General features: G+C 39.9%; 53 protein-coding genes, 7 tRNA genes and 1 pseudogene. 19 read left to right on the top strand and 42 right to left on the bottom strand.

From position 1 onward, the window contains the following. Positions 1-31 precede the first annotated feature (31 nt). Entirely contained in the window at positions 32-1081 is a 1050-nt protein-coding gene (gene waaF / locus EAL49_RS06815; protein WP_120829579.1) for a lipopolysaccharide heptosyltransferase II, read from the top strand. A 152-nt stretch (positions 1082-1233) separates the two neighbouring features. On the opposite strand, the gene EAL49_RS06810 is transcribed toward waaF, so the two are convergent. Beyond that, positions 1234-1452 (bottom strand): hypothetical protein, encoded by a 219-nt coding sequence (locus tag EAL49_RS06810; RefSeq protein ID WP_000744170.1) that lies wholly within the window; start codon positions 1450-1452, stop codon positions 1234-1236. Positions 1453-1650: 198 nt separating this feature from the next. On the opposite strand from EAL49_RS06810, the gene EAL49_RS06800 reads away from it, so the two are divergent. Next, entirely contained in the window at positions 1651-2640 is a 990-nt protein-coding gene (locus EAL49_RS06800) for an aldo/keto reductase (RefSeq protein WP_120829578.1), read from the top strand. Positions 2641-3149: 509 nt separating this feature from the next. On the opposite strand, the gene fusA is transcribed toward EAL49_RS06800, so the two are convergent. From fusA to EAL49_RS06710, 17 genes are all read right to left on the bottom strand, one after another. Beyond that, the gene (gene fusA, locus EAL49_RS06795) at positions 3150-5228 is read right to left on the bottom strand and encodes an elongation factor G (protein ID WP_120829577.1); all 2079 of its coding nucleotides are present in this window, start codon (positions 5226-5228) and stop codon (positions 3150-3152) included. 11 nt (positions 5229-5239) lie between these two features. Further along, positions 5240-5707 (bottom strand): 30S ribosomal protein S7, encoded by a 468-nt coding sequence (rpsG, locus tag EAL49_RS06790; protein ID WP_001254357.1) that lies wholly within the window; start codon positions 5705-5707, stop codon positions 5240-5242. Positions 5708-5722: 15 nt separating this feature from the next. Then, positions 5723-6130, bottom strand: a complete 408-nt coding sequence (gene rpsL / locus EAL49_RS06785) for a 30S ribosomal protein S12 (RefSeq protein WP_001142322.1) — start codon at positions 6128-6130, stop codon at positions 5723-5725. 87 nt (positions 6131-6217) lie between these two features. Continuing rightward, complete coding sequence (locus EAL49_RS06780) at positions 6218-14890, bottom strand: DNA-directed RNA polymerase subunit beta/beta' (RefSeq protein WP_120829576.1); 8673 nt, start codon at positions 14888-14890, stop codon at positions 6218-6220. Between the two features lie 221 nt (positions 14891-15111). Then, positions 15112-15489, bottom strand: a complete 378-nt coding sequence (gene rplL / locus EAL49_RS06770; RefSeq protein WP_120829575.1) for a 50S ribosomal protein L7/L12 — start codon at positions 15487-15489, stop codon at positions 15112-15114. A 44-nt stretch (positions 15490-15533) separates the two neighbouring features. Next, a complete protein-coding gene (gene rplJ, locus EAL49_RS06765) occupies positions 15534-16028 on the bottom strand; it encodes a 50S ribosomal protein L10 (protein WP_120829574.1) in 495 nt (164 codons plus the stop codon). Positions 16029-16136: 108 nt separating this feature from the next. After that, positions 16137-16841 carry a 50S ribosomal protein L1 gene (gene rplA / locus EAL49_RS06760; protein ID WP_001085837.1) on the bottom strand — a complete coding sequence of 235 codons (705 nt, stop codon included), beginning with the start codon at positions 16839-16841 and terminating at the stop codon, positions 16137-16139. A gap of 44 nt (positions 16842-16885) precedes the next feature. Further along, positions 16886-17311: a 50S ribosomal protein L11 gene (rplK, locus tag EAL49_RS06755; RefSeq protein ID WP_001085997.1), complete on the bottom strand. Its 426-nt coding sequence runs from the start codon at positions 17309-17311 to the stop codon at positions 16886-16888. A 17-nt stretch (positions 17312-17328) separates the two neighbouring features. Beyond that, a complete protein-coding gene (nusG, locus tag EAL49_RS06750) occupies positions 17329-17856 on the bottom strand; it encodes a transcription termination/antitermination protein NusG (protein WP_001846772.1) in 528 nt (175 codons plus the stop codon). Positions 17857-17885: 29 nt separating this feature from the next. Next, entirely contained in the window at positions 17886-18065 is a 180-nt protein-coding gene (gene secE / locus EAL49_RS06745) for a preprotein translocase subunit SecE (protein ID WP_000362123.1), read from the bottom strand. A gap of 142 nt (positions 18066-18207) precedes the next feature. After that, a tRNA-Trp gene (locus EAL49_RS06740) sits at positions 18208-18283 on the bottom strand. A gap of 39 nt (positions 18284-18322) precedes the next feature. Continuing rightward, positions 18323-18481: a 50S ribosomal protein L33 gene (rpmG, locus tag EAL49_RS06735; RefSeq protein ID WP_000865159.1), complete on the bottom strand. Its 159-nt coding sequence runs from the start codon at positions 18479-18481 to the stop codon at positions 18323-18325. Positions 18482-18514: 33 nt separating this feature from the next. After that, positions 18515-19714, bottom strand: a complete 1200-nt coding sequence (tuf, locus tag EAL49_RS06730) for an elongation factor Tu (protein WP_115806868.1) — start codon at positions 19712-19714, stop codon at positions 18515-18517. A gap of 126 nt (positions 19715-19840) precedes the next feature. Then, positions 19841-19915: transfer RNA gene (locus tag EAL49_RS06725), tRNA-Thr, on the bottom strand. 30 nt (positions 19916-19945) lie between these two features. After that, positions 19946-20022: transfer RNA gene (locus tag EAL49_RS06720), tRNA-Gly, on the bottom strand. 16 nt (positions 20023-20038) lie between these two features. Then, a tRNA-Tyr gene (locus EAL49_RS06715) sits at positions 20039-20123 on the bottom strand. A 27-nt stretch (positions 20124-20150) separates the two neighbouring features. Further along, positions 20151-20226 (bottom strand) — tRNA-Thr (locus EAL49_RS06710). A 186-nt stretch (positions 20227-20412) separates the two neighbouring features. Here EAL49_RS06710 and EAL49_RS06705 point away from each other — a divergent pair. Then, complete coding sequence (locus EAL49_RS06705; protein WP_097701403.1) at positions 20413-22149, top strand: ABC transporter ATP-binding protein/permease; 1737 nt, start codon at positions 20413-20415, stop codon at positions 22147-22149. Between the two features lie 8 nt (positions 22150-22157). Here EAL49_RS06705 and EAL49_RS06700 read toward each other — a convergent pair whose 3' ends face one another. From EAL49_RS06700 to purD, 12 genes are all read right to left on the bottom strand, one after another. Continuing rightward, positions 22158-22826, bottom strand: a complete 669-nt coding sequence (locus EAL49_RS06700; RefSeq protein ID WP_120829573.1) for an HAD family hydrolase — start codon at positions 22824-22826, stop codon at positions 22158-22160. Between the two features lie 101 nt (positions 22827-22927). Then, positions 22928-23917 (bottom strand): DNA adenine methylase, encoded by a 990-nt coding sequence (locus EAL49_RS06695; RefSeq protein WP_120829572.1) that lies wholly within the window; start codon positions 23915-23917, stop codon positions 22928-22930. Between the two features lie 8 nt (positions 23918-23925). After that, the gene (locus EAL49_RS06690; RefSeq protein ID WP_120829571.1) at positions 23926-24612 is read right to left on the bottom strand and encodes an HNH endonuclease; all 687 of its coding nucleotides are present in this window, start codon (positions 24610-24612) and stop codon (positions 23926-23928) included. Positions 24613-24696: 84 nt separating this feature from the next. Next, positions 24697-25212: a serine O-acetyltransferase gene (cysE, locus tag EAL49_RS06685; protein WP_000886353.1), complete on the bottom strand. Its 516-nt coding sequence runs from the start codon at positions 25210-25212 to the stop codon at positions 24697-24699. 299 nt (positions 25213-25511) lie between these two features. Continuing rightward, positions 25512-25598, bottom strand: a tRNA-Leu gene (locus EAL49_RS06680). 52 nt (positions 25599-25650) lie between these two features. Next, a tRNA-Leu gene (locus tag EAL49_RS06675) sits at positions 25651-25737 on the bottom strand. 68 nt (positions 25738-25805) lie between these two features. Further along, positions 25806-26123: a F0F1 ATP synthase subunit C gene (locus EAL49_RS06670; RefSeq protein ID WP_000669961.1), complete on the bottom strand. Its 318-nt coding sequence runs from the start codon at positions 26121-26123 to the stop codon at positions 25806-25808. Positions 26124-26255: 132 nt separating this feature from the next. Then, entirely contained in the window at positions 26256-28322 is a 2067-nt protein-coding gene (locus EAL49_RS06665; RefSeq protein ID WP_120829570.1) for a polyribonucleotide nucleotidyltransferase, read from the bottom strand. Positions 28323-28324: 2 nt separating this feature from the next. Then, complete coding sequence (locus EAL49_RS06660; RefSeq protein ID WP_050841785.1) at positions 28325-29029, bottom strand: phosphoribosyltransferase; 705 nt, start codon at positions 29027-29029, stop codon at positions 28325-28327. Positions 29030-29042: 13 nt separating this feature from the next. Continuing rightward, the gene (locus tag EAL49_RS06655; RefSeq protein WP_120829569.1) at positions 29043-31304 is read right to left on the bottom strand and encodes an LPS-assembly protein LptD; all 2262 of its coding nucleotides are present in this window, start codon (positions 31302-31304) and stop codon (positions 29043-29045) included. 2 nt (positions 31305-31306) lie between these two features. Beyond that, positions 31307-31786: an RDD family protein gene (locus EAL49_RS06650; RefSeq protein ID WP_120829568.1), complete on the bottom strand. Its 480-nt coding sequence runs from the start codon at positions 31784-31786 to the stop codon at positions 31307-31309. 48 nt (positions 31787-31834) lie between these two features. Then, on the bottom strand, positions 31835-33109 hold the full coding sequence (gene purD, locus EAL49_RS06645; protein WP_000654407.1) for a phosphoribosylamine--glycine ligase: 1275 nt from the start codon (positions 33107-33109) through the stop codon (positions 31835-31837). Positions 33110-33410: 301 nt separating this feature from the next. On the opposite strand from purD, the pseudogene EAL49_RS08485 reads away from it, so the two are divergent. After that, positions 33411-33515 (top strand): annotated as a pseudogene (locus tag EAL49_RS08485) (prohead core protein); the annotation flags it as partial. On the opposite strand, the gene EAL49_RS08325 reads toward EAL49_RS08485, so the two are convergent. The 5 genes from EAL49_RS08325 to EAL49_RS06610 all read right to left on the bottom strand — a co-directional run bounded on the left by EAL49_RS08325 (position 33512) and on the right by EAL49_RS06610 (position 39023). Continuing rightward, positions 33512-33847 carry a hypothetical protein gene (locus EAL49_RS08325; RefSeq protein ID WP_162973130.1) on the bottom strand — a complete coding sequence of 112 codons (336 nt, stop codon included), beginning with the start codon at positions 33845-33847 and terminating at the stop codon, positions 33512-33514. The pseudogene EAL49_RS08485 and the gene EAL49_RS08325 sit on opposite strands and share 4 nt — an antisense overlap. A 1-nt stretch (position 33848) precedes the next feature. Next, a complete protein-coding gene (locus EAL49_RS06625) occupies positions 33849-34313 on the bottom strand; it encodes a hypothetical protein (protein ID WP_120829567.1) in 465 nt (154 codons plus the stop codon). 444 nt (positions 34314-34757) lie between these two features. Continuing rightward, complete coding sequence (locus EAL49_RS06620; protein WP_120829566.1) at positions 34758-35444, bottom strand: ABC transporter ATP-binding protein; 687 nt, start codon at positions 35442-35444, stop codon at positions 34758-34760. Continuing rightward, on the bottom strand, positions 35438-36142 hold the full coding sequence (locus EAL49_RS06615) for a di-trans,poly-cis-decaprenylcistransferase (protein WP_000370652.1): 705 nt from the start codon (positions 36140-36142) through the stop codon (positions 35438-35440). The genes EAL49_RS06620 and EAL49_RS06615 overlap by 7 nt, the downstream gene beginning before the upstream one ends. Before the next feature lie 40 nt (positions 36143-36182). After that, complete coding sequence (locus EAL49_RS06610; protein ID WP_162973129.1) at positions 36183-39023, bottom strand: FAD-binding and (Fe-S)-binding domain-containing protein; 2841 nt, start codon at positions 39021-39023, stop codon at positions 36183-36185. A gap of 71 nt (positions 39024-39094) precedes the next feature. On the opposite strand from EAL49_RS06610, the gene EAL49_RS06605 reads away from it, so the two are divergent. The 3 genes from EAL49_RS06605 to crcB are packed head-to-tail and all read left to right on the top strand — an operon-like array spanning position 39095 to position 40549. After that, the gene (locus EAL49_RS06605; protein ID WP_000888797.1) at positions 39095-39427 is read left to right on the top strand and encodes a rhodanese-like domain-containing protein; all 333 of its coding nucleotides are present in this window, start codon (positions 39095-39097) and stop codon (positions 39425-39427) included. Between the two features lie 2 nt (positions 39428-39429). Next, positions 39430-40110 (top strand): uroporphyrinogen-III synthase, encoded by a 681-nt coding sequence (locus EAL49_RS06600; protein WP_120829564.1) that lies wholly within the window; start codon positions 39430-39432, stop codon positions 40108-40110. A 46-nt stretch (positions 40111-40156) separates the two neighbouring features. Next, on the top strand, positions 40157-40549 hold the full coding sequence (gene crcB / locus EAL49_RS06595) for a fluoride efflux transporter CrcB (protein WP_120829563.1): 393 nt from the start codon (positions 40157-40159) through the stop codon (positions 40547-40549). 58 nt (positions 40550-40607) lie between these two features. Here crcB and hemW read toward each other — a convergent pair whose 3' ends face one another. After that, positions 40608-41645, bottom strand: coding sequence for a radical SAM family heme chaperone HemW (gene hemW, locus EAL49_RS06590; RefSeq protein ID WP_162973128.1), 1038 nt, complete (start codon positions 41643-41645; stop codon positions 40608-40610). Between the two features lie 94 nt (positions 41646-41739). On the opposite strand from hemW, the gene EAL49_RS06585 reads away from it, so the two are divergent. The 6 genes from EAL49_RS06585 (at position 41740) to folP (ending at position 46203) form a co-directional block, all read left to right on the top strand. Then, entirely contained in the window at positions 41740-42030 is a 291-nt protein-coding gene (locus tag EAL49_RS06585; RefSeq protein ID WP_033755013.1) for a c-type cytochrome, read from the top strand. Between the two features lie 157 nt (positions 42031-42187). After that, on the top strand, positions 42188-42661 hold the full coding sequence (locus tag EAL49_RS06580; RefSeq protein WP_120829562.1) for an RNA pyrophosphohydrolase: 474 nt from the start codon (positions 42188-42190) through the stop codon (positions 42659-42661). Further along, positions 42655-43872: an aspartate kinase gene (locus tag EAL49_RS06575; protein WP_120829561.1), complete on the top strand. Its 1218-nt coding sequence runs from the start codon at positions 42655-42657 to the stop codon at positions 43870-43872. The genes EAL49_RS06580 and EAL49_RS06575 overlap by 7 nt, the downstream gene beginning before the upstream one ends. Then, positions 43869-44411: a DNA replication regulator HobA gene (hobA, locus tag EAL49_RS06570; protein ID WP_000788261.1), complete on the top strand. Its 543-nt coding sequence runs from the start codon at positions 43869-43871 to the stop codon at positions 44409-44411. The genes EAL49_RS06575 and hobA overlap by 4 nt, the downstream gene beginning before the upstream one ends. After that, a complete protein-coding gene (locus EAL49_RS06565) occupies positions 44408-45064 on the top strand; it encodes a DNA polymerase III subunit delta' (protein ID WP_120829560.1) in 657 nt (218 codons plus the stop codon). The genes hobA and EAL49_RS06565 overlap by 4 nt, the downstream gene beginning before the upstream one ends. Beyond that, complete coding sequence (gene folP / locus EAL49_RS06560; RefSeq protein WP_120829559.1) at positions 45061-46203, top strand: dihydropteroate synthase; 1143 nt, start codon at positions 45061-45063, stop codon at positions 46201-46203. The genes EAL49_RS06565 and folP overlap by 4 nt, the downstream gene beginning before the upstream one ends. Before the next feature lie 81 nt (positions 46204-46284). On the opposite strand, the gene EAL49_RS06555 is transcribed toward folP, so the two are convergent. Further along, positions 46285-46746, bottom strand: coding sequence for an HP1233 family protein (locus tag EAL49_RS06555; protein WP_000301322.1), 462 nt, complete (start codon positions 46744-46746; stop codon positions 46285-46287). Between the two features lie 366 nt (positions 46747-47112). On the opposite strand from EAL49_RS06555, the gene EAL49_RS06550 reads away from it, so the two are divergent. From EAL49_RS06550 to EAL49_RS06530, 5 genes are all read left to right on the top strand, one after another. Then, entirely contained in the window at positions 47113-48009 is an 897-nt protein-coding gene (locus EAL49_RS06550) for a DMT family transporter (protein ID WP_120829558.1), read from the top strand. A 3-nt stretch (positions 48010-48012) separates the two neighbouring features. Next, a complete protein-coding gene (locus tag EAL49_RS06545) occupies positions 48013-49260 on the top strand; it encodes a glycosyltransferase family 39 protein (protein WP_120829557.1) in 1248 nt (415 codons plus the stop codon). Positions 49261-49338: 78 nt separating this feature from the next. Further along, the gene (locus EAL49_RS06540) at positions 49339-49890 is read left to right on the top strand and encodes a DUF507 family protein (protein ID WP_001237418.1); all 552 of its coding nucleotides are present in this window, start codon (positions 49339-49341) and stop codon (positions 49888-49890) included. Next, positions 49890-51017, top strand: coding sequence for a glutamine-hydrolyzing carbamoyl-phosphate synthase small subunit (gene carA, locus EAL49_RS06535; RefSeq protein WP_120829556.1), 1128 nt, complete (start codon positions 49890-49892; stop codon positions 51015-51017). The genes EAL49_RS06540 and carA overlap by 1 nt, the downstream gene beginning before the upstream one ends. Before the next feature lie 165 nt (positions 51018-51182). Continuing rightward, a complete protein-coding gene (locus tag EAL49_RS06530; RefSeq protein ID WP_000534776.1) occupies positions 51183-52187 on the top strand; it encodes a formamidase in 1005 nt (334 codons plus the stop codon). Positions 52188-52266: 79 nt separating this feature from the next. On the opposite strand, the gene EAL49_RS06525 is transcribed toward EAL49_RS06530, so the two are convergent. The 4 genes from EAL49_RS06525 to alaS all read right to left on the bottom strand — a co-directional run bounded on the left by EAL49_RS06525 (position 52267) and on the right by alaS (position 56386). Continuing rightward, on the bottom strand, positions 52267-52524 hold the full coding sequence (locus EAL49_RS06525) for a hypothetical protein (protein ID WP_120829555.1): 258 nt from the start codon (positions 52522-52524) through the stop codon (positions 52267-52269). Between the two features lie 331 nt (positions 52525-52855). Then, positions 52856-53155, bottom strand: a complete 300-nt coding sequence (locus EAL49_RS08480; protein WP_033752355.1) for a hypothetical protein — start codon at positions 53153-53155, stop codon at positions 52856-52858. A gap of 113 nt (positions 53156-53268) precedes the next feature. Further along, on the bottom strand, positions 53269-53841 hold the full coding sequence (gene maf, locus EAL49_RS06515) for a septum formation inhibitor Maf (protein WP_120829554.1): 573 nt from the start codon (positions 53839-53841) through the stop codon (positions 53269-53271). 1 nt (position 53842) lies between these two features. Continuing rightward, positions 53843-56386 carry an alanine--tRNA ligase gene (gene alaS / locus EAL49_RS06510; RefSeq protein WP_120829553.1) on the bottom strand — a complete coding sequence of 848 codons (2544 nt, stop codon included), beginning with the start codon at positions 56384-56386 and terminating at the stop codon, positions 53843-53845. Positions 56387-56504: 118 nt separating this feature from the next. Between alaS and EAL49_RS06505 the strand changes: the two genes are divergently transcribed. After that, the gene (locus EAL49_RS06505; protein ID WP_000468322.1) at positions 56505-56735 is read left to right on the top strand and encodes an HP1242/YdcH family protein; all 231 of its coding nucleotides are present in this window, start codon (positions 56505-56507) and stop codon (positions 56733-56735) included. 631 nt (positions 56736-57366) lie between these two features. Here the strand turns inward: EAL49_RS06505 and EAL49_RS06500 are convergent. Further along, positions 57367-57671 (bottom strand): outer membrane protein (locus EAL49_RS06500; protein WP_162973085.1); only part of this gene is annotated, 305 nt, incomplete at its 5' end.

Raw genomic sequence — 57671 nt, 5'->3', positions numbered from 1 at the left:
TTAGCTTAAAATCTTTAAAAAAGGGCTATTGATGAGCGTAAATGCGCCCAAACGCATGCGTATTTTATTGCGTTTACCTAATTGGTTAGGCGATGGGGTGATGGCAAGTTCGCTTTTTTACACCCTTAAACACCACTACCCTAACGCGCATTTTATCTTAGTGGGCCCACAAATCACTTGCGAACTTTTCAAAAAAGATGAAAAAATAGAAGCCGTTTTTACAGACAACACCAAAAAATCCTTTTTCAGGCTACTAGCCACTTACAAACTCGCTCAAAAAATAGGGCGTTGCGACATAGCGATCACCTTAAACAACCATTTTTATTCCGCTTTTTTGCTCTATGTGACAAAAACGCCCGTTCGCATCGGTTTTGCTCAATTTTTTCGTTCTTTTTTCCTTAGCCACGCAATAACTGCTGCCCCCAAAGAGTATCATCAAGTGGAAAAATATTGCTTTTTGTTTTCGCAATTTTTAAAAAAAGAATTGGATCAAAAAAGCGTTTTACCCTTAAAACTAGCCTTTAATCTCCCCGCTCACACCCCAAACACCCCTAAAAAAATCGGCTTTAACCCTAGCGCAAGCTATGGGAGTGCTAAAAGGTGGTTGGCTTCTTATTACGCTGAAGTCGCCGCTACTTTGTTAGAAAAAGGGCATGAAATTTATTTTTTTGGGGCTAAAGAAGACGCTATCGTTTCTGAAGAAATTTTAAAATCCGTTAAAGGCTTGTTGAAAAACCCCTTATCATTCCATAACGCTTATAATCTGTGCGGGAAAACCAGCATTGAAGAATTGATAGAGCGCATCGCTACTTTAGATTTATTCATCACTAACGATAGTGGCCCTATGCATGTGGCTGCTGGCACACAAACCCCCTTAATCGCTCTTTTTGGCCCCACTGATGAAAAAGAAACTAGCCCCTATAAAGCCCAAAAAGCCATTGTATTAAACCATCATTTAAGCTGTTCGCCTTGCAAAAAACGAGTCTGCCCCTTAAAGAATGAAAGAAACCATTTGTGCATGAAATCCATCACGCCCCTTGAAGTTATTCAAACCGCTTCTACGCTTTTAGAAGAAGGTTAAACGCCCTTTATCTATTTTTTAATGTTTTTAAAAACACGGCTCTATTGACAAAAATTGAAAAATCTATATACAGAAATTTAAAAAGTGGTAGAAATGGATAGAATAGTATTCAAAAAAGCGTTTTTAAAAACGCTTTTTTGAGTCAAAAGCCCTTAAGCCACTGAGTTTTTAGGTTTTTTAGCGTCTTTTTTGTCTTTGTGAGCCACTAATTGAGAGCTTAACTCAGGTTTTTTAGCGTCTTTTTTGTCTTTGTGAGCCACTAATTGAGAGCTTAACTCAGGTTTTTTAGCGTCTTTTTTGTCTTTGTGAGCGTATGCAGAACTCACCGCTAAAACTGATAACAAAACGCCTGTCAAGATTTGCTTTTTCATACGAAAACTCCTTGTGATGGTTTTAAAAGCGAGAGAATTATATTTTTCAAAAGTAAATGAATAGAAACCAATCAAATTTTTGATGATTTTGGTGGTTTTTCTGTCTTAAAAAACTAAATTATCTCTGGTTTTAGAAAATTTGACAAAAATTAAGATTGTGGTTATACTGAAAACCCAACATAAAATCAAGGAGTTTGTATGCAACAGCGTCATTTAGGCCCTTTAAAAGTGAGCGCTCTAGCCTTAGGGTGCATGGGCATGACTTATGGGTATGGGGAAGTCCATGATAAAAAGCAGATGGTTAAACTTATCCATAAGGCTTTGGAATTGGGTATTAACTTTTTTGACACTGCAGAGGCTTATGGGGAAGATAATGAAGAGCTTTTAGGCGAAGCGATCAAGCCTTTTAGGGACAAGGTTGTGGTAGCGAGCAAGTTTGGGATTTACTACGCAAATCCTAATGACAAATACGCAACTATGTTTTTAGACTCCAGTCCTAACCGCATTAAGAGCGCTGTTGAGGGGAGTTTGAAACGCTTAAAAGTAGAATGCATTGATTTATACTACCAGCACCGTGTGGATACTAACACGCCTATAGAAGAAGTGGCAGAAGTTATGCAAACTCTTATTAAAGAGGGAAAAATTAAAGCTTGGGGGATGAGTGAAGCAGGGTTATCTAGCATCCAAAAAGCCCATCAAATTTGCCCTTTAAGCGCGTTGCAGAGCGAATATTCCTTGTGGTGGCGCGAACCTGAAAAAGAGATCTTAGGATTTTTAGAAAAAGAAAAAATTGGCTTTGTCGCCTTTTCGCCTTTGGGTAAAGGGTTTTTAGGTGCGAAATTTGAAAAAAATGCCACCTTTGCTAGTGAAGATTTTAGAAGCGTTTCTCCCAGATTCAATCAAGAAAATCTAGCCAAAAATTACGCTTTAGTGGAATTGATCCAAGATCATGCACACGCTAAAGGCGTTACACCAGCCCAACTGGCTCTCTCATGGATTTTGCACACCCAAAAAATCATTGTCCCTCTCTTTGGCACCACCAAAGAATCCAGGCTCATAGAAAATATAGGGGCTTTGCAAGTTTCTTGGAGTCAAAAAGAATTGGAGGTTTTCCAAAAAGAATTGGCTGCAATCAAAATAGAAGGGGCTCGCTACCCTGAAAGAATCAATAAAATGGTGGATAAATAAAATTATTGGGTATTTATATTGCGTTGGCTTTTTAAAAAAGATTGAAGCGTTCTTTTTATTTGTTAGTGTGTTTTCTCCCTAACAAATTTTTTAAGGCATTTTAACAAGGCTTTGTTTTAATAAAAAATTGATTATAAGAATTTGAAAAATGCCAAAAAGCGTTTTTTGAACACAAAAGACTTTGTCGCTCATCAAATGAAATTTCTTGCAGGCAGTCTATGAGCTAGGGGGATTTTTAAAGGGCATTGCCGCAAAAATACCCCCCCTACCCTTTAAGAAAACGAATTGCAGCATGAAATAAAATCTAAACGATTAAGCCAAAAACCCCATTTTTAAAAATCAAAAAGTTTTAGTTACCTCTATTTGATGAGAATAAAGCCAAAAAGCAATTTTATAGCGAATTAAAAGAAAGGCTCATTAAGAGAATAAACCTACCTAAAAAGTCTTTTTATAAAAAAGAGAAAGTTTAAATCGTGCAACACCCTTTTTAAAAGAGTGTTATGATAAAATCAGCCTTTGCGTTTTTCTACAATTTCCTTGGCGATATTGCTAGGCACTTCGCCATAATGGTCAAACTCCATAGAGTAAGTCCCACGCCCTTGAGTCGCTGATCGTAAATCCGTAGAATAACCAAACATTTCCACCAACGGCACAAAGGCATTCACGATTTTCAAGCCTAATCGGTCGTCCATAGAATTGATTTGCCCTCTTCTTCTATTGAGATCGCCAATCACATCGCCCATGTATTCTTCAGGGACTTCCACTTCCACTTTCATCATAGGCTCTAATAAAACCGGGTTAGCCGTGCGACTCGCTTCTTTAAACGCCATAGATCCAGCGATTTTAAACGCCATTTCTGAAGAATCCACATCATGGTAGCTCCCATCATAAAGGGTAACTTTAAAATCCACCACCGGATAGCCTGCCAAAACGCCATTTTGCATCGCTTCTTGGATACCCTTATCCACCGCAGGGATATATTCTTTAGGGATCACGCCCCCAGAAATTTCATTCACAAATTCATACCCACTGCCAGGCTCTTTAGGCTCAAGCTTGATAAATACATGCCCGTATTGCCCACGACCACCGCTTTGCTTAGCGTATTTATGCTCTTTGCTCACGCTTGAGCGGATAGTCTCTCTAAAGGCGACTTGCGGCTGACCGATTTCAGCTTCCACCTTAAATTCTCTCTTCAACCTATCCACAATGATTTCTAGGTGCAATTCACCCATACCGCCAATGAGAGTTTGCCCGGTTTCTTCTTGAGTCATCACCCTAAAGCTTGGATCTTCTTCAGCAAGCTTGCCTAACGCTACGCCCATTTTTTCCTGGTCTGCTTTCGTTTTAGGCTCCACAGCGATGTGAATGACTGGCTCAGGAAATTCCATCCTCTCTAAAACGACGGCGTTCTTTTCATCGCAAAGCGTGTCCCCAGTCAGCGTGTCTTTCAAGCCCACGAACGCGCAAATCTCACCCGCATAAACTTCTTTAATGTCTTCTCTCTTATTAGAGTGCATTTTAAGGAGTCTTCCCACGCGCTCTTTTTTGTCTTTGGTGGAGTTATACACATAGCTACCGGACTCTAGCTTGCCGCGATACACGCGCACAAAAGTGAGTTGGCCCACAAAAGGATCCGTCATGATTTTAAACGCCAAGCCGGCAAACTCGCCATCATCGCTGGACTTCACAAAAACTTCTTCTTCGCTCTTTGGATCAATCCCCCTAATATCCACAACCTCTGTGGGCGCTGGCAAGTAGTCAATCACTGCATCTAATAAAGTCTGCACGCCCTTATTTTTAAAAGAAGAACCACAAAGCATGGGGACAAGGCTCATGTTCAAACAACCTGTTTTAATGCCTTTTTTGATCTCTTCAACGCTTAATTCCTCACCGCCCAAATACTTTTCCATTAAGGCTTCATCTTGCTCGGCTACGGCTTCCACAAGCTTTTCTCGGTATTCTTTAGCCTTTTCTAACAAATCGCTAGGGATTTCTTCCACATCGTATTTGGCTCCCATGGTTTCATTATTCCAAACAATCGCTTTCATTTGGACTAAATCAATCACGCCAATGAAAGTGTCTTCAGCCCCAATAGGGATATTAATAGGCACAGGATTAGCTTTCAAGCGTTGCTTGATCTGGTTTTCCACATTATAGAAATTCGCCCCAATCCTATCCATTTTATTGACAAAAACAATCCTAGGCACGCCGTATTTATTCGCTTGACGCCACACGGTCTCGCTTTGAGGCTGCACGCCACCCACCGAGCAAAACACCGAAACCGCGCCATCTAGCACGCGCATGGATCGCTCCACTTCAATAGTGAAATCCACATGCCCTGGAGTGTCAATCAAATTGATTTGGTGATCCTTCCAAAAGCAAGTCGTTGCCGCAGAAGTGATAGTGATCCCTCTTTCTTTTTCTTGCTCCATCCAATCCATTGTCGCCGCACCGTCATGCACTTCGCCAATCTTATGGCTCACGCCTGTATAGAATAAAATCCTTTCAGAAGTGGTGGTTTTCCCAGCATCAATGTGAGCGGCGATACCGATATTCCTAATCCTATTTAATGGGGTTTTTCTAGCCATTCTAACTCCAATTACCAGCGGTAGTGCGCGAACGCTTTATTCGCTTCTGCCATTTTATGCACATCTTCTTTTTTCTTAAAAGCCGCACCCTTATCGCTAGCCGCATCCATAAGTTCGTTAGCCAATCTATCCACCATCATTCTTTCATTGCGTTTTCTGGTCGCTTCTAAAATCCAACGAATAGATAGCGACTGCTGGCGGCTCGCCCTCACTTCTACCGGCACTTGATAGGTAGCCCCACCCACTCTTCTGCTGCGTACTTCCACTAAAGGACGCACTCTTTCTAGGGCTTTTTCAAACACTTCAATCCCTTTTTCACCGCTTTTTTCTTCAATCTTATTAAAAGCTTTGTAGATGATTTTTTCCGCCACGCTTTTCTTGCCGTCGAACATCATCTTGTTGATAAACTTGGTAACCACTTTGTTCCCATAAACAGGATCGCCCAAAACCTCCCTAACGGGTGCTTTTCTTCTTCTCATGTTTTTGTTTTCCTCTTATTTTTTCTTGCTGTCTGTTGCTTTCTTGTCGGTTGCTTTAGCTTTTTTAGTCCCGTATTTAGAGCGTGAAACCGTTCTTTTATTGACCCCTGCAGTGTCTAAAGCACCACGAACGATGTGGTATTTCACACCGGGTAAATCCTTAACCCTACCCCCACGCACTAACACAATGGAGTGTTCTTGCAAGTTATGCCCTTCACCAGGGATGTAACTGATCACTTCAAATTTACTGGTCAAACGGACCTTAGCGACCTTTCTTAAAGCCGAGTTAGGCTTTTTAGGGGTAGTCGTATAAACCCTAGTACAAACCCCTCTTCTTTGAGGGCATTCCACTAATGCAGGTGATTTCGTTTTTTTAACCACCTTTTTCCTTTCTTTTCTAATCAACTGGTTGATAGTAGGCACTATTTTTCCTTATTCTAAAAATTTAAAACTAAAAGTTCCCCCATTTTACCCTAATTTTTCTTTTAAAAATCTTAACCGATTTTTTTGTCAAAATTTAGGGCCATCTTCAAGCGTTCTCAGCACGATTTTTTTATTTTTATACATGCCCGTTCCCACAGGGATCATCCTCCCCAACACCACATTCTCTTTCAAATCCTCTAAAAAGTCTTTTTTCATAGCGATACTGGCTTCTGTTAAAACTTTAGTCGTTTCTTGAAAAGAGGCCGCTGAAATGATGCTATCGCTCCCAATAGCCGCTCTGGTGATCCCTAAAAGCACCGGTTCAGCAATCGCTGGCTCGCCTTTTAAAGCGATCACACGAGCGTTTTCTTCTTTGAAGAGTTTTTTACTGACTAAATCCCCTTCAATAAACTTGCTATCCCCGCTGTCTAAAATGCGCACTTGCCTTAGCATTTGAGAGACAATGATTTCAATGTGCTTGTCGGCAATGCTTACCCCCTGCCTGCGATACACTTGCTGGACTTCGCTCACAATGTATTTATAAAGCTCTTTTTCGCCACTGATCCTTAAAATATCATGGCTTGAAATTACTCCATCCGTCATCGCCTCTCCTGCATGCACAAATTCATCGGCATGCACTAAAATTTGCTTGCCTTTATCCACAAAATAATCCATGGAACGGCCATCTTTAGAAGTTACGATGATGTGTTCTTTATTGCGAATGGGTTTGCCAAAACTCACAATCCCATCCACTTCAGAAAGGATCGCCACATCTTTAGGCTTGGGTTTTCTCGCTTCAAAGAGTTCAGAAACCCTTGGGAGACCCCCAGTAATATCCCTGGATTTAACGGTCGCTTTAGGGATTTTCGCTAACACTTCAGCCTGCTCCACGCTAGAGCCATCGCTAATAGCGATAGAAGTTTTTGGCTCTAGGAAATAACGCGCTTCTTCGCCATCAACCCCCTCTAAAAACAAGCTTGGTTTGTATCCGCTTGGAATGTAATCATTCACCACTAAATTGGTGATACCGGTATTCTCGTCTTCTTTTTCAGCGACCGTAACCCCTGCGATAACATCCACAAAATTCACCTTACCTTTAAAGTCCGCAATGATAGGGGTGTTGTAAGGATCCCATGTGGCAATCGTTTTGAAAGTGTTAGTCGTGGGTTTAGAAATCACGCTATTAGCGTTCACTTCACTATTATCATCAATCAAGATCTCAGAACCCCTAGCGATATAATGGCGAGCGGCTTCCCTACCATTATCGTCAGCTATCACCGCAAACAAGCCTTTTTCGCTCACCATATCGCCCTTTTTGATCCCATGGGTGCGCTCTAAATGGTTAGCCTCTAAAACATAGTATTTGATTGCGCCTTTTTCTTTGGCATACACATCTTGCGCGATAGGGTCGTTATCCTTGACTAGCAATTCGCTCGCATAAGGGATGCGATTAGGCACATTCCAGCCCTCTTGGATAATATCAGCGATACTTCCCCCCTTATGCACCTTATGTCCACTAGCATAAGGCAAATACACTTTCCCCTCAATCTTACCGCCAACGCCGGCTAATTCGCTTGGCTTGACAATATCGCTTCTCCTTAAAACAAATTTAGCTTCTTGATCGCCATTTTTCACGCTCACAACGACTTCTTCATAGACCGTTTCAATGCGTAATTCCCCATCAAAAGGCGCTTTAATCTTAGGCTCTACCACTAAAATAGAAGCGTTACGGCGGTTAGCGATAATGTTTTTACCCTCTTTGTTCGTGTAAGTCCTAAGGTTATAAAAACGCACAAAACCTTCTTTGCTCGCTACAATTTCGCGCTCATCCTGACTCCTGCTCGCTGTTCCGCCCACATGGAAAGTCCTTAAAGTGAGCTGCGTTCCAGGCTCCCCGATAGATTGCGCGGCTACCACGCCCACCGCTTCACCCGGATAACTCATCTTGCCTTCGCCTAAATTCAAACCATAGCATTTCGCGCACACGCCCTTTGGCGCCTTACAAGTTACTGGGGTGCGGATCGTAATGGATTTAATCCCGGCTTCAACCACCTTTTTAGCGCCCTCTTCATCAATCAAAGTGTCCGCATAAAGCAAGATTTCATTCGTAATGGGATCGATCACATCTTCTAATAAAACGCGCCCAAAAATACGCTCTTCTAAAGGCTCGATCAATTCACTCCCCACCGCAATATCCGTGATTTCAATCCCTTCATGCGTGCCGCAATCATCAGACACCACCTTGACATTTTGCGAAACATCAATGAGTTTTCTTGTCAAATATCCCGCATTTGCGGTTTTTAGCGCTGTATCCGCTAAGCCCTTTCTAGCGCCATGCGTGGAGTTAAAGTATTCTAAGACATTCAACCCCTCTTTAAAGTTAGAAATAATGGGCGTTTCAATGATACTGCCGTCCGGCTTTGTCATGAGACCCCTCATCGCTGAAAGCTGACGGATTTGCGCCGCGCTCCCCCTTGCACCGCTATCTGCCATCATATAAATAGAGTTAAAGCCCTCTTTATCTTTTGCGATAGCGGTCATCATTTCTTTACTCATTTTGTCATTGACTTCAGTCCAAGTGTCAATGATCTTATTGTAACGCTCTTGGTCAGTGAGCAACCCTTGATCGTATTGTTGCTGGATTTTTTTAACCTCTACTTTGGCTTTTTCCACCATTTTTTGCTTGTCTTTTGGCGTGATAATATCTTCCATAGAGATAGAAATACCAGCCTTAGTCGCATACCTAAAGCCAAGCGTTTTCAAATTATCCAAAAAGGTTGCAGTAATACCGATACCGCCGACTTTATGCACATAATCCACAAGCACGCCAATATCTTTTTTCTTCATGGGTCTGTTCCACAAATCCGTAGGGATAAAATCAGGCAAAATGGACTTAATGATCATGCGCCCCGTGCTCGTAGAGATAATATTCCCTTGATCTAAAACCCTAATCTTTGCGTGGATGTCTAATTCTTTCGTATCAATAGCGGTGATGATTTCATTCACGCTAGAAAAAAGCTTATGCTCGCCCTTGACCCCGCTCTTTTCTAAAGAAAGATAATAAAGCCCTAAAACCATATCCTGGCTAGGAATGGCTACGGCTTTACCGCTAGCGGGTAAAAGGATATTCATAGAGCTTAGCATGAGCACCTTGCATTCAGCGATCGCTTCCTGGCTTAAAGGCACATGCACCGCCATTTGATCCCCGTCAAAATCGGCGTTAAACGCTGAGCACACTAACGGGTGCAATTGGATCGCTTTGCCGTCAATAAGCTTTGGATGGAACGCTTGAATGGATTGCTTGTGTAAGGTAGGAGCGCGGTTGAGTAGCACCGGATACCCCTCTGTGATTTCTTGCAAGCACTCCCACACTTCATTGCTTTTTTGCTCAATCATGCGTTTAGCTTGTTTGAGCGTGGTGGCATAGCCCCTCTCTTCAAGCTTGGATAACAAATGCGGTTTGAAGAGTTCTAACGCCATGTTTTTAGGCAACCCGCATTCATCCATTTTAAGATTAGGCCCAACCACAATCACGCTTCTGCCTGAAAAATCCACGCGCTTACCTAAAAGGTTTTGCCTGAAACGCCCTTGCTTGCCTTTAATGATTTCACTGAGCGATTTTAAAGGGCGCTTGTTAGCCCCTTTAACCGCATTGGTGCTGCGGCCGTTATCAAAAAGCACATCCACGGCTTCTTGCAACATCCTTTTTTCATTGCGCACAATGATTTCTGGCGCCCCAAGCTCCATTAAGCGTTTCAAACGTTGGTTACGATTGATGACACGACGATACAATTCATTCACATCGCTGACCGCAAATTTCCCGCCATCTAGCGCGACTAAAGGCCTTAAATCCGGTGGCAATACCGGTAAAACCGTGAGCATCATCCACTCAGGCCTGTTACCAGAATTTAAAAAGCTTTCTACCACTTTCAAACGCTTAATGAGTTTTTTCTTTTTCGCATCAGAATTAGTGTCTTTCACTTCTTCTTTCAAACTCTGCAATAAGGTGATCAAATCAATTTCTTCTAGCAAATCCTTGATCGCTTGGCCGCCCATTTGCGCTACAAAGCCCCTGTCTTCGTATCTTCGTGAGATATTTTGATACTGCTCTTCATTCAAAATATCGTATTTCATCACAAGCTTAGCGCCTTCATTGTCATAAGCGGCTTCGCCTGGCTCTTTAACGATATAAGCTTCATAATACAACACGCGCTCTAAGTCTTTCATCTTAACGCCTAAAAGCGTGCCGATACGGCTAGGCAAGGAATTGACATACCAGATATGCGCTACAGGAGTGGCTAATTCAATATGCCCCATTCTAAAACGCCTGACTTTGGAGTGCGTGATCGCCACGCCGCATTTTTCGCATGTGCCAATGTCTTTGAAGCGAGGCTTTTTGTATTTACCGCACAAGCATTCATAATCTTTAGTGGGGCCAAAGATTTTCATGCAAAACAAGCCGTCTCGTTCAGGTTTTAGGGTGCGGTAATTGATCGTTTCTGGCTTTTTAACTTCCCCATAACTCCAAGAATGGATTTTTTCAGGGCTGGCTAGAGTGAGCTGGAAAGAGCTAAAGTCTTTAGGCCTGTCATCTTCTTTAATGACAATGGGTTTAGGTGCTCCATCTTCATCCACATCGTCCCCAAAAATATTAATATCCAAAGCGAGCGATTGCAATTCTTTAGTCAAGACATAGAAAGTCTCAGGGATTTCACTCTCGCCCACTTGCTCACCTTTAGCGATAGCCCTATAAGCGTTCTCCCTACCCCTAATGTCATCGGATTTAATGGTGAGCATTTCTTTTAGAGTGTGCGCTGCGCCATAAGCTTCTAGCGCCCACACTTCCATTTCCCCAAACCTTTGACCCCCAAAGAGCGCTTTACCCCCCACAGGCTGGTGCGTTACCAAGCTATAAGGGCCCGTGCTTCTGGCATGGACTTTTTCATCCACTAAATGGTGGAGTTTGATCATATACATGTAGCCCACATTCACGCGCTCTCTCATCTTTTCGCCTGTGCGCCCGTCATACAGATCCATTTTGCCATCCATAGCGATCTTAGCTAATTCAAACAGCTTATAAAATTTTTCTTGCGAGATGCCTTCAAACACAGGGATAGCCATCTTAACGCCCTTGCTCCAATCTTTGGCGTATTCCAAAAGCTCTTCATCAGAGCAATTCTCAAGAACATGGATTGTCAAGGGGTCTTTTTCATTAATGGCGTTAGCGATTTCTAGCATTTTAGCGCGCAATTCTTTGGCAAAATCTCTGGTTTTATCCTCTAGCATGCTAGCGATTTGTTTCCCAAACTCTTTCCCCACTAAGCCTAAATGCATTTCTAAAATCTGCCCGATATTCATGCGGCTTGGCACGCCTAAAGGGTTTAAGACAATATCTACAGGCTCGCCATCAGCGGTATAAGGCATATCCGCAACCGGCACGATATTAGACACAATCCCTTTATTCCCATGCCTTCCTGCCATTTTATCGCCCACTTTAAGCTTTCGTTTTGTAGCGATATAGAGCTTGACTTTTTTGATCACGCCATTAGGCAAAATATCATCTTTTTCTAAAATAGAAAGCTTTTCTTCATGCTCTTCGCCCAAGACTTTCTTTTGCTCTAAGAAATTGTTTTTAGTGATTTCATAGTGGTTTTGCACTTCTTTAGAATACTTTTTGACTAAACTAGCCAAAGTGAAGCGGTTGATTGAAGCGATTTCTTCTTTAGGGATTTGATCGCCTTCTTTATAATCCTTGCCGTTATGGCTGAAAGGCTCTTCTAAAATCGCTTGAGAAAGGAGCGAGCTAACGCGCAACAATTCTTCTCTATTGAGCATGGTCAAGCGGTCAAAATGCTCCATATCAAGCTTGGCTTTTTCCTCTTCATACGCGCTCAAAACCCGCGCGTCTTTCTCATAGCCTTTTTTAGTGAAGACCTTCACGTCAATCACCGTGCCTTCCAAACTGGGAGGGCAATACAAACTCTTATTGACCACATGCCCAGCTTTATCCCCAAAAATAGCCCTTAAAAGCCGCTCTTCAGGCGTGCTTTTAATCTCGCCTTTAGGAGAAGTCTTGCCCACTAAAATCATGCCAGCGCTCACATAAGTGCCCACTTTAACGATCCCGCTTTTATCAAGATGAGCGAGCGCTTCTTCTTTCACATCAGGAATATCAGCGGTAAATTCTTCCGCACCATGCTTAAGCTCCCTAGCATCCACTTCTTTTTCATAAATGTGGGTGGAAGTGAAAACATCGTCTTTAGTGATGCGCTCACTCACCACGATGGCGTCTTCAAAGTTATAGCCATTCCAAGGCATGAACGCCACGCGCACATTTTTCCCTAACGCTAACTCGCCCCTATCCATGCTAGGGCCATCAGCGATGATTTGCCCGGCTTCCACTTTATCGCCCACCTTAACGATAGGGACTTGATTGAAACTGGTGTTTTGGTTGGTGCGCAAGTTTTTTTGCAAAGAATACGCATCAATATAGGCCTCTTCTTTGCCTTCGCCTAAAATATAAATATTTTTAGCATCAATTTTTTCTACAACGCCTGCACGATTGGCTTTGATCGCTCCCCAAGAATCCCTAGCGATAATTTTTTCAATCCCTGTGCCTACAATGGGAGCGTCGCTTCTTAATAAGGGCACCGCTTGGCGCTGCATGTTAGTCCCCATTAAGGCGCGGTTGGCGTCATCATGCTCTAAGAAAGGAATGAGCGATGCGGCGACCCCTACTAGCATGCTAGAGCTTAAATCCATTAAGGTTACTTTGCTTTTTTCGTTTAAAACGATTTCGCCTTCCACGCGCGTTTCAATCAAATCGCCCAAAATATTACCCTCTTCATCAATGGGGGTGCTTGCGGGAGCGATGATGTGGCTGTCTTCTTGAATAGCGGTCAAATAAATCGTCTCGCCCACCACTTTGCCATCCACAACCTTTTTATAAGGGGCTTCAATAAAGCCTAAATCATTCACTCTTGTGAAAGTGGAAAGGGTGTTGATCAGACCGATATTTTGACCTTCTGGGGTCTCAATGGGACAAATTCGGCCATAATGCGTGGGGTGCACATCCCTGGCTTCAAACCCTACCCTGTCTTTCACCAACCCCCCTTCGCCGAGTGCTGAAAGGCGGCGCTTGTGCGTAACCTCACTCAAAGGGTTCGTTTGATCCATGAATTGCGAGAGCTGACCGCCCATGAAAAATTCCATGATGGTGCTTGTGATCATTTTAGAATTAACCAAGTCATGGGGCATGAGCGAATCAAAAGCCCCGCTCATGGTAGTGAGCTTGTCTTTAATGGTCTTTTGCATTTTCACTAAGCCTGAATGCAATTCATTGGCCAATAGTTCCCCTACCGCCCTGATCCTACGATTGCCCAAATGGTCTCTGTCATCAATCTTGCCCTGATTGTTTTTGATTTTCATGAGGTATTTAACGGTGGTGATAATATCTTCATGCGTTAAAGTCGTGATGTAATCAGGCACATGCAAGCCTAACTTGTGATTCATTTTCATGCGCCCCACCATGGTCAAATCATAGCGTTCTGGATCAAAGAAAAGTTTTTTGACAAACTGCTTAGCCACCTCAGTCGTAACGGGATCGCCTGGCTTCATAACCTTATGGATACGAATCGCCGCTAGAGCGTTTTCATCATCAATCTTTTCAGTTTGCTTGAGCAATTTCAAAGACTCATAATCGGCCAAAAAAGAATGGATAATGGAAGCGTCATGCCCTAAAGCTAGATCGTTGATGATCACAAATTCTTGCACGCCTAAATCGTGGATTTTTTCTAATCTGTTTTTATCTAGCTGAGTGAGCATGTCCAATAAGACTTCTTTCCCTACCATAACAGGCTCAGCTAAATGACGATTGATTAAAATATCCATAGGGTATTCCACCCATTCTAAATGGTTTTCTTTAAGCTCTTTAATCTTTCTTGAAGTGAGCTTTTTTCCTGCTAAAAGAATAACCTTGCCTTGAGGATCTTTCAAGTCAAATTCCATTCTTTGATTAGCGTCTAATGAAGCAAACGGGATCAAATATTTATCGTTTTCATAACGCACTTTAACAAGCGGGTAGAACATTTTGATGATGTCTTGTTTTTGATAATCCATCGCCCTGAATAAAATGGTAACAGGCACTTTACGGCGCTTGTTGATACGAGCATACAAAACATCTTTAGAATCGTATTCAAAATACAACCACGAACCCCTATCAGGGATGATTTGCCCTGTGTAAATGAGCTTGTTTAAAGAAGTGCTAGATTCTTCTTCTTTGAAAATCACACCGGGGCTTCTGTGGAGCTGATTGACCACCACGCGCTCCACCCCATTAATAATAAACGAAGTGCGTTCTGTCATCAAAGGGATCTCACGAATGAAAATGCTCTGTTCTTTAATATCCTTGATGCCGTTTTTTTCGCCACTTTTGGTATCTTTTTCCCACAAGATCAAGCGCACTTTAATTTTAAGCGGGATAGAGTAGGTAATGCCCCTTTCCATCGCTTCTCTAACGGTGTATTTAGACTTGCCAAATTCGCAACCCGCGTATTCTAAAGTAATGCGGTTATGTTCATCTTGGATAGGGAAAATGGATTTAAAAACCTTTTCAATCCCGCTCTCTTTGCCATCTTTGGAATACAAGAAAGAATCATAGCTGTCTCGTTGTAATAATAATAAATTAGGGACTTCTAAATCTGTTGGGGTTTTTGTAAAATCAGCTCTCAAGCGGTTTTTTAGGGGAATTTTTTTTGACATATTTCAAGCCTTTGATCAAAAATTTTGAGTTATTTAATGCATTAATTCAAGTAAGCATTGCAAAAGGATCTTTAAACTTTAGAACCATCCATGATAAAAATACTAAACCCACCTGCAATACTAACCACTTTAGGCCACACGCTCACAAACAAAATCATGGAGCAAAATCATCTGCCGCACTAGATCAGAGAAAGGCGCAAAGGCCTTTCTGTTTTTAAGTCTTACTTGACTTCAACCTTAGCACCCACTTCTTCAAGTTTCTTCTTGATGGTTTCAGCTTCTTCTTTATTCACGCCCTCTTTAAGCACATGAGGGGTTTTTTCGGTAGCGTCTTTAGCTTCTTTCAGGCCAAGTCCAGTGATTTCACGAACCACTTTAATCACCTTAATTTTTTCAGCACCGCTATCGGCTAAAATCACATTAAATTCGGTTTTTTCTTCGCTCTCAGCCACTGCACCGCCAGCTACAGCCGCACCTGCTACGACCGTTGGAGTCGCGCTCACGCCAAATTTTTCCTCAAACATTTTAACCAATTCAGCAAGCTCTAAAACGCTCAATGAACCAACATATTCTAATACTTCTTCTTTTGAAATTGCCATAATCCAATCCTTCAAATTTTTTAAATTAAAGCCATCATAGGCTCTTAGTTTTCTTCTTTCGCTTTACGCAAATTGTCTAAACCGGTAACAAAATAACGCACCGGAGCCGTCCAAACAGAAAGCAACATTCCCATAAGCTCTTCTTTGCTTGGGAGTTTTGAAACCGCTTCCACATGAGCTACGCTAACGCTTTCTTTATCAAACAAGCCCGCTTTCAACACAAAGTGATCTTTGTGCTCTTTTTGGAAGTCAAACACGAGCTTAGAAAGAGCGATTTGATCATCGCCCCACAAAAACACATTGGTTTCTTTCAAATCCAAATCAGAATAGCCGGTCTCTTTCATGGCAATATGAGCAAGGGTATTCTTAATCACTTGCACCTTAACGCCTTGAGCGCGAGCCTTATTCCTTAAAGCTTCCAACTTTCTCACGCTAAGACCCTTATAATCGCAAATTAAAAGGGCTTTGGCATCTGCAAATTGCGATTTTAAGTTAGCGACTAGCTCTACTTTATGCTGCCTTTGATGTTGTTTTTGCATCTTTTCCTCCTTTCTAGACTAGACCTCTGCAAGATTATCTTTTTAAAAAAGAAATTTTAAGCTTTTTAGCTCTTACGATCTTCAGCCTAAGATTAAAAACTCCTAACGCTATTTAATATCCATCAATTCTTGCGCGTCCAAATTCACTGAAGGCGACATGGTGAGCGAAAGAGCGGCGTTTCTAATATACTTGCCTTTCGCGCTACTGGGTTTTAAGCGGTTGATCGTTTTAACCAACTCAAGCATGTTTTCTTTGATTTTTTCTTCAGGAAAACTCGCCTTGCCAATAGGGGCATGGATATTGCCCTTTTTATCCACCCTGAAATTCACTTGACCGCTTTTAGCGTTACTAACCGCTTTAGCAATATCCATCGTAACGGTTCCGGTTTTGGGGTTTGGCATCAAACCTTTAGGGCCTAAAATCCTACCCACTTTACCGACAACCGCCATCATATCGGGTGTTGCGATCACCATGTCAAAATCAATGCGACCATTTTTGATTTCTTCAGCCAAATCGTCTCCGCCAACGACATCAGCCCCAGCGTTTTTGGCTTCATCTTGCTTAATGTCTTTTGCAAAAACGGCCACTCTTACTTTTTTCCCTGTTCCATGAGGAAGCACCACCGCACCGCGCACCATTTGATCCGCATGTCTTGGATCAACCCCTAGTCTTAACGCTACTTCCACGGTTTCATCAAATTTGGCTGAAGCGAGGGATTTAACCACCTCCACGCCTTGCTCTACGCCATACGCTTTATCGTTCTGAATTTTAGAAAAAAGTTTTTCCAATCTTTTAAATACTTTTTTTGCCACGATTCTAATCCTTAAAAATTTCTTTCAATTCCAACAAAACCCAATCAATCCACAACTTCTACGCCCATGCTCCTAGCGCTGCCCATAACGATTTTTTTGGCCGCTTCCATGGTGCTTGTGTTTAAATCTTCCATTTTCAATTGCGCGATCTCTTCCACTTGCTTGTGGGTGAGCTTTGCGATCTTGTTTTTAAGCGGGTTGTCAGAACCTTTTTCAACCCCAGAAGCTTTTTTGATCAAATCCGTTACCGGAGGCTTTTTAGTGATAAAGGTGAAACTTTTGTCTTGATAAACCGTGATGATGACTGGGATATTAAAACTCCCCATGTCTTTAGTTCTCTCATTAAAAGCCTTACAAAATTCCATGATATTAACCCCTCTTTGACCCAACGCTGGCCCTACGGGAGGTGAAGGGTTTGCCTTACCGGCAGGGATTTGAAGTTTGATTTCTCCGACTACTTTTTTAGCCATGTTTTCTCCTTAAAAAGTTATATAATTTTTTCCACTTGCGAATGCAAAATCTCTATTGGAGTGTTCCTACCAAAAATAGAAACATTGAGCTTGAGCTTGCGGTGTTCCACATCATACTCTTCCACCGTAGCGGTAAAGTTCGCAAAAGGGCCTTCCACCACGCGCACCACTTCGCCTTGCTCAAAAAAGATTTTGGGCTTGGGGGCCGCTCGGTTATTCATTTTTTCTAAAATATGCCCAATATCCGCTTCACTCAATGGGGTTGGCTTTTTATTTTCTCCAATAAAACGGCTCACTCTTGGCAAAGATTGTATCTTATGCCACAAAACCGTATCCAAATCCACCTTAATAAAAACATACCCAGGATAAAGGCTTCGTTCCGTTACTTTCGTCTTGCTTTTTTTAGAAACCTCTATAATATCTTCAGTAGGCACAATGATCTCTTGTATCCTATCTCTTATATTATGATCGTTCGCTAGATTCTCAATCGCTTTCTTAACGGACTGCTCGCTCCCTGAATAAGTTTGTATAGCATACCAATCCATCATTATTCTCCTTATTTAAAGCCACCAACCTATAGAACACTAGAGATAAAAGCCCCCAGAGAAAAATCCAACAAAGCTAAAAACAGCGTGATAGCACTCACTACCACCAAAACAGAAACAAGCGCGTTGCGTATCTGCTCCTTAATAGGAAATATCACTTTAGAAAGCTCTTCTCTAGCTAATTTATATTGCATGAGCCATTTATCCATAGTTTCTTTTCGCCCTCACTTAAACTTAATACATTTATACATTAAAAGAATTTTCAATTTTATCCAAAATAGCTTAAACTAAAATTAAAAAATTCAAAAACAATCCAATTGAGACAAAAATTTGATAAAATAAATTAGTAGATGGCAGGCCAGGAGGGACTCGAACCCCCAACAACCGGTTTTGGAGACCGATGCTCTACCATTGGAGCTACTGACCTAACCTCCCCTCCTTTTAAATCACAACACAAAAGAAAGAGCTAGCTCTTCAATTTGATTTCTTTATGAAGAGTGTGCTTGTTTTCCCTTGGGCAGAACTTCTTAAGCTCCAGTTTTTCAGTGTTAGTTTTAGCGTTCTTGGTTGTGCTGTAATTGATGTCTTCACAATCAGAACACTTCAACCCTATTTTAACTTTCATAATGACCCTTTATGGTAACTCTTTTTACTAATATTATTCAATAATATTGCTCACAACACCAGCACCAACGGTCCTACCGCCTTCACGAATCGCAAATTTAGTTCCCAACTCTAACGCAACAGGGCTAATCAATTCTACAGTGATTTTCACATTATCGCCAGGCATAACCATTTCTACGCCTTCAGGAAGGGTGATAGAGCCAGTCACATCAGTCGTGCGCACATAGAATTGCGGGCGGTAATTGGTGAAGAATGGAGTGTGTCTCCCGCCTTCTTCTTTAGAAAGGACATAAATTTCTCCCTCAAACTTCTTGTGCGGAGTGATAGAACCTGGTTTGCATAGAACCATACCGCGTTCTACTTCTTCTTTTTTAGTTCCTCTCAAAAGCACGCCCACATTATCGCCGGCTTCACCTTTTTCCAACTCTTTCCTAAACATTTCTACACCGGTTACAGTCGTTTTTTGTGTAGGTCTGATACCAACGATTTCCACTTCATCGCCTACTTTCACCACGCCTCTTTCAATCCTGCCTGTAACCACAGTCCCTCTACCTGCAATAGAGAACACATCTTCAACCGGCATCAAGAAAGTTTTTTCAGTGTCTCTTTCTGGAGTAGGGATATAGGCATCCACTTCAGCCATAAGTTTAAGCACTTTTTCACCCCATTCACCCACACTACCAGCCTTTGCTTCTTCTAAAGCTCTCAAAGCTGAACCCGCTATAATAGGAGTGTCATCGCCAGGGAATTCATACGCGCTCAACAATTCGCGCACTTCCATTTCTACAAGCTCTAACAATTCTTGGTCATCCACCATGTCTTGTTTGTTTAAGAAAACAACGATGTGAGGCACGCCTACTTGACGAGACAATAAGATATGCTCTCTGGTTTGAGGCATAGGGCCATCAGCTGCAGAAACAACCAAAATCGCTCCGTCCATTTGTGCCGCACCGGTGATCATGTTTTTTACATAGTCAGCGTGTCCTGGGCAATCCACATGCGCATAGTGTCTGTTTTCAGTCTCATATTCAATGTGAGAAGTAGCGATAGTGATCCCTCTTTCTTTTTCTTCAGGGGCGTTATCAATATTATCATAGTCTTTCATTTCTGCAAGACCTTTCAAAGAAAGCACCGCTGAAATCGCTGCACTCAAAGTCGTTTTACCATGGTCTACATGCCCAATGGTTCCAATATTAACATGCGGCTTAGTTCTATTAAACTTTTCTTTTGCCATTTGTATTTCTCCTTAATTTTTTGAAATGGATTTTAGAATTATACTAAACAAAATCCTAAGTATTCCTAAATGCTACCACAAAATTTAAGACATTTTTGTCTTATCGCCATTCAAGAGATTATAAACTGGAGCCTATAAGCGGAATTGAACCGCCGACCTCTTCCTTACCAAGGAAGTGCTCTGCCTCTGAGCTATATAGGCGTCTCAAAAACTAAAATGTTATCCTAAAAATGGAGCGGGAAACGGGACTCGAACCCGCGACCCTCAGCTTGGAAGGCTGATGCTCTAGCCAACTGAGCTATTCCCGCATCTAAAAAAACAAAATGGTGGTGAGACGTGGATTCGAACCACGGAAGACATAGTCAGCAGATTTACAGTCTGCCCTCGTTGGCCACTTGAGTATCTCACCAAAAACTTTGCAAAATAACATTTCAACTGGAGCTGGCTAAGGGACTTGAACCCCCGACCTGCTGCTTACAAGGCAGCTGCTCTACCAACTGAGCTAAGCCAGCAACTAAAATAATCAAAGACTTGGGATTATAGCAGTTTTATACTTGACTTGTCAAGAAAGAATGACGGAAAGCTAATTTATTCGTATGGCACAGAGCATGGTTAAAATTTAGCTATAATCTAGCTCAATTTGGCTTAACACAGCTCAAAGCTTATTGCATATAAAAGAATTTATGGACACTTAAATTATGGCGAAAAAAAAACATAAAATTTCTACTTTAAAATACTTTTTGCGCTCTTTAAAGCAAATCTACATGCTCATCACTTTCAAGGAAAAAATGGTTTTTTTCCTGCTTGTGTTGATGGCTGTTTTTTCTTCTTTTGTGGAAGTGATGTCTCTTACTCTCCTTATGCCTTTTATCACTCTCGCTTCCGATCCTAGTAGGGCTTTAGACGATAAAGATTGGAAAATGGTCTATGATTTTTTCCATTTTTCATCTCCCGTTCGTCTGATGTATTTCTTTAGTTTTTGCTTGGTGGGGATTTATTTGTTCAGGATGTTTTATGGGGTGTCTTTCACTTATTTGAAAGGGCGTTTTTCCAATAAAAAAGCTTATCAAATCAAGCAACAACTTTTTTTACAGCACATTAAAAGCAACTACCTCTCCCACCTTAACCACAACTTGGATTCTTTAAGAGATATTATCAATAATAAAGCGGATGGCATGTTTATGAGCTTTAACGCTTTTTTGAATCTACTCACTGAATTAACCGTGATCGTTTTTTTCTATTCCACGCTATTAATCACTAACTGGAAGTTAACGCTTGTATTCACTCTAATCATCTCTATACAAATTTTTATCATCACTAAAAAAATCACCGTTCTTATTCAAAAAAAGGGCGAGATAGCGGCAAAATCTAGGGCGCAAACGCTTAAAGTTTTTTCCAAATTTTTCAGCAATTTCAAAATCACTAAACTCAAAGACAACCACGAAGAAGCCCACAAGCTTTTTGGAGAAAATAGCCGTAAAGCCCATGACACCGAGATTATTTATTCTACTTTGCAAGTAGTCCCCAGGTATTCATTAGAAACGGTGGGCTTTAGCTTGTTGATTTTAGCGGTCGCTTACATTTTATTCAAATACGGCGAAGCTAAAATGGTACTTCCTACCATTTCTATGTATGCTCTAGCGCTTTATCGCACGCTCCCTTCTGTTACTGGCGTTTTGAATCAATATAATGAAATCGCTTACAACCAGCTTGCGACTAACATTGTGTTTAAAAGCCTTACTAAAACCATCGTTGAAGAGGATTTAGTCCCTTTAGACTTTAATAAAAAAATCACTCTTCAAAACATTTCATTCGCTTATAAGTCAAAGCATCCGGTTTTAAAGAATTTTAACCTCACCATTCAAAAAGGTCAAAAAGTCGCTCTCATAGGCCATAGCGGGTGCGGAAAATCCACGCTGGCGGATATTATTATGGGGCTTACCTACCCTAAAAGTGGGGAAATTTTTATTGATAACACCCTTTTAACCAATGAAAACAGGCGCTCATGGCGTAAAAAAATAGGCTATATCCCCCAAAATATTTACCTTTTTGATGGCACTGTGGGGGATAATATCGCTTTTGGGAGCGCTATAGATGAAAAACGCTTGATTAAGGTGTGCAAAATGGCTCATATTTATGATTTTTTATGCGAGCATGAGGGCCTTAAAACCCAAGTGGGCGAAGGGGGTGCTAAGCTTAGCGGCGGTCAAAAACAGCGCATAGGCATTGCAAGAGCCTTATACGATAACCCTGAAATTTTGGTTTTAGATGAAGCCACTTCAGCCCTAGACAATGAAACCGAGAGTAAAATCATGGATGAAATCTATCAAATCGCTAAAAATAAAACCCTAATCGTTATCGCCCACCGCTTAAGCACGATTGAACGCTGTGAAGTCATCATTGACATGAGCCAACACAAAGATAATCTTGGCTAAAGCTGGCTTTACTCTTTTGCGGAGTTTTGCAAATCAAACCCCTTAAAGCTCTCCAAATACTTCCCTTGATAGCCGTTTTGACCCACTAAATTTTTCAAAACCTTGCTGTTGTAACCCAAAAACGCCACTTTATTAGCTTGAGCGCTTTCATAGTCATTGACGCTATCGCCTATCATTAGCATGCGGCTTGGGTTATAGGCGTATTTTTGAATGATATTAGCGATAATCTTGGGTTTATTGGGCGGACTCCCTTCAACGCTCTTAAAATACTTAGTAATCCCTAAAAACTCGCACAACACTTGCAATTCGCTATGCAAGGCCGCTGAAGCGATATGGAAAATATAGTTTTTATAATGCTTATCAATAAACGCCATCACTTCGCTATTCAAATGCTCCCTATCAAAAAGCTTTTGTTCTATAATAGCACCAAACTCTAGGGCTAATGCACCCACTTCTTCTTGAGCGATAGGGGTTTTTAAAATCTCGTTATAAAAATATTGGATTTTTTCATTCCTTGAAATCCCCCCACTTTGATAATGATAAACTTCAAATTGCTTCAAACTCTCTTGATTCTTGTTGCCATGCTTTTGAAACAACGCCTTAAACCCTTCATTTTTTAAATGCATGCTGTCAAAAATCACGCCATCAAAATCCCATAGAACCACTTCAAGCACCATGATTTCCCCTTTTTTATAGGCTTATTTTGGCTTCATTTTACCTTATTCAAGCGGTATTTAAGCGATTATTTTTGCCATTTAAGGTTAGGCTATCTTGACTCTTATTTGATAAGAATATGCAAACACTCTTTGGTGTGCGTGGCTTTGTGGGCGCGCGCGTTGTCCGCTTTAAAGCGCATGTAGGTTTTGGTGGCTAAAGAGTAAGCGCCGTATTTTTTTAAGATATTTCTAATCTCTATTTCATTCATAAGCCCTTCATTGTTATAGCTTAAAAAAATGTATTTGAATCGCGCTTTTTTGATCAAGTTTTCAAAGGCGTTTAAGATTTTAGCGCGAGAGCAAAACGATGATTTCTGGTAATGGGGCAAGCCGGTTTTACCTTTTGGGATAAAGGGCGTATAAGCAGCGATCGTGTTTAGCAAATGGTAATTCGCCCCGTATTGTCTTGCATTATAAGGGGGGTCTAAATACAAAATATCCCCTGAAATCTTTTCAATCAAATCGCTAGAATCCTGCTGATACACTTCATTAGCGTTTAAACTCAAATCAAAATGAGCGCCTTCTAAGATGAGTTCTTTTTGAGCGCTTTTTTTAAGGTGTTTTAAAAAAGCCCCATACACTGAAGCGGTGTTAGCCACCTTGTCCGCGCTCTCCAATAACGATGCGAGCAAAAAATAATACGCATGGCTATCAATATTTTGAGAACGCTTAAGCCCTTCAATTTTCAAGCGCATCGCATCAATTTTTTGAGCGTTTGTTTCGCTAAAATACTGCCTTGAACTCCCCCCTAAAGAATAATGCGAATAGATAAAGCCCTTTTTTAAAGCAACGCTATTAAGCTCATCAATAAGCTCTTGTTTGTTAGGGATCTCTTGAATGTTTGCAATATAATTTTGATTCAAAACAAAGCTATAATACTCCAAATCATTAGAGATGATCTTTTTTGCAACGCTCTTAAACGCGCGCCCCACAATGCCTGTCCCAGCGAATAGATCACAAAAAACCGCACCAGAGAGATCATTGCCCGCAACCGCATGGATATTTTCTTTAATAAAGGGAATGAGCTTGTATTTAGAGCCGATGTAGTTCATTGCAACCGCTATAAAGTAGTTTTTTGATGGTATCCATTTTGATACCCCTCATAATAGCCTTTTTGATGCCCTTCATTGTATATCCTATCATTACAAGTTTTCCTGTATTGTATGGGGTCATATTGATAACAGCCCACACAACCATCATATTCAGCCTCCCTCTCATAGAAAGAATAATAATTGCCAGGAATTTTTGTTGCATCAAATCTATAGCCACTTTCTTTGCATTTTTTACAAATCTGGCGTTTCTTGTCGTTACAAGCTTTGCATAAAGCTTGGAAATCATCAAAAGTCTGTGTGTTTGAATCAGAAACTCTTAAATCATCCTTGCGGCCGTCTTTATGATCCACTTCTATTTGAGTGTTTTCAGAGTTGCCACGCACACCGCACATCGCGCAACATTGTTGACTATAGTAATTTTTAATGTCTTGACGGATACTTTGGTTAAAAACACATCTGGTATTATAGCCATTCAAGCGTATTCTATCAATAGAATTTCCTAGAGTTTGCCCTTTATCAAATTCTAATTTAAATTCTTTAGCCAAAGATGAGTTATTCCTACACCAACTCCCCCCATTACCTAGTTGCAATCCTTGATATTTTCCTATAAATTCTCTAACGCTTACCCAACGGATCACCCCGTTTTTATCAGGTTGTGCAAGTTCCAAAAATAATTCTTTTTTACTTTCACTCATTTTAAAAAGCCTCTCTATAAAAAATTCTCATCAATTTACCTCAAAATAGCCCGCATGGCGCAAACTCCAACCTCTTATTTAAAATTAACGATCCTTTGTGATGGTTTTAGCTTTAGCGCCTACAGCCGTAGAACCCGTGGGTAAATCTGAAAGCACCACCGCATTAGCCCCAATCCTCACATCATCGCCCACATAAATCGCGCCCAAGACCTTAGCCCCTGCCCCCACTACCACTCGGTTGCCTAAAGTAGGGTGGCGCTTGCCCTTAAACTTGCCCGTGCCCCCTAGAGTTACGCCATGATAAATGGTAACATCATCTCCAATCTCTGTGGTCTCGCCAATCACCACACCCATGCCATGATCAATAAAAAGCCCTCTCCCAATCTTAGCACCCGGGTGGATTTCTATCCCAGTGATAAAACGCGCTAACTGAGAAAGTGCGCGCGCAATGAAGTAAAACCTCCGCTTGTGCAACGCATGCGCTAGGCGGTAACAAAGTAGCGCATGAATGCCCGGATAAAGCAAGAGCACCTCCCACTTATTCCTAGCTGCCGGGTCTTCTTGCAAGACACGCTCCAGGCTATAAGACAGATCTAGCATGACAGAGTCTCCGGTTAAAATATATTTGGATCAACATGACTTAAGCAGATTTTTCTCATCCATTCCAATAAAACTTGATGCAAATTTTTCTTGCCATTATACCTAAACTCATACTCCTTTTAATGGAGTAAAATCAATAGAGTAAAACGCTCTCTCTTTTAATTCTTTTAAATTCTCTTAAACAACCCTTTAAAAAGGCTTAAAAAAACCCGCTAATCCATCATTAATTTGGCATTTATTTGGGATAAAACTATTTTAAACGAAAAAATAAAAAGCAGATTGAAAAAAATTATTAGTAGTGGTGCCGAAGGTCGGACTCGAACCGACACGGGATTGCTCCCACCAGATTTTGAGTCTAGCGTGTCTACCAATTCCACCACTTCGGCGTTATAGAACAAAGAGTGAGATTATACCCACTTATTCCTTAAAGAAACTTAATGGTGCACTGGGCGAGACTCGAACTCGCACGAGATTGCTCCCACCACCCCCTCAAGATGGCGTGTCTACCAATTCCACCACCAGTGCTAAAAATTTAAAACAAATATTATAGCTAAATCATGCTTTTTAAGCAATAATTTAGCTTATCAAAACCCTTAACTTAAGAATGGGTTACTATAAATAGCGATAATAGCAAACACTAGAGTATAAATCACTTGCGCTTCAATCATCGCCATGGCCACGAACATGGTTGTGAGCAATTTACCGCCCACTCCTGGGTTTCTCGCTGTGCCTGTAATGGTCGCTGCGGCCGCATTCCCCATGCCGATCGCCCCACCAAAAGCGGCAATCCCTAAACCGATCATCGCCCCTAAGATAGAATAAGATTTAATCATATCCATCCCACCCATTCCACCATCATGAGCGAAAGCAACGCCCGCTAAAGCCAGAAAAAATAACGCTAAAAATTTCATTTTCGCACTCCGTTTCAAAAATTGGGCTTGATTTTCATTTCGAATCGTTCCTCTACTTTCAAAAATACAAGCAAGAATTTATTTTAATACAAACTAGCTTAAAAATGCTTTTAAAAAACGCTTTTTAAAATTTTAAGCCAAATCCAAAGCGATTTTACCCTTATTGAAACTAATCACCCTACATTTGATATTATCGCCTTCTTTTAAAACCACTTGACACCTGTCCATGTTTTGTTTTCTTAACAAGCCTTCGCCCCCCTTAGGCAAGCTTAAAAACGCCCCAAAATCCACGATTCTCTTCACTTGAGCTTCTAGCACCTCATCAATAGCGTATTGCTCCAATTCTTGATCTAAAGAATGCAAGTAGTTTAAAATAAATTCCTTAGTCTTTAAAACACGCTCTTTATTCCCCATGATTTTCACTTCACCGCTTGGTTTATTCAAATCAATTTTAACCTCAAATTTTTCCACTATCTCTTTAATCACACGCCCCCCTTGACCGATAATTTCTACAATTTTATCGGGCGCGACATTAAAAATTTCAGTTGTAGGCAAATGGGAAAAATTGATCACAATCTTTTCTTTCGCTTCATGCATGATTTTTAAAATATGTTTCCGTGCTCTTTTAGCTTGGAGTAAGGCTTGGTATAAAACCTCTAGTTGGATACCGCTCATTTTGGTATCCATTTGCATAGCCGTAATGCCTTCTAAATTCCCAGCAATCTTAAAGTCCATATCGCCTTCTGCATCTTCTAATCCGCTAATATCGCTTAAAATGGCGTGATCTTGCCCTTCGCTCACCATGCCCATAGCCACCCCAGCGACTAAATCGTAAATTTCCACACCGCTTGCATAAAGGGCTAAAGACCCTGCGCACACGCTCGCCATTGAGCTTGAACCATTGCTTTCTAAAATCTCAGAAACCAATCGTATCACCTGCTCTTTATTTTTAATGCTCGTTTCTAAGGCCCTTTTGGCTAAATTCCCATGCCCTAATTCACGCCTTGAAGTCGCGCCAATAGAACTCGCTTCGCCCACGCAAAAAGGAGGGAAATTGTAATGGAACATGAAGCGCTCTTTAATGGGGGCTTTATGCTCCAAACTCTCATGGGTTTGAGCGTCATTATCCGTGCCTAAAACCCCTACCACTAAGCTTTGAGTTTGCCCCCTAGTGAATAAAATGGAGCTGTGCGCCATAGGGAGCAAGTTGCTCTCTATTGAAATGGGCCGCACTTCTTCTAACGCGCGCTTGTCCGGACGGATTTTATCTTGAATAATCATGCGCCTTATCTCAGTTTTTTTCACTTTTTCTAAAGACCATTCAATTTCTTCTAAACTGAATTCTGAGTGGGCTTCACTGATTTTTTTAGCAATTTCATTGAAAACATTTTCTCGCTCGCTCAAAGCAGAACTTTCAATGCCTTTGATGATTTCATCAAAATACTGATTTTTTAATAAATCTAACAGCCTTTCATTAAAAATTATTCCTTGGCTTTCTTTAAAAAGCAACTCGTTTTGGTGGGGCGTGAAAACCTCTTCATAAAGCGTGCAAGTTTCTTTCAAACTTTTTTGAGCCAATTCTAAAGCTTTTAGCATTAAAGGCTCTTCTAAAGCGTTTAATTTTTGCCCTAAAGATCGCATTTCTATCATGTTCAAACTCTCTTTCGTGCCGGACACGAACAAATCCAAACTGGATTGATTCAAAAGGCTTGTGTTAGGGTTAATGATAAATTCGTTACCAATCCTAGCGATCCTGCAAGCGCTCACGCTTTTAATGGGAGCGATATGGGCCAAAAAGAGAGCGGCTGAAGCGGCGTTTAAAGCAGAAACCTGCAAGTCATTTTCAATATCATGGCTTAAAACCATTAAAGTGATTTGGGTAGGGTAGCGGTAATCTTTAGGGAATAAAGGGCGTAAAGTCCTGTCTATAAGCCTAGAAGTTAAGATTTCAAAATCTTGCGCCCTGCCTTCTCTTTTAACAAAACCGCCCGGGATCTTTCCGGCTGCATAAGATTTTTCTAAAAACTGCACCACTAAAGGCAGAAAATCTTCACTCACAGGCTCTCTTTCTATGCACACGCTCGCTAAAATGATGGTTTTCCCTAAGCGATATAAAAGAGAGCTGGTGGCTTGTTTGGCCACTTGTTTGAGAGCGAACTCTTCGGTTTTGTTACTGGAATTGATGGTGATAAAATCCATATTTAATGTTCCTTTTTTAAATTGGGCGCGTTGTTGGTGCCCAAGTATTTTTCAATTTCTTCATTGCTTAATCGCTTGAGTTCTTTATAATGATGCTCCACAGAGACAAAACATTCAGGGCGATACACGCTAATCACCCCATCGCACAAACTTTCTAAGCCTTGAGCGACATTTTGTGCGAGAATGGGGGTTAAAATATAAATGTCTTGGCATTCTTTTTTCAAGCAAGTTTGCACGCCTAACCCTGCTCTAAAACCGGTTTCAATCCCCCTATCTACGATAAAAATATTTTTATCTTTTAAGCTTTTGATCGCATTGCCTTTGCGATACTGATAGATGTGAGACAAAATGTCTTCTTCATAAGCTCGCTTGGCTTCCCCATAAACATAGTCTAAAGTGATGTCAAAGGAATTGATCAAGCTTTCATTCATCACTATATCCATGCTTTCACTCACTAAAGCGATTTCACACTTTGAGTTTAAAGGGGCTAGGATAGGTTCTAAAAAAAGTATATCATAAGTCGCTCCAAATTTTTGCGCTAAAGCGTGAGCTAAATACAAAGCGTTAAAACTCAAAGCGAGCATGATGGAATCTTTTAAATCAATATGGCGCGTGTGGATTTCATTAATCAATTTGTTCAAAGCGTCTTCTTCATTGATAAAACGCATGCCCTCTATATCGGTGATATGGCTAAAGTCCGTATTCAAATCTATTCCTTTTTTACTTACGCTGTAAAGAGCGGTAAGTTACATTGGTTTTAGTGATCGGTGAAAAGTCTAATTCTAGCTTAACATAGTTATTTTCAAACACTCTTATAGGCTGGTTGGGATCGCCAGTAAGGATAGGGCGTCGTTGGTTGACGAATTGAAAGCCAATCCCAAAACAACGGATTTTTTTATAAATCCCCACATTCCAATTTAAAACCACATTGTTTCTAATATCATAACCCACATCCGCGCTCATGGAAAAATAGCCAAAGTCGTTGCTAAAACCCGCCTTTAAATAATCCGCAGGATTTTCTACAATGCTATTAATCCCACTGCTGAAATTGTTCCTTAAAAAATAAGAGAGGTTAAAGCTTAAAAACTTGCGTTGGTAATTGGCGTTCACAGAGATTTCTTCTAAGCGGTTTTGATAAAACGAATAAAAGACATTCCCAAAGATATTCAATCCCGTTAAGGGCGAAAACCCGATCTTGCTCTCTAGTGGCATTCTAAAGGGCGAAACTTTATCGTCAAGATTGATGAGTTGCGATATTTTAAAATACAATAACTCTTGCCCCCCTAAGCCATAAAGGTATTGCGTTAGGGTTAAATCCACCGTCTTGTTGCTCGCATTGATAGGTAAAATACTGCTAGGATTCCACACCGAGTCATACAAACGCCCTTGATAATCATAATCTCTCAATAAAGGCGAAGTGTAGCTGTTTAGAGCTTGCGCGCTTAAAGCATACATGTTTTGAGAAAACAAGCCGTTTTTAAAGGTGTAATAAGGGATGTTGAAAATCGCTTCTAGTTGGACCGTGTGGAAAAGCTTGTTGTATTCTCTGGCTAAATCCGTATTGACATACATGGAAAAATTTGAAGACACAAAGTTCCCAAATTCCCTTGATTCATTAGGGATCGTAGGCACGAAAGAATTTTTAGATTGCATTAAAGCCACATTAGATAGTTGGAGATCATTCCAAAGCCCTAAAGATAAATACTTTTTAAACAAAGAAAATTGCAAGCCCACCGGCACATTCAAAGCGTTTTGCACATAGCCATAGCCGATCTCTCTTGCGGTGTTTCTAAACTGATAATCCACCGAATACAACAAATTTTTAAAATACAAAGAATTTAAATATTTATGGTATTGCAAATTAGGGACAGATTGGAAGGTGCGGTTATTGTTGATTTTATTCAGGTTTAAAAAATACTTGATATTCAAGCCGTAATAATTGTTTTCTGTTTGCAAGTAATAATTCGCCCTAGACATGTGCGTGGCGTCTGTGATACGCTTATTAACCTTTTCAAAACGCACATAGTCCAAATCGTTCATGTATAAAAAGTCAATGTAATGCCCGTTGTCAATATTAGACTTAAGATGGAAGTATTTTTGTAAAGTGTCCCTGCTAGAGCTTAAAAATTCAAAACCATAGATATTTTGATTCCTCAAATCGTAGCGTTTGACGTATTGGGTGTAATTCCTAAAATAGCGCGCATTGAATAAAAACCTGTCGTTTTTAGAGTTAATGTAGCGCGCTTCAAAATTCAAGCCAAAACCCCTTTTATAGCGGATTTGTGGGGTAAAGGTCATATCCCATGAGTTTTTGGGGGCTAAATAAAAGGGTTGCAAATAAATAAAGCCGTCTAAATTGGAAGTGCCAAACTCAGGATATAAAAACCCGGTAGTTCTTTTATTGCTCGTGGACATGAAAATATAGGGCAAATACAATACAGGAATATCACCGACATAGATCTTAGGATTCCACATAGACAAATGCGATTTTTGCATGTTGAATGAGCCTGAAGTCGCATTGACATGCCAAATGGGGTTATCAATGCTGCACCCTGAAGCGCTCATGTTTTTAACCTTATATTTTTGATCCTTCCCGCTAGCAATATCCGCGCTCACCCAAATCCCGCTCACGCTGTCTTGGACATAAAAGGGGAAAATGATTTCATATTTTTCATTCAAGCTCAATTTCACATAATCGGTTTTAACGAGCAAACCCTCGCCCCTATAAACCTTGATATTCCCCTCTAATAACGCTTCTTTAGTCTTGGTATCATAACGCACCTTGTCCGCTAAAATATACACATCATAATTCAATAAGATCGCATTCCCTGATGCGGTTATCACATTGTCTTTAGCGCTCACTTTATCCGCAAGGATTTCAAAAATCTTATGGTTTTGTTTGTCAAATCGTTGCATAGCGATTTCTTTAGCCTCTAATGCGCTCAACAAAAAAAAGACCGCCAAATACAACCAATAAATCATGATTAAAACAACACCAAAAGACTTTTGCTTTTTTCTTCATGCCACGCCCTATGATAGGGGTTTTTAAACACTACAAACCATAAAAAGGGGCATAGAAAAACCACAATCTTTAACCCTAAACGCTTCAATAAAATAGCCCTACTGGGGCAATCTGCCAAATAAATATCAATAATTTTAATCCTAAAAACCAGTTTAGCCAAACTCATCTTGCACAAACACACAAAAAAGATTTCATAAACGCCATACAAGACGATAAAACCTATCGCAACAAACACGCTGTGATAAATGGGGTTAGCTAGCCAGTATAAAGAACGCAAAAAATCGCACGCCCCTAAAAGATCGCTCAATAAAAACGCTACCAACAAACCATCAATTAAAAACGCTAAGATGCGCCAATACAAGGGGCATAAACGCATTTTTTCACGCATAAGGAGTGTTTCTATGATTTCAGTTTCTTCTTTTTCTAAATTTGGAGAGCGCATTCAAAAACAAACAAGACAAACTCTTTGGTTTGTCTTAAACTTTAACCTTTAAGAATATTCTTTCAAATCTAACACCTTAAAACCAATATCCTTGCGATAAAACATGCCTTCAAAATGCACCTTTTGAGCGATTTCATAAGCGTGGTTTCTGGCTTCTAATAAGGATTTTCCTCTGCCAATGGCAAAGATCACCCTCCCTCCACTGCTTTCAAACACGCCATTATCCTGCTCCACTTCCCCTAAAATCAAATGACCCTTTTTTTCATCAACCGGATCAATATAAAGGGTTTGCTTGGGCGAAGAGCTAGTGGGGTAATTCCTAGAAACAAGCGCCACACTCATCACAAATTCTTTAGAAAACACTAATTCAAGAGAATGTAATTCCCCTTTGGCTGTAGCCAAACACAAATCTAAAAGCGAGCTTTCTAAAAGAGGTAAAATCGTCTGGCATTCAATGTCTTTAAAACGCACGCTAAAATCCAATAAATACGGCTCTAAAACACCCTTTTCTTCTATGATTACAATTTCAGCGAGTAAAACCCCTTTAAAAGGCGTGTTATCAGCTTGAAGTTTCTCTAAAGTTGGTTTAAAGATATGATTTTTTATTTTCTCTTCTAATTCATTAGAGAAAAAGTTTGCAGGAGCGATGGCCCCCATACCTCCTGTATTGACCCCATTATCCCCCTCTAATAAGCGTTTGTAGTTTTGGCAAAAGGGCAACAAGATAAAATCATCATTGGCTATGAGCGCTGTAACTGAAAGCTCAAACCCCTCTAAAAAAGGCTCTATGATCACAGGCTCATTGCTTTGTTTGAAAGCGTCTTCAAGGATTTTTAACGCTTCTTCTTGTTGATGGACAATGCTTGTGTTTTTATTCAACGCTTTAATCACTAAGGGGAAAGAAGCGTTTTGAATGTAACTCAAAGCTTCTTTTAAATCGTTTGTTTCAAAGTAAGACGCGCTTTTGATACCGCATTCTTTAACAAAAGCTTTCATGTAGCTTTTAGAAGCTTCTAACTTAGCCGCTTCTTTAGAAGCCCCAAACACTAAAATACCCGCTTTTTCTAGCATCTCTGTAAGCCCTAAAACCAAAAGCTCTTCTTCTGAAATGATGGCTAAATGGATCTGTTTTTTCAGGGCTAATTCCACGATATGCTCGTAATGTTCGCATTCCAGATTTTCGCCTAAATCTTGAGTGCCACCATTACCCAAACAAAAATACAAAGCATTCACTCGCTCATCTTGCTGAAGCCTTTGAGCCAAAGCATACTCTCGCCCCTTATTCCCCACAATTAAAACATTATAGTTATTGTTATCTTTCATGTCTTTCCTGCAATGTGGTTGTTTTTAAACCCAGATGACCGCTACTTTTACATGTGCATAAGTTCAACAAACCTACACTAATAAGGCTAGGAGGATTTTCTTAGGGGCAGATTTAAAAAATGCCATCACACAAAAACCACTACCTTAGCCTAACTTATTTTTTCAACGAACTTGCCATCAAATAAGAAACACGAATCATCCAGGCGATGTTTACAATTATACTTAAATTTTAAAGAAATTCCATGCAAAACTATACAGCATAAAAAACACAATCAAAAAATAGAAAACGAGAGAAATTATAGTCGTGGGTATGGGCGGTAAGGTTTCAATTGCGTTCAAATTTCTAATTTTTTGCTCTCAATCTTTTAGAAAAAATTCAAACTCTAAGGATCCATCTTTTCGTTAGGGTTTAGAGCGATTTGGTTCATCGCATTCAAATGAAAAATTTTTGCCGTCAAACTTTCTGAGAAAAAGACCTGATTGTTTGCATAATTCTAATGCTTTTTTAAGCTTTTGATTTCTTATCTCTTCCAATTGTTTAGAGTTATTTGCAATATCAGTATCAAGATAGGCTTCATAGGTTTCTTTTGTCATTATAATCATTCCAAATGTTAAAATCCTATAGCCTTTATCTTTGTGATCGATTTTAAGCGTAACAAAGATCACTAAAGCATAAACACCTAAAAGCGCTAATAACCAAAGAATTATTTTACTTGTTATGTATAACGCTTTTTTCACTTCAATACCTAAGATTATCAAAATAATCAAACATTTTAGTATTGTTTTGTGGCTGTGTATTTTGATGATTGGAGTTAAGAATGTTGTTTGTAGGGTTTTCTAAGGGCTTTTTTGTAGCCGGCTCATCGCATTCAAACGAAAAATTGGTGTTATCAAATTTTTTAAGAACACGATTTTGTTGTTTGCAAAATTCTAAAAACTTTTGAAAATTCTCTTGAGATTTTTTTTCTTGCTCTTCTTTTTGCCTACGCTGTTCTTTAAGATTTTTTTCTCTTAAAAGTTCTGTATGCCATCTTGAGATTTCAGCATCTCTTTTAACTTCTGCTTCTCTTAATCCAATATTGCTAAGTTTTTTAAACTTAATACAATTTTCAAGAGATTTGAATAAAGAAAGACATAAAGAATCTTCAATTTCTAATTCATCTAGTTGCTTGCCAATTTTATACTGAAACCAAATATTATTCATGTGTAATTCCTTGTAAAAAATTATTATTCTACCAAAAATAGAATAAGACAAAAATTCTAGCTATTTCTAATTTTAATACCCCATTAAACTTAATGAAACCTAAACTCAACGAAACCAAAACCCAACATAAATATTACTAAAAAGATTTTTTCTAAAGATCTCACCACCAACAAAGCGATAACTCGCAATTCAATCTTAGGCTTCATCTGCAACAATACAATCTTTAGCAATCAAGCCATCTGTTATGATTAGACATGACTTTAGATTTTATTTTTAATAGTAAAACTCATTCCCCCTACAACCCCAAACTAAACCCCCTAACCCTAAAGAGCGCTTTTTTAAGAAGTTATCATTTAACTAGCGTCAAAATCTTTTATATTATTATAAAAAACGCTTTTAGTATTTCTTAAAATATTATCACTCAATAGGAAATCCTTTATTGATTTATTTCAGCCTTTCTTTATACGCCGCTTCCAAACTGCTATACCCTTTTTTCAATTCTCCCACATCCCCAAAAGCCACTACTTTGGCTTCTTTTAAAAAAATCGCGCTGTCTAAATACTTTTCCACATCCACCACCAAATGCGTAGAGACTAGCAAGCTTGCGTTTTGGCTAAACTCCTTAGCGATTAACTCAAAAATCTCTTCTCTTGCAATAGGGTCAATCCCAACCACCGGCTCATCAAAAAGATACAAAGAAGCGTTTCGTGATAGGGTTAAAATCAGCTGTAATTTTTCCCTCATGCCTTTTGAAAGGGCTTTGAATTCTCTTTTTAAAGGCACACTGAAGCGTTTGAGCAAATTTAGGGCTTTTGATTCATCAAAATCGCTGAAAAAATCCTTGTAAAAAGCGATCGCTTTTAAAGGCGTTAATTTAGGATCTAAAAAATCGCCATCGCTTAAAAACGCCACGCTTTTTTTCGTCTCTATGCCGATCTTTTGATCTAAAATTTTCACTTCCCCTTGATAGTTCAAATTCAATCCAGCTAAAATTTTTAACAGAGTGGTTTTGCCCGCCCCATTAGGGCCTAAAAGCCCTATAAATTGCTGTTTGGGTAGTTTCAAACTGATATTGTCTAACGCTTTTAAACTCCCATAAGTTTTAGTCAAATTCTCTATTTCTACTAGCATTTTAATTCCCCGAATTTGCGCACTCTTTTATAAAAATCGCTAATGATGTTTTCTAAATCTTTAGGGGTGAAATCAGGCCATAAAATCGGCGTGAAAAACAATTCCGCATAGCTGGACTGCCACAATAAAAAATTAGACAAGCGCATTTCCCCCCCCGTTCGTAACAATAAATCCACTTCCGGCAAATCATGCGTGTCTAAACGATTAGAAATTTCATTTTCTAAGCTTTCTAAAAGGCTTATATGGCTAGGTGGGCTTTCTAGCAAGCTTTTAAACGCCCTTGAAAGTTCGTTTTTAGATCCGTAATTAAGGGCTAAAACTTGCGTAAAATCCTTAAAATGCCTGGTATCGTTTTCAAGCTGTAAGATCGTGTCTCTCAATTCTTTAGAAAAGCCCTCTAAATCCCCTATCGCCCTGAAGCGTATGTTATTATCCAAGTAAGTGGATCGCTCATCTTTAAGGTATTTTTTAAGCATTTTCATCAAAAAATCCACTTCACTTTTAGGGCGTTTCCAATTTTCCGTAGAAAAAGCGTATAAAGTCAAGCATTCTAGCTTATGATTAGCGCACCAGATCGTGATGTCTTTAAGGGTTTTTACGCCTTTTTTATGCCCATAAGCCCTAGCTTTATTCTTTAATTTAGCCCACCTGCCATTACCATCCATAATAATGGCAAGATGTTTGAGAGTGTTATCCAATGCCTTTACCCTTTAAAGAAAGTCTTTAATTATACACCATTTAAAGCGTGCAAGCATCCACTAAATAAGCGATATGCTGCCAAGCGAATTGGGTTTTTTCACTCAAACCAATTTCGCAAGTGCTAGAAGTGGAAAAGCCCCTTTTAAGATCATAGGATTGGTAAAACGCTTGAAAGCCATTCAAAGCACTCTCGTTCAATTCAGGGGTAAAAAAGCCCTTATTCCCTGCAAAACCGCAACAACCCGTCTCTTTGTGGATAACAATCTCGCCCAAAGTGCATTTTTTAGCCAAATTAAATAACAACTCTTCTTTATTTTCTAATTTTAAAGCGCACATCGTGTATAACCCTATGTCTTCGTTAATGGGGTTGAATTTTAATTTAGGGCTTAGAACTTCTTCAATATAGACGCTCAAATCATAGACTTTCAAATCCTTATAAGCTTTCATTTGCTTGAAAAAATGCGTCGAACATGCGCTATGGTCTAAAACAATGGGTATCTTGCCGTTATCGCTTAATTGCAAAAAAATCGCATGGTTTTTTTCGTTGTTTTGCTCGGTTAAATCGGTGTAATTGATAAAGGCTTTCCCGCAACAAAGCGCGTCCAATCCATTAGGATACATTACCGAAACTTTGGCTTTTTGGCATAAGGATTCAAACACTTCTTGAATACTCCTTTGATCCGCCATTTTAGTTGATGGAGCGAACGAGCGGTTGATGCAAGTGCTGAAATAAATGACTTTTTCTCCGCTCTTAAGCGTTTTATTCTCTAAAGGATAGGCGTTGTTTTTGGGCATGTAATCAAAAGCTTTAGGGAAAGGCTTGATGAATTTTTTAATCCCTTTAGTCAGGCTCACTAAGTTGTGAGAGCCTATGAGATTTTGAACTAAGCGAGCGCTTTTTAAAGAAAAACGAGCCGTGCTTGTGGTTGCTTGCATGTGATTAAGGATCTTTGAAGCGATCTTTTCGCCTTTAGGGTTTTTTTGATAATACTTTAAGGCGATGCTCCCGGTATCAATTTCTAAAGGGCATAACATAGAGCACATATGGCACACCGCGCAAGTAGCGTGCGCTAAATATTCAGACTCTCTTAAAAGCTCATCTAATAAAACTTGATCTTCATTATGCCCATGACTCACCCTTTCTTTTAAGCGCTCTACCTCTCTGTGAATAACGATTCGTTGTCGTGGCGTTAAAGATAAATCTTTGCTAGGGCAAATCCTTTCACAAAACCCGCATTCCATGCACATGTCCAGATGCTCTTCAATAGGGTAAATGCTCTTTAAATTTTTAGTGTGGATTTCTTTATCGTTTGTGATGATCACATCAGGGTTTAAAAGGCCATTAGGATCAAACAATTCTTTGATTTGTTTGTGGATTTTGTAGGCTTTTTCTCCCCACTCCATTTCCACAAAGGGGGCTACCATCCTGCCTGTGCCATGCTCGGCTTTAATAGAGCCAGAGCTTTCGCTCACCATTAAAAACATGTCAGAAACTAAATCTTCAAACGCTTTTCTTTCAGTTTCATTTTCTAAAATCGGCGTAACGACAAAATGCAAATTCCCGCTTAACGCATGTCCAAAAATAATGCTGTTATCCTTAAAGCCATGTTTTTTTAAAAGCCCTTCAATCGCTTTTGCCCCCTCTACAAAATCCTCTTGATTGAAGCAGATGTCTTCAATGATCACAGAGCTTTGGCTTTTTCTTTTTGACGCTGCGATAGGGAAAATGCCTTTTCTGATCTTCCACCACGATTGATAAACATTAGGATCACTGCTGATTTGAGAATCTAAAACGACCGGTATCGCATTCAAGGCGTTTAAAATCGTTTGCATGTTGTTTTCTAAAATTAAAGGATCATCGCTTTCGCTTTGAATGAGTAAGCATGCGTTAGGCTCTTTGATTTCTAAAATCACTCTAGGCATGCCCTCCAAACCTTTCACGCTTTTTAAGGACGCATAATCCATAAGCTCTGCTGAAGAAATCATTTCAGGTTGTTTGGCTTTTAAAGCGGCTAAAATTTGAGCGGCTTTGGCGCATCGCTCTAAATTTTCATAAAACAATAACGCGCAAGTTTTATAAGCGTAGTCTTTCACGCATTCTAATTCCACGCTTGAAATAAAGCCTAAAGTCCCCTCAGAGCCTATGAATAAATGGCTGATAATTTCAATAGGGTCTTCAAAATCAATGAGAGCGTTTAAGCTGTAGCCGGTGGTGTTTTTGATCTCGTATTTTTTCTTAATTAGAGCATGCAATTCTTTATCTTCTAAAATCTCTTTTCTTAAGTTTAAAACCCCTTCAATCAAATCTTTGCGCGCGTTTTTGAAATCCTCAACGCTCTTATGATTGGCCGTGTCTAAAAGAGTGCCATCAGCTAAAATGACTCTTAAGGATTTTAGGGTTTTGTAGCTGTTTTGCTCCACCCCGCAACACATCCCGCTAGCGTTATTAGCGACAATCCCCCCTATCATAGCGGTGTTTATCGTAGAGGGATCCGGGCCTATTTTTTTATGATAAGGTTTCAATAAAGCGTTCGCATTACTTCCTATGACCCCACATGAGAGCTGAATGCTTGTAGCGTTATTTAAAATTTTAGCGTCTTTGAAAAAATGCGCCACCACCACCAGCACCCCATCACAGACCGCTTGCCCTGATAAGGAACTCCCAGCCGCTCTAAAAGTCAATGTAACGCTATGCTTTTTGGCTAAAATACAAAGCTTTTGGACTTCTTCTTCACTTTTCACCCAAGCGACTATTTTAGGGATATAACGATAACATGACGCATCAATGCCATAAGCCAAACGGCGTAAATAATCCTTAAAGATCCGCTCGTTTAAAAACCCGCTCGCTTCGGTAAAAAAAGCATGATAATTTTCTTCCACACACACTCCTTAAACATTCCTATTTATCAAATCATTGTAACATAACCTTACTTTAAAAATTAAGGATAAACATGCTTGAAGATTATGCAATCAGTTTAGAAGAAGTCAATTTCAATGATTTTATCGTGGTGGATGTGCGCGAATTGGACGAATACGAAGAATTGCATTTGCCTAACGCTACGCTCATTAGCGTCAATGACCAAGAAAAGCTCGCTGATTTTTTAGCCCAACACAAAGATCAAAAAGTGTTGCTCCATTGCAGGGCTGGTCGCAGGGCTTTAGATGCGGCTAAAAGCATGCATGAATTAGGCTATACGCCCTATTATTTAGAGGGCAATGTCTATGATTTTGAAAAATACGGCTTTAGAATGGTCTATGATGATACTTGCGATAAAAAAAACTAGGCATGAGGGAGGTTGTATGGGTGCATTCTCAAAGAATCGCCCCTTATAAGACTCTCATTTTAAATGAATTGCGCTACTATCCCCTAGAATTAGATCCAACCCCTTTTAACGCTCTTATTTTTACTTCTAAAAATGCGGTGTTTTCCTTGCTAGAAACTCTAAAAAACAGCCCCAAACTCCAAATTTTACAAAACATTCCTGCTTACGCTTTGAGCGAACCCACCGCAAAAACTTTACAAGATCATCATTTTAAAACCGCCTTTATAGGAAAAAAAGCCCATGGCAAAGAGTTCGTTCAAGAAATCCTTCCTTTATTGGAAAAAAAAAGCGTTTTGTATCTCAGGGCAAAAGAGATTGCCTCTTCTTTAGACACCATTCTTTTAGAGCATGGCATTGATTTCAAACAAGCCGTTGTTTATGAAAACAAGCTCAAACATTTGACTTTAAGCGAGCAAAACGCCTTAAAACCCCAAGAAAAGAGCGTTCTTATTTTCACCGCCATAAGCCATGCGAAAGCCTTTTTACACTATTTTGAATTTTTAAAAAGTTACACCGCCATAAGCATTGGCAACACGACCGCTCATTATTTACAAGAGAAAGGCATTCAAAGCTATACCGCCCAAAAGCCTTCCTTAGAATCGTGTTTAGAACTGGCTTTAAATTTGAGGGTTAAGGAATATTAAAAATATCTTATTATAATGCTCTCTATTGATTTTTAAAGGATGATGCATGAATTTTGTTTTTTTATGGGCCGCTTTAGGGGGAGCGATAGGGAGTTCGTTAAGGTATTTTGTGGGCAAAATGATGCCTAGCAAATTTTTAATGTTTGAAAGTTTTCCTTTAGGGACTTTTAGCGTGAATCTCATAGGGTGTTTTGTCATCGGCTTTATGGGGCATTTGGCCGTTAAAAAAGTTTTTAGCGATGATTTTGGGATCTTTTTTGTTACCGGGGTTTTAGGGGGCTTTACGACCTTTTCTTCTTACGGGTTAGACACTTTAAAACTCTTGCAAAAATCCCAATACATTGAAGCCCTTTCTTATGTTTTAGGCACTAACATTTTAGGGCTTGTTGGGGTGGCTATCGGCTGGTTTTTGGCTAAAAATTTTGTAGGCATTAATTAAAAACGCTTTCTAGTGTTTTTAATTTCAGACGAATATTTGATAGAACAAAGCCTAAAAATCATAGCAGCCACAAAGCCATTTCATCGGCCATGAAAAAATCGCTCGCTACCAAGCGGTTGTTTTTAATAAAAGCCTTATTTTCTTTAATTAAAAGCTCCACTTTGTGAGCGTCTAGCAAATGAAGCTCAACCCCTAAAATGCACCTTAAGCCTAAAAACAGCTTTTCTAAGCGCTTGTCTTTTTCGCTAAGTGGCTCAACTTGGCGTTGTAGGGGGTCTTTAATATAACTTTCTATGAGTTTTTTTGCATAAAAGCGCTCATTCGCCACGCAGCCCACAGCGCCAGCCCCACACCCTAAATAATCTTTAGCCTCCCAGTAAGCTAGATTGTGTTTGACCTGGTAATTCCTAGCGTAATTGGACACTTCGTATTGCTTGAAAGAAAAGCCCTCTAAAGTTTCTTTCACTACATTGTCAAAATCCACGCTTGAGGGTTTTTTGGCGTTTTTTTCTAAATTCGTGTTTTTTTCAATACTCAAAGCATAAGCGCTCAAGTGGTTGATAGGGAGTTCTTTGGCGAGTTTCAATTCTTCTTTTAAAGATTTTTCACTATCTAATGGGGTGTTATAGATCAAATCAATGCTGATATTTTCCATCCCGCTTTTTAAAATAACCTCTATCACAGGGGTGATATTTTTGGAATGTTGGCGCTCTAAAAACAATAACTTATCCTCCCTAAAACTTTGCACCCCTAAACTCAAGCGGTTGATTCCTAAATCTTTTAAGCCTTGACACCAGTTTTTAGAAATGAGTTCAGGATTAGCTTCAGTGGTGATCTCGCAATCCACACTCAAGCGTGCATTTTGATGGATGCTTTCAAAAATCTTTTCAAAAGACTTCACGCTTAAAGTGTTGGGCGTGCCGCCGCCAATAAAAATACTCTCCATTTTTTCATGGGTTTGCTTTAGGGCGTGCTTTAAATCCAGGCATAACGCTTGAATGTATGCTTCTTTTAATTCGCTCTTGTTTTCATAGGAATTGAAAGCGCAATAACCGCATTTATTTTCACAAAAAGGGATATGAATATATAAAATCATATTTATTTCTCTCATTTTCACTTCATTTTTAAGCAAAACTTAAACTTGGAATTGTATCATTTTAAGATCATTTTGATAAGTAAGGAGATGAATTATGAAAAAGGTTATTTTGGCTTTAGGCGTTTTAGCGTTCGCCAACGCATTAATGGCAGCTGATGTTAAAGCTCTTGCAAAAAGTTGTGCCGCTTGCCATGGGGTTAAGTTTGAAAAAAAGGCTTTAGGTAAAAGCAAAATCGTTAACATGATGAGTGAAGCAGAAATTGAAAAAAGTCTTATGGATTTTAAAAACGGCTCCAATAAAAATCCTGTCATGACCGCGCAAGCTAAGAAATTGAGCGATGAAGACATCAAGGCTTTAGCTAAATACATCCCCACTCTCAAATAAACTCTCTTGATTTAATAGTGCTTTTTGGCGCTATTAAATTAGTTTCAAACCCTTTTTTCTTGATTTTTGATTTTAATGGCATTCTTAACCCTACTTAAAGCCAGCATACACTATAATACGATCTTAATCAAACAAGAAAGAGCTAGAATAAAGACCTATGCCACATAAAAAATATCGTCCTAATGTTGCGGCTATTATTGTGTCGCCAGACTACCCTAATACATGCGAAATTTTTATCGCTGAGCGCATAGATATTGAAGGGGCGTGGCAGTTCCCCCAAGGGGGCATTGATGAGGGTGAAACCCCTTTAGAAGCGCTCCATAGAGAATTATTAGAAGAAATTGGCACGAATGAAATAGAGATTTTAGCGCAATACCCCAGATGGATCGCCTATGATTTCCCAAGCAATATGGAGCATAAATTCTATGCGTTTGACGGGCAAAAGCAACGCTATTTTTTAGTGCGCCTAAAGCATGCGAACAACATTGATTTAAACAAACACACGCCAGAATTTAGGGCTTATCAATTCATTCATCTTAAGGATTTGCTTAAAAAAATCGTCCCCTTTAAACGCCAAGTGTACCGCCAAGTCATCGCTTATTTTAGAAAAGAGGGGTATTTAGGGTGTTAATCGTTCAAAAATACGGCGGCACGAGCATGGGCAGCATAGAAAGGATCCACAATGTCGCCCAAAGGGTTTTAGAAAGCGTTAAATTAGGGCATCAGGTGGTGGTGGTCGTTTCTGCGATGAGCGGCGAAACGGATCGGCTTTTAGAATTTGGCAAGAATTTCAGCCATAACCCTAATAAGCGAGAAATGGATAGGATCGTCAGCGTGGGGGAATGGGTTTCAAGTGCGGCTTTGAGCATGGCGTTAGAAAGGTATGGGCATAGAGCCATTTCCTTGAGCGGGAAAGAAGCGGGCATTTTAACCAGCTCGCATTTTCAAAACGCCGTGATCCAATCTATTAACACCCAACGCATCACAGAGCTTTTAGAAAAAAACTACATTGTGGTGATCGCTGGGTTTCAAGGTGCTGATATTCAAGGCGAAACAACGACTTTAGGGCGTGGGGGGAGCGATTTGAGCGCGGTCGCTTTGGCCGGGGCTTTAAAAGCGCATTTGTGCGAAATCTATACGGATGTGGATGGCGTTTATACCACCGATCCGCGCATTGAAGAAAAGGCTCAAAAAATCGCGCAAATCAGCTATGATGAAATGCTTGAACTGGCTTCTATGGGGGCTAAAGTGTTATTAAACCGCTCGGTAGAATTAGCCAAAAAACTCAGCGTGAAGTTAGTGACTCGCAATTCGTTTAACCATAGCGAAGGCACGCTCATTGTGGCTGAAAAAGATTTTAAAGGAGAACGCATGGAAACCCCTATAGTGAGCGGGATCGCATTGGATAAAAATCAGGCTCGTGTGAGCATGGAGGGCGTGGAAGATCGGCCAGGTATTGCCGCTGAAATCTTTGGCGCTTTAGCGGAGTATCGCATTAATGTGGATATGATAGTCCAAACGATCGGCAGAGACGGCAAAACCGATTTGGATTTTACGATCGTTAAAACCCAAATAGAAGAAACCAAGCAAGCCTTAAAGCCTTTTTTAGCGCAAATGGATTCCATTGATTATGATGAAAATATCGCTAAAGTTTCCATAGTGGGCGTGGGCATGAAGTCGCATTCTGGGGTAGCGAGTACCGCTTTTAAAGCCCTAGCCAAAGACAACATTAATATCATGATGATTTCTACAAGCGAGATTAAAATTTCGGTTTTGATTGACATTAAATACGCTGAATTAGCCGTTAGAACTTTGCATGCGGTGTATCAATTAGATCAATGAAAAATTTCTACGACTGGATCAAAGAATTTGTGCGCGATCAAGGGGAGTTTATCGCGCAACAAAGCGGGTGGCTGGAATTAGAGCGATCAAGTTATGCAAAACTCATCGCGCAAACCATCTCGCATGTGCTTAATGGCGGATCGCTGTTAGTGAGCGCGGATTCTTCTAGGCGCTGGTTTTTAAACTACATTCTTTCTAACTTAAACCCTAAAGATTTAAAAGAGCGCCCCTTATTGTCCGTCATTGATTTTAACGCTTCTTCTTTCTACCCCAAAAACGATGCGAATCTCTCTCTAGCCACCATAGAGCTGACTTATCAAAATCCCATGTTTTGGCATGTTGGGAAAATTGAAAATGAAGGCTTAAAAACCTTACTACTGAGTAAAATCCCTAGTTTTTTATGGCTTTTTGAAGAACTTAAAGAAGATTGCTTGCTTTTAAAAGAGCATGACAGCTTGCTGGATTATAAATTATTGCAGCTCTTCAAACTCTTTGAAAACGCGCTTTTCAGTGCACTATACAATAAGGTTACTCTGTGAAAAACCTCAACCGCCTTATTTATACGGACAATCTTGAAGAGAGCTTAGAAGAGGTTGCAAGCCTTTTTGAACACCCCATTAAATTCTACACGGAGATTATTGAAAAAGACAAAAAGGTGATCAAAACTTTTAACAAGGATTTTAAAATAGAGCATGCCAAAGAAGTCCTATCCAAAGCCAACCTCAAACACAGCGAATTAAACGCTTTTTTAATCGCTGCGCCCAGCTATGGCATAGAAGCCCAAAACGCGCTTTTAAAAATCTTAGAAGAACCCCCGAATAACGTTTGTTTTATCATGTTCGCTAAAAGCCCAAACCATGTTTTAGCCACCATTAAATCCCGCCTAATCAAAGAAGATAAACGCCAAAAAATCCCCCTAAAACCTTTAGATTTGGATTTATCAAGGTTGGATTTGAAAGATATTTATGCGTTTTTAAAAAATTTAGACAAAGAAAATTTTGATTCCAGAGAAAATCAGAGGGAAAAAATTGAAAGCCTGTTAGAGAGCGTTAACAGGCATAAGATCCCCTTAAACGAGCAAGAATTGCAAGCCTTTGATTTAGCGATCAAGGCTAACAGCTCTTATTACAAGCTCAGCTATAATCTTTTACCCCTGCTTTTAAGCCTGTTGTCTAAAAAGAAAACGCCATGATTGTAAAACGCCTTAACCCTGATGCGCTCAAAAACGCTCTGCAAAAAATAGGGCCAGAAAAGATCGCACAAGATCGCATGCATCAAAAAGGCGTTAGCTTTGTTTTTGAAATCCAGCATCTGCCCTTAAGCGCAACGCTCATTTTAAAACAAGAAGCCATAAGCGTTGGGGGCGATTTTGCCACGCCAAGAGATTGTATTTTAGCCAAAGAGCCTTTTTATGATGGGGTGCTGGTTGTGAGCGCTAAGCAATTAGAACGCCTTATTGTTAAGTGCCACTCCCAACCCTTTGGGCTTAAACATTTAGCGCAAGAATTAAAAAGCCACCTCAAAGCTAAAAAGCCTAACGCCCCACAGATCATGGCAATCTTGAATCTCACGCCGGATAGTTTCTATGAAAAGAGCCGGTTTGATAGCAAAAAAGCGCTTGAAGAAATCTATCAATGGCTAGAAAAGGGTATCACGCTCATTGATATAGGCGCGGCCAGTTCAAGGCCAGAGAGTGAAATCATTGATCCAAAAATAGAGCAAGATCGCTTAAAAGAAATTTTATTAGAGATCAAATCCCAAAAACTCTACCAATGCGCTCAATTCAGCATAGACACCTACCATGCCCAAACCGCCCAAATGGCTTTGGAGCATTGTTTTTCTATCCTTAATGATGTGAGCGGTTTTAATAGCATTGAAATGCTAGAAGTCGCACGAGATTACAAGCCCACTTGCATTTTAATGCACGCTCAAAAAACCCCCAAAGACATGCAAGAAAACGTTTTTTACCACAATCTGTTTGATGAAATGGATCGTTTTTTTAAGGAAAAACTAGAGGTTTTAGAAAAATACGCGCTTCAAGATATTATTTTAGATATTGGGTTTGGATTCGCTAAATTAAAAGAACATAATTTAGCCTTAATCAAGCATTTAAGCCACTTTCTCAAATTCAAAAAACCCCTATTGGTGGGAGCGAGTCGTAAAAACACGATCGGGCTTATCACTGGGCGTGAAGTTCAAGACCGGCTCGCCGGCACTTTGAGTTTGCATTTAATGGCGTTGCAAAATGGAGCGAGCATTTTAAGAGTGCATGACATTGATGAGCATATCGATCTCATCAAAGTGTTTAAGAGTTTGGAAGAAACGGATTAAACCGAAATTTTTAGCTTTGATCCCACTGGGCGTTGGCTATCATCAAAACGCTATTTTTGATGATCAATCCTTGATTAATCTTTAAAGAATCACATCCATCGTTGAAGGGTTGTTATAAGCGTTTTGATAGCGTTGCAAAAAAGCGTTATGGTTGGTAGCGTTAAAGGTTTGTAGGGCTTTTTTGTGCAAGCCATTTATCGGTTGTTTGGGGGCGTTTTCCACTTCTTTAGAGAATTTCCCGTTATAAAAATCCGTCAAACTATAGAGCGACTGAGCGGCCAAGCGTTTTTGGCTCTCATCCATCCCGGCCGTGGCCCTTAAAAAAGCCTCATACTCTCTATCGCTCATCAATTCTAAAACCAAAAAGCCGTAAGTCTCTCGCTTGTCAGGGTTAAAGGGGAGGTTTTCTGTTGGAGCGTCCTTTTTTTCTCGCTCTATTTTTTCTGTGTTTTCAACAGGAGCCAGGTCTTCTTTAGGAGCGCTTTTAGCGTTTAAAAGCCCATAAAGGTTAGAATCAAACTGATTGATAGAAGAAACAGCCATGCGAATTTCCTAAAATTGAATTTTACGCTAATATTAAGCAAAATCCATTCCCTAATGAGACTCATAAAATTTAAAAAGCTTAAAAGAGTTTTCTAACATGATGGCGTTCAAACCCTTTAAAAAGGGTCTAGGAGTTTATTTTCAAAAAGGATTCGTGTTTTTATGTTTTCATATTTCTATAAGGAGTTTGAAATGCTGAAGCTTCTAGAATGATTCTAGACAAAACAAAAGGTAAAACTCCTAGAACATTGTTATAGCATGATTTTACCAATCAACGCAACTTTTATGCTTTTAAAGCTTAAAAACTTTAAGTCTTAATTAGAGATTTTAGGTTAAACTACCCTAAAATCTTTATGGGCAAAAGGCATGCGTAACACCATTTTATTTGGCGTTTCAATGATACTCTTGGCAAATTTTTGCTTTGGGATCATGAGCGCGTTTGTTAAAATCACAGCAGATTATTTTTCCCCTATGGAAAACGTGTTTTACCGCTCCATTACCATGACGCTCTTACTCTTATTTATTTATCCTTTCAAACCCTACCGCTTAAAAAGCTACAAACAAGGCGGTTTTAAAAAGCTCGCTTTTAGGGTCGTTGTAGGGGGCTTGGCCATGCTAGCGTTTTTTTATAATATTGAAAAAATTTCACTCGCTACAGCGACGGCTTTCTCGCAATGTGCACCGATTTATACGGTGCTTCTTTCCCCTTTGCTTTTGAAAGAAAAACTCAAAAGAAGCGCGTTAATTTCTGCATGCATCGGGCTAGTGGGGGTGGTGTTGATTTCAGATCCTAGCGTGGAAAATGTGGGGCCGGTTGAAATTTTTATGGGCATATTGAGCGGGATCTTTGTGTCTTTAGCGTATATCACTTTAAGGGATTTGAGGGAATATTATGACAAGCAAGCCGTGATTTTAGCGTTCGCTTTTGGCATGAGCCTTCTTGGATTAGTGGGCATGTTTGTTGATATTCCTTTTTTATCCACAGGCATTCATATCCCTAGAAAAGAAGACATTTTGTGGATTTCTTTAATAGGGATTAGCGGGACTTTAGGGCAGTATTTCTTAACCTATGCTTACATGAACGCTCCTGCTGGGATCATTGCCCCCATTGAATACACCCGCATTGTTTGGGGGCTATTGTTCGGGCTGTATTTAGGCGATACATTTTTGGATCTTAAAAGCTCTTTAGGAGTGGCTTTGATCTTATGTTCAGGCTTACTCATTGCCTTGCCCGCTCTTTTAAAAGAATTAAAAAAAATTTAAGCCATGCAACTAAGCCCCTTACAAAGCGCTCTGTTATACTTTAGCTATTTTATTTATCCAGAGAAAAAAACAAGAAGCTTTGATTTAAGCGATTTAGTCTTTGTCATCATGGTTTTTTTAGTCCTAGCTTTGGGGCTGTTGATGAGCGGAGAAATTTCTATCAGCTACAATGAAGCGAAGGATTTTTTTTATAGCGATGTGTGGTTTGTCAAAATCGCTCAAAAAAGCACCGCCATTTTAGGCCAAAACGATTTGGCTTTAAGATTGCCTTTTTTGATCGCTCATCTCATTAACATGTTTTTATTTTATTTGATAGGGCGAAAGATTTTAAAAAAGCCTAAAGACGCTCTCTATGTGGTATTGACTTACGCTTTATTGCCTGGAGTGAATCTCTTTGCGATTTTACTGGCTAAAAGCGTGCTGGTGTTAAGCCTTGGGCTTTTGGTTAGCTATTTGTATATCAAAACCCAAAAAATCCCTTATTTAACCCTCAGCGCTTGCGCGTTTTTAGACGGCGCGTTTATCCCGCTTTTATTAGGGGTTTTTATCTATGCTTTAAGAAGACGCTATTTTAAGAGCGCGATCTTTATTTTGGTGGTTTTAGGCGTGAATACCGCTCTTTTTAGCGGGAGTTTCAATAAGGGCTTGCCTAGTGGGTATTTTATAGACACATGCTTAGAACTCATGCTTTTGTATTCGCCCTTATTGTTCCTCTACTACCCTTATACGCTCTATAAAGCCCTTTTGGATAAAAAGCCATCGTTATTAGCCTTTATGAGCGCGAGCGGTTGGCTTTTCCCTTTGCTTTTGAGCATGCGCCAAGAGATAGATTTAAAAACTTTCGCCCCCTTAGCGTTAATCGGTTTGCCTTTGTTTGTTAAAAGCGTTTTGAATAGCCTTAGGGTGCGTTTGAAGGAATTTAGGGGGCAGTATTATTTGCGCGTTTTCAGTTTGTATCTTTTAATGCTCACTGAAACGCTTTTTTTATGGGGGAGTAAAATTTCTGGCGCTAATGAAAAATTATTAAACCGGCATTTCTTAGCCAAAGAAGTCGCTACAGCCTTGCAATTAAGGGGTATCCATCAAATCCGCACTAACGATAAACAACTCGCTTTAAGGCTCCAATTCTATGGCATTAAAGAAGGGGGGAAGTTAAGACTGATTAACGCTAAAATTTCTAAAAAACGCCCGGATATTACAATCATCTACGCTGATAAAATTCTACAATCCTATAGTTTGGTGCGCCATTAAATTAATTCTTTAAAAAGCGTTTTATCTAAAAAACGATAAAATACACTCTAAAAATAAATAAAATACGCGAGAAAAATCATGAGACTCAAACTAACCCATATAAACCATATAAGCCATAAGATTGCCAACGACTTTATCCATTCAAAACTATTAGAATTAAAAGCCCCTAGAGAATTATTGTGTGAATTGATAGAAGGGATTTTGGAAAAAAGCGTTAAAAAAGAAAACGCCATAGACGAGCAAGCCAGAGAGCTTTTAGAAGAAAACACCGATGAGATAGAATTCATGCGGATGGATGAAAGGCAGCTTTTTTGGATGATTAAAAGACAGATCGCTCAAAAAGAGGGCTTTCATTTGTTTTGGGAAGAAAGGTGCAACGATTTGTCGCACCAGATTTTGAATAAAATCTTAGATGAGGATTTGATCATGTTTAGCGTGTCGGAAAATTTGATAAGAAATTTGATTTACAAATCCATTGACACCTATTCTAAAGCGTATGAAAGCATTGAAAATGAAGTGCATGAAAAAATCAAGCATTACAAACGCAAACTGCCCGTAGGGAGCGATGAATACGAGTTGGTGTTTGAAAGGCTCTATGAAGAAGAATTAAGACGAAAAGGCTTTTTATAATGGTCTCTCTCTATTTAGAAAACGGGCTTTTTTTACAAGCGCAAAGTTTTGGGGCTAGCGGCACGCAAGTGGGCGAGCTTGTTTTTAACACTTCTATGAGCGGCTATCAAGAAGTCATTAGCGACCCTAGCTATAAGGGGCAATTTGTGGTTTTTAGCATGCCTGAAATTGGGGTTGTGGGCGTTAATTCTAAAGATGATGAATCCTTTTTTTCATGTGCAGGGGTTTTAGCGCGCCATTACAACGAATTTTTTTCTAATTCAAGGGCGGATTTTAGCTTGAGCGCTTATTTAAAAGAGCGTGGCGTTTTAGGGATTTGTGGCGTTGATACCAGGAGTTTGATCAAAACCTTACGCCATCATGGGTGCTTGATGATGATAGCTTCCACGATAGAGCATGATAGAAACAAGCTTGAAGAAATTTTAAAAAACGCCCCTAGAATTTCTCACTCCCCCTTAGTGTCTAGCGTTTCTACGCCAAAAATCATCACGCACCAGCGTGCTATTTTTGATTTCAAAACCCTAGATTACAAGCCTTTTGATGAAAAAACCTCTCATAAAATTATCGCGGTGCTGGACTTTGGGGCTAAGGGCAATATCTTAAACGAGCTTCAAAATGTGGGGTTAAAAGCCCTTATTTACCCGCACCACACTAAAGCTAACGATCTGATTAAAGCCTATGAAAAAAAAGAAATTAGCGGGATTTTCCTCTCTAACGGGCCAGGCGATCCTTTAAGCTTGCAGCAAGAAATTAAAGAAATCAAACAACTCATTAACGCTAAAATCCCCATGTTTGGCATTTGCTTAGGGCATCAATTGCTCTCTATCGCGCAAGGCTACCCTACTTACAAGCTCAAATTTGGCCATCATGGGAGCAACCACCCCGTTAAAAACCTAAAAACAAACGCCGTTGAAATCACCGCGCAAAACCACAACTATTGCGTCCCTGAAGACATTGAAGAAATCGCTGTTATCACGCACCGCAATCTTTTTGACAACACCATTGAGGGCGTGCACTATAAAAACGCTCCCATTATTTCTGTCCAGCACCACCCAGAAAGCAGCCCCGGCCCCAAAGAGAGCCACTATATTTTTAAAGAATTTGTGGAATTGTTAAAGGATTTTTAGGGGTTTTTAAAACAGCGCTTATAGAGGCTGAAAAGCGCTTTAAAAATAGATTTAAATCTTTTTATCAAAAAATCTCGCATTTACTCTAAATTAGTTCTCTTGCAATAGTATTCTCTCGCAATAATTGTTATTGTTATTGCGACAAAACTTTTAGAAGGAGTTATTATGGGAAGTATCGGTAGTATGGGCAAACCTATTGAAGGGTTTTTGGTGGCAGCCATTCAGTTTCCTGTGCCAATTGTCAACAGCCGTAAGGATATTGATCACAATATTGAAAGCATTATCAGAACCTTGCATGCGACTAAAGCGGGGTATCCGGGAGTGGAGCTTATCATTTTCCCTGAGTATAGCACGCAAGGTTTGAATACCGCTAAGTGGCTTAGCGAAGAGTTTTTATTAGATGTCCCGGGTAAAGAGACAGAGTTATACGCTAAGGCGTGTAAAGAGGCGAAAGTTTATGGTGTTTTTTCAATCATGGAACGCAATCCTGATTCTAACAAAAACCCCTACAACACCGCCATTATCATTGATCCGCAAGGTAAAATCATTTTAAAATACCGCAAGCTATTCCCATGGAATCCCATTGAACCATGGTATCCTGGGGATTTAGGAATGCCTGTGTGCGAGGGTCCGGGCGGATCAAAATTAGCCGTGTGCATTTGCCATGACGGCATGATTCCAGAGCTCGCTAGAGAAGCAGCCTATAAAGGGTGCAATGTGTATATCCGCATTTCAGGCTATAGCACTCAAGTCAATGATCAGTGGATTTTGACCAACCGCTCCAACGCATGGCACAATTTGATGTATACCGTGAGCGTGAATTTAGCCGGCTATGATAATGTCTTTTACTACTTTGGTGAGGGGCAAATCTGTAACTTTGATGGCACGACTCTTGTTCAAGGGCACCGCAACCCTTGGGAGATTGTAACCGGGGAAATCTATCCTAAAATGGCAGACAACGCCCGCTTAAGCTGGGGCTTAGAAAACAACATTTACAACCTAGGCCATAGAGGGTATGTGGCTAAACCGGGCGGAGAACATGACGCAGGCTTAACCTACATCAAAGACTTAGCCGCTGGTAAATACAAATTGCCTTGGGAAGATCACATGAAAATCAAAGACGGCTCTATTTATGGCTACCCTACCACCGGTGGGCGTTTTGGGAAATAATCCCTAACCTTGTATTTTTGCTAGAACTTGTTTTTAAAGGTTCTAGCGTCCCCCCTATTTTAATTTTTCCAATCAATTTTTACGAATAGTATTCTATTGTAGAGCATGTAAGAAAACCCATAATAGGCGTAAGCCCCCATAAAGCGATATAGCCCACACAAAACCATGTTATTTTTGATAAAGACCACCACCACATTGTAGATGATAGAGCGCTAAAATCTGTAATAATGCCATAGCCACAATAGATCATTCCCGCTAAACATGCCAATTTATGAGCATGGCAGTAAGTGCTAATCCCAAAACCACCACCAAGATTGATAAAAGAATACGAGACCAAGACCCCATGACAACTCCTTAAACATCAAATGTTGTATTATATCGTTTTTTTTTTTTTTTTGTTTGTCAAGGGGGTTTATCAGTTAGATAGAGTGTTTTTAACGCTTATCTTTTAGGGATAAGCCTAAAAAACATTGTTTTTTATGCATGAAGCAATTATCGATCATCTAATATATTAGCAATAAATATATTTGGTAATGTTGAAGCGGAACAAACAACCACATAAAGAAGAAACGAACCTGTTACTTTCCAAAAAGACCACCCGTTGAAACTCCAAATGAGACACACGCCTGTCATGGTTACAACAACGATGCAAAATAACGACAAAAATCTTAAGCTAGAGATTGAAATTTTTTGCCCCTCTGCGAGCTTGTCTTTTCTAAACGCCTCTTGCAAACCTTTCTCAGCCAACGGCTTGATGCCATCAACGATTGGTTTGGTATCTGGGAAAAAATACTGGTAGCTGCTCCTCCAATACCCATAGCAGCAGTAATGAAAGGATTGTTTTGATTGGGATCAGAATTTTCTATCTCTTCCATCTCTCTTTTTAAGTTCTTCACAAACACGAGATATATGCCCCACGCAACCAACCATAAAAGCACCACCGCAACAGAAAAAATAAAATGCGCCATGCGACAAACCCTTTAAACATCAAATGTTGGAGTGTATCGTTTTTTTTGTTTGTCAAGGGAGGTTGGCTAGAAAATCATATTATTAAGTGTTTTATAGGATAAAATGATAGCGTTTATAACGATGAAAGTTTAGCCCCTAATTGTAGCGCCCCTAACAAGCCTTCCACATTCAGCCCCAACCCCACGCTTAAATTCTTGCTTGAGCTTATAATATAGGGCTTATGAAAGTCTTCCAAACGCACACAGCCCGCGCTTTCTTGCCACAATCCGCTCTCTAAATATTTTTCTATCTCGCTAGGATCAAACGCCTTTAAACGCGCTCTAAAAACCGATAGATCCAGCCATTCTAATTTAGGAGAAATCAAGGCAGAGCAGGTTAAAACCTCTATTTCATTGCCATTTTGGCGTTTTAAAAATTCAAGGGCTTCTCGCTTGTTTTGAGCTTTTCGCTGCATGCGATTACCCACGCTCACCACGCTATCAGCCACCACGATAACGCAATTATTCGCAAGTAACTCTTTAGCTTTTTCCAATTTCCCCTTGCACGCCAAATAGACAAACTCCCTAGGGTCTGTGGTTTTTAGGCTTTCTTCATCAAAATAGAGTGCTTTTTGTTCAAACTTAATCCCATGCTCTTTTAAAAGATTCGCCCTAGCGCTGGATTGAGAGCCTAAAATAAGCTCCATGCTATCCCTCTAAAGCTTTAAGAGCGGTATTTTTCGCTAAATTGAGCGCGGCTTGCAAATTTTCAATATCCTTACCCCCAGCGCTCGCAAAATCACCTCTCCCGCCCCCTTTTCCCCCTAAAATTTGTGCCACTTCATTAGCCCACACATCCGCCTTTATGGGTGCGTTTTTCACCCCACATGCGAGAGTGATTCGCTCGTTTTCTTTTTTAAACACCATAGCGAGCAATTTTTCATGCTTACTTTTCAATCGGTCAATCATTTCTTTAATGTCGCCTTGTTCCACTACGCCCACCACCAAACTCACGCCATGGATTTTTTCAATCGGTAAATCCATAGAAACGGGGGCTTTTTGGCTGTTTTTCACGCTCTCTTTAAGCTTGTTGATGCCGGCTATCACATCGTTATTTTTCAATAAAGTCTTAGCGTTTTTAAGCTCTTTACTTTCTTCTTTAGCCAGTTGGTAAAAGGCTTTCCCGCACACCGCTTCAATGCGTCTGACCCCACTACTCACCCCGCTTTCTTTAAGGATCCTAAACCCCCCAATAAGCCCGGTATTTTCCACATGAATGCCCCCACACAATTCAATGGACGCTTCTTTGAAGCTCACCACGCGCACATTTTCAGCGTATTTTTCACTGAATAACGCTAACGCTCCCTTATCTTTAGCTTGGTTTAAAGGCATATGCTCCACCTGGCTATTTAGGTGTTTGAAAATTTGAGCGTTGACTAGATCTTCTACTTTTTCTAACTCTTCATCATTGAGTGCTTTAGGGTGCGAGAAATCAAAGCGCAATCGCTTGGATTCCACTAAACTCCCCGCTTGACTCACATGCGAGCCTAAAACTTCTCTTAAAGCACTCTGCAATAAATGCGTCGCGCTATGGTGTTTGGCGATTTCTAAGCGTTCATCGCTCACTTGCGCGATCACTTGATCGCCTTTTTTTAGCGCTTTTTTGATTTCAAGAAGCGAAAAATTAAGCCCAAAAAAGTTTTTTGTATCTAACACCAAAGCCGCTTCTTCATTGTCTTTAAAAAGCGCGCCCCTATCGCCTATAGCCCCCCCACCTTCTGCGTAAAAAGGGGTTTTTTCTAATAAGACCCAAACTTCTTGGTTAGGATTTGCTTCTGTTATTTCTTTAAAGTCGCTATCAAAAAACCCTAAGGCTTTAGCAGAACATTCCGTCGTTTCATACCCCACAAATTCATTGGGCGCATAAGCGTTTAAAATAGCGCTAAAATCGGCGTTGTTTTGTTTGCCTTTCCATGAAGCTTTAGAGCGTTTCACTTGCTCTTGCATGCAATTTTCAAAGCCTTGCATATCCACACACGCCCCATGACTTCTTAGCATGTCGTTTGTTAAATCCAAAGGGAAACCAAAAGTGTCATAAAGCTTGAAAGCGATCTTGCCATCAAAGATTTTATTTTCATTCAAATGCTTTAAAGACAAGTTAAACAATTCCATGCCCGATTCCAAAGTCTCTAAAAAGCGCTCTTCTTCTTCAAAACATTCTTTCATCACCATTTCTTTAGACTCTTTCAAATACGCATGCGTGTTAGAAAATTGCTCGCACACCACGCCCACGACTTTGTATAAAAACGCTTCTTTCAAGCCCATTAAATACCCATGCCTTAAAGCCCGCCTTAAAATGCGCCTTAAAACATAGCCACGGCCTTCCTTATTGAAATGCACCCCTTGAGCGAGCAAGAACGCTACCGCTCTTGCATGATCGGCTACTACCCTAAAGCTTGGCTGAAACTCGCTCGCATAATCCAGACTTGTAAGCTCGCTGATTTCTCCCATTAAGGGCGCAAATAATGAAGAATCAAAATTATTGAGCTTATGTTCTAATAGCGCTTGCACCCTTTCTAATCCCATGCCTGTATCAATGCTAGGCTTTGGCAAGGGGGATAAAACGCCATCATTAGAGCGTTCGTATTGCATGAACACCAAATTCCAAATTTCTAAAAACCTATCGCCCTCGCCCCCAAAATAATCCTCGCTCCCCTTAAAGTGTTTTTCGCCCTGATCAATATAAATTTCACTGCAAGGCCCGCAAGGCCCGCTATCGCCCATTTGCCAGAAATTATCTTTATCGCCCATTTTTTTAATCCTGTCAACAGGCACAAACTTTTCCCATAGTTTAACGGCTTCATCGTCTTTTTCATGCACGCTGATGTATAAATCTTTAGGCTTAAACCCTAAATTCTTGGTTACAAATTCCCACGCAAACAAAATCGCTTCTTCTTTGAAATAATCCCCAAAAGAGAAATTCCCTAACATTTCAAAAAGCGTGTGGTGCCTTGCGGTATAACCGACATTTTCTAAATCGTTATGTTTGCCTCCTGCGCGCATGCACAATTGCGAACTTGCCGCTCTGGGAATGCTAGGGCGTGGCACCATCCCGGTAAAAATATCTTTAAATTGCACCATGCCAGCATTGGTAAAAAGCAAGGTAGCGTCATTAGGCACTAAAGGCATGCTAGGGTAAATGGCATGCCCCTTATTTTGAAAAAATTGTAAAAATTCGTTGCGAATATCCATGGGTATTCCTTTTTGTTGTTTATCGCGCATTCTAAGGCTATTTTATAGCTCTTTTAAGTTGTTTTTTTAAAAAGATAGTTTATTATACTTTAAACATCAAAAATTAAAGGAGAAAACCATGTTCCATGAATTTAGAGACGAAATCAGCGTGTTAAAAGCGAATAATCCGCATTTTGATAAGATTTTTGAGAAACACAACCAGCTTGATGACGACATCAAAACCGCTGAGCAACAAAACGCTAGCGACGCTGAAATCAGCCACATGAAAAAACAAAAATTAAAATTAAAAGATGAAATCCACGGCATGATCATAGAGTATAGAGAAAAGCAAAAATCTGAACGCGCTTAAGCCATCTTGGTGAAAACACGCTAAAACGCTTTTTAGGGGGTGTTTTGGCTTTATTGCTTGGTTGGATTTAACGCTTTGATTTTGATTAAAGCGTTAGGTTACTTTCAGCTTTATTCCCACCACAAGCTTTATTAAATTTGACATTTTTAAAAATGGGTTTTTAAAGCTTTGTTTTATCGTTTTAGCTCTCATTTTGTTGTAAAAATCATTTTATTAAAGTTTCGTTTTATTAAAGTTTTATTTTATTTTCTTAAAGAGATAGAAAGTATTTGAAATCATTCTCCCCCTTTTAACCCTACTAAACCCCCAAAAAGAAGCGCTTTTTAAAAACTATCGCTTAACTTAGCGTCAAGTTTTTCACTAATCAATCATCAAAAAAACGCTAAAAAGGATTTTTCATCAAATTCTCCCAAAAAAAAATTCAAAAAAAAGTTCAAAAGAAAAAAGAGAGTTTAAAAGAAAGAAAAGTTTTAAAAAAAGAGGGTTTAAAAAAGAAAGTTTTAAAAAAGAAAGTTTTAAAAAAGAAAGTTTTAAAAAAGAAACCCCTTTAAAAGAAACCCCTTAAAAAAGAAAAGCTTTAAAAAAAACCCCTTAAAAAGGGAGTTTCACAAAAGGGGTTCAATGTGAGCTTTTAGTAAGCGAACACGTAATTCAAATACACGCTATAGAGCCTTCTGTATTTGAGTTCAGCCCCCATAAAGGAATAATAGTTCGTGTTGATGGTGGGGATTTTAAGCCCTAACTCAATCCCATGCTGAGCCACATGATCGCTGTCTTTTTTCTTAGGTCTGGCTAAATTCATCCTCACCCCCATGTTGAATAAGAATTGGAAATTCGCCACATTCATTTTAGCGTTATAGACGTTATTCACGGTGGCTAAATTCACATACTCAGAATTGAGCCATGAAGTGCCCGCTAACGCAATCCCGCCAAAAA

Source organism: Helicobacter pylori, assembly GCF_003637665.1.
In the GTDB taxonomy this organism is placed as follows: domain Bacteria; phylum Campylobacterota; class Campylobacteria; order Campylobacterales; family Helicobacteraceae; genus Helicobacter; species Helicobacter pylori_CK.
Note: the sequence above shows the minus strand (reverse complement) of the source record. Positions and strands in the feature narration are given on the sequence as shown.

Bases quoted from the DNA above. Each gene is read 5' to 3' on its own strand.
- EAL49_RS06545 (WP_120829557.1), top strand. From the start codon at position 48,013: ATGCAACTAAGCCCCTTACAAAGCGCTCTGTTATACTTTAGCTATTTT.
- folP (WP_120829559.1), top strand. From the start codon at position 45,061: ATGATTGTAAAACGCCTTAACCCTGATGCGCTCAAAAACGCTCTGCAA.
- crcB (WP_120829563.1), top strand. From the start codon at position 40,157: ATGAATTTTGTTTTTTTATGGGCCGCTTTAGGGGGAGCGATAGGGAGT.
- EAL49_RS08480 (WP_033752355.1), bottom strand. From the start codon at position 53,155: ATGGCGCATTTTATTTTTTCTGTTGCGGTGGTGCTTTTATGGTTGGTT.
- hemW (WP_162973128.1), bottom strand. From the start codon at position 41,645: ATGATTTTATATATTCATATCCCTTTTTGTGAAAATAAATGCGGTTAT.
- hobA (WP_000788261.1), top strand. From the start codon at position 43,869: ATGAAAAATTTCTACGACTGGATCAAAGAATTTGTGCGCGATCAAGGG.
- carA (WP_120829556.1), top strand. From the start codon at position 49,890: ATGGTCTCTCTCTATTTAGAAAACGGGCTTTTTTTACAAGCGCAAAGT.
- EAL49_RS06600 (WP_120829564.1), top strand. From the start codon at position 39,430: ATGAGGGAGGTTGTATGGGTGCATTCTCAAAGAATCGCCCCTTATAAG.
- EAL49_RS06780 (WP_120829576.1), bottom strand. From the start codon at position 14,890: ATGTCAAAAAAAATTCCCCTAAAAAACCGCTTGAGAGCTGATTTTACA.
- EAL49_RS06625 (WP_120829567.1), bottom strand. From the start codon at position 34,313: ATGAATAATATTTGGTTTCAGTATAAAATTGGCAAGCAACTAGATGAA.
- EAL49_RS06655 (WP_120829569.1), bottom strand. From the start codon at position 31,304: ATGATTTATTGGTTGTATTTGGCGGTCTTTTTTTTGTTGAGCGCATTA.
- secE (WP_000362123.1), bottom strand. From the start codon at position 18,065: ATGGATAAATGGCTCATGCAATATAAATTAGCTAGAGAAGAGCTTTCT.
- EAL49_RS06585 (WP_033755013.1), top strand. From the start codon at position 41,740: ATGAAAAAGGTTATTTTGGCTTTAGGCGTTTTAGCGTTCGCCAACGCA.
- EAL49_RS06620 (WP_120829566.1), bottom strand. From the start codon at position 35,444: ATGCTAGTAGAAATAGAGAATTTGACTAAAACTTATGGGAGTTTAAAA.
- purD (WP_000654407.1), bottom strand. From the start codon at position 33,109: ATGAAAGATAACAATAACTATAATGTTTTAATTGTGGGGAATAAGGGG.
- waaF (WP_120829579.1), top strand. From the start codon at position 32: ATGAGCGTAAATGCGCCCAAACGCATGCGTATTTTATTGCGTTTACCT.
- EAL49_RS06540 (WP_001237418.1), top strand. From the start codon at position 49,339: ATGAGACTCAAACTAACCCATATAAACCATATAAGCCATAAGATTGCC.
- EAL49_RS06690 (WP_120829571.1), bottom strand. From the start codon at position 24,612: ATGAGTGAAAGTAAAAAAGAATTATTTTTGGAACTTGCACAACCTGAT.
- rpmG (WP_000865159.1), bottom strand. From the start codon at position 18,481: ATGAAAGTTAAAATAGGGTTGAAGTGTTCTGATTGTGAAGACATCAAT.
- EAL49_RS06695 (WP_120829572.1), bottom strand. From the start codon at position 23,917: ATGAACTACATCGGCTCTAAATACAAGCTCATTCCCTTTATTAAAGAA.
- EAL49_RS06555 (WP_000301322.1), bottom strand. From the start codon at position 46,746: ATGGCTGTTTCTTCTATCAATCAGTTTGATTCTAACCTTTATGGGCTT.
- EAL49_RS06550 (WP_120829558.1), top strand. From the start codon at position 47,113: ATGCGTAACACCATTTTATTTGGCGTTTCAATGATACTCTTGGCAAAT.
- EAL49_RS06530 (WP_000534776.1), top strand. From the start codon at position 51,183: ATGGGAAGTATCGGTAGTATGGGCAAACCTATTGAAGGGTTTTTGGTG.
- EAL49_RS06810 (WP_000744170.1), bottom strand. From the start codon at position 1,452: ATGAAAAAGCAAATCTTGACAGGCGTTTTGTTATCAGTTTTAGCGGTG.
- rplJ (WP_120829574.1), bottom strand. From the start codon at position 16,028: ATGCAAAAACAACATCAAAGGCAGCATAAAGTAGAGCTAGTCGCTAAC.
- nusG (WP_001846772.1), bottom strand. From the start codon at position 17,856: ATGGATTGGTATGCTATACAAACTTATTCAGGGAGCGAGCAGTCCGTT.
- rplK (WP_001085997.1), bottom strand. From the start codon at position 17,311: ATGGCTAAAAAAGTAGTCGGAGAAATCAAACTTCAAATCCCTGCCGGT.
- EAL49_RS06800 (WP_120829578.1), top strand. From the start codon at position 1,651: ATGCAACAGCGTCATTTAGGCCCTTTAAAAGTGAGCGCTCTAGCCTTA.
- EAL49_RS06650 (WP_120829568.1), bottom strand. From the start codon at position 31,786: ATGCGCTCTCCAAATTTAGAAAAAGAAGAAACTGAAATCATAGAAACA.
- EAL49_RS06670 (WP_000669961.1), bottom strand. From the start codon at position 26,123: ATGAAATTTTTAGCGTTATTTTTTCTGGCTTTAGCGGGCGTTGCTTTC.
- maf (WP_120829554.1), bottom strand. From the start codon at position 53,841: ATGGAGCTTATTTTAGGCTCTCAATCCAGCGCTAGGGCGAATCTTTTA.
- EAL49_RS06605 (WP_000888797.1), top strand. From the start codon at position 39,095: ATGCTTGAAGATTATGCAATCAGTTTAGAAGAAGTCAATTTCAATGAT.
- EAL49_RS06505 (WP_000468322.1), top strand. From the start codon at position 56,505: ATGTTCCATGAATTTAGAGACGAAATCAGCGTGTTAAAAGCGAATAAT.
- EAL49_RS06700 (WP_120829573.1), bottom strand. From the start codon at position 22,826: ATGGTGCTTGAAGTGGTTCTATGGGATTTTGATGGCGTGATTTTTGAC.
- tuf (WP_115806868.1), bottom strand. From the start codon at position 19,714: ATGGCAAAAGAAAAGTTTAATAGAACTAAGCCGCATGTTAATATTGGA.
- EAL49_RS06665 (WP_120829570.1), bottom strand. From the start codon at position 28,322: ATGGATTTTATCACCATCAATTCCAGTAACAAAACCGAAGAGTTCGCT.
- rpsG (WP_001254357.1), bottom strand. From the start codon at position 5,707: ATGAGAAGAAGAAAAGCACCCGTTAGGGAGGTTTTGGGCGATCCTGTT.
- fusA (WP_120829577.1), bottom strand. From the start codon at position 5,228: ATGGCTAGAAAAACCCCATTAAATAGGATTAGGAATATCGGTATCGCC.
- cysE (WP_000886353.1), bottom strand. From the start codon at position 25,212: ATGCTAGATCTGTCTTATAGCCTGGAGCGTGTCTTGCAAGAAGACCCG.
- EAL49_RS06580 (WP_120829562.1), top strand. From the start codon at position 42,188: ATGCCACATAAAAAATATCGTCCTAATGTTGCGGCTATTATTGTGTCG.
- EAL49_RS06705 (WP_097701403.1), top strand. From the start codon at position 20,413: ATGGCGAAAAAAAAACATAAAATTTCTACTTTAAAATACTTTTTGCGC.
- alaS (WP_120829553.1), bottom strand. From the start codon at position 56,386: ATGGATATTCGCAACGAATTTTTACAATTTTTTCAAAATAAGGGGCAT.
- rplL (WP_120829575.1), bottom strand. From the start codon at position 15,489: ATGGCAATTTCAAAAGAAGAAGTATTAGAATATGTTGGTTCATTGAGC.